This window comes from Microlunatus flavus (assembly GCF_900110855.1).
Taxonomy (GTDB): domain Bacteria; phylum Actinomycetota; class Actinomycetes; order Propionibacteriales; family Propionibacteriaceae; genus Microlunatus; species Microlunatus flavus.
Genome location: NZ_FOFA01000004.1, coordinates 1 through 56435 on the forward strand (window position 1 = coordinate 1; position 56435 = coordinate 56435).

General features: G+C 73.9%; 57 protein-coding genes (1 of these 57 running past the window's edge). 27 read left to right on the forward strand and 30 right to left on the reverse strand.

Annotated elements, in window-relative coordinates; translation table 11 throughout:
- Positions 1-489 precede the first annotated feature (489 nt).
- The 3 genes from BMY04_RS10770 (at position 490) to BMY04_RS10780 (ending at position 2966) form a co-directional block, all read left to right on the forward strand.
- Positions 490-993, forward strand: a complete 504-nt coding sequence (locus BMY04_RS10770; RefSeq protein WP_091179763.1) for a metallophosphoesterase family protein — start codon at positions 490-492, stop codon at positions 991-993.
- Between the two features lie 84 nt (positions 994-1077).
- Entirely contained in the window at positions 1078-1716 is a 639-nt protein-coding gene (locus BMY04_RS10775) for a TetR/AcrR family transcriptional regulator (protein ID WP_091179765.1), read from the forward strand.
- An 80-nt stretch (positions 1717-1796) separates the two neighbouring features.
- Positions 1797-2966, forward strand: a complete 1170-nt coding sequence (locus BMY04_RS10780) for an FAD-dependent monooxygenase (RefSeq protein WP_091179766.1) — start codon at positions 1797-1799, stop codon at positions 2964-2966.
- On the opposite strand, the gene rlmN is transcribed toward BMY04_RS10780, so the two are convergent.
- The 6 genes from rlmN to rpsB form a co-directional block, all read right to left on the reverse strand.
- Complete coding sequence (gene rlmN, locus BMY04_RS10785) at positions 2963-4156, reverse strand: dual-specificity RNA methyltransferase RlmN (protein ID WP_091180615.1); 1194 nt, start codon at positions 4154-4156, stop codon at positions 2963-2965. The genes BMY04_RS10780 and rlmN overlap by 4 nt on opposite strands.
- 52 nt (positions 4157-4208) lie before the next feature.
- Positions 4209-5099, reverse strand: a complete 891-nt coding sequence (locus tag BMY04_RS10790) for a phosphatidate cytidylyltransferase (RefSeq protein WP_091179768.1) — start codon at positions 5097-5099, stop codon at positions 4209-4211.
- Between the two features lie 23 nt (positions 5100-5122).
- Positions 5123-5644, reverse strand: a complete 522-nt coding sequence (frr, locus tag BMY04_RS10795) for a ribosome recycling factor (protein ID WP_091180620.1) — start codon at positions 5642-5644, stop codon at positions 5123-5125.
- A gap of 121 nt (positions 5645-5765) precedes the next feature.
- Positions 5766-6479 (reverse strand): UMP kinase, encoded by a 714-nt coding sequence (gene pyrH, locus BMY04_RS10800; protein ID WP_091179770.1) that lies wholly within the window; start codon positions 6477-6479, stop codon positions 5766-5768.
- A gap of 103 nt (positions 6480-6582) precedes the next feature.
- On the reverse strand, positions 6583-7404 hold the full coding sequence (gene tsf / locus BMY04_RS10805) for a translation elongation factor Ts (RefSeq protein ID WP_091179772.1): 822 nt from the start codon (positions 7402-7404) through the stop codon (positions 6583-6585).
- A gap of 87 nt (positions 7405-7491) precedes the next feature.
- Positions 7492-8436, reverse strand: a complete 945-nt coding sequence (gene rpsB, locus BMY04_RS10810) for a 30S ribosomal protein S2 (protein WP_091179774.1) — start codon at positions 8434-8436, stop codon at positions 7492-7494.
- A 401-nt stretch (positions 8437-8837) separates the two neighbouring features.
- Between rpsB and BMY04_RS22750 the strand changes: the two genes are divergently transcribed.
- On the forward strand, positions 8838-9920 hold the full coding sequence (locus BMY04_RS22750; protein ID WP_232506288.1) for a peptidoglycan DD-metalloendopeptidase family protein: 1083 nt from the start codon (positions 8838-8840) through the stop codon (positions 9918-9920).
- Between the two features lie 50 nt (positions 9921-9970).
- Here the strand turns inward: BMY04_RS22750 and BMY04_RS10820 are convergent, their stop codons facing one another.
- Positions 9971-10885, reverse strand: coding sequence for a tyrosine recombinase XerC (locus BMY04_RS10820; RefSeq protein ID WP_408630459.1), 915 nt, complete (start codon positions 10883-10885; stop codon positions 9971-9973).
- Between the two features lie 217 nt (positions 10886-11102).
- Between BMY04_RS10820 and BMY04_RS10825 the strand changes: the two genes are divergently transcribed.
- Together BMY04_RS10825 and def are read left to right on the forward strand one after the other, a co-directional pair.
- Positions 11103-12296, forward strand: a complete 1194-nt coding sequence (locus BMY04_RS10825) for a lactonase family protein (RefSeq protein ID WP_091179780.1) — start codon at positions 11103-11105, stop codon at positions 12294-12296.
- The gene (gene def / locus BMY04_RS10830) at positions 12271-12921 is read left to right on the forward strand and encodes a peptide deformylase (RefSeq protein ID WP_091179782.1); all 651 of its coding nucleotides are present in this window, start codon (positions 12271-12273) and stop codon (positions 12919-12921) included. Before BMY04_RS10825 ends, def begins: the two co-directional genes overlap by 26 nt.
- Before the next feature lie 84 nt (positions 12922-13005).
- Here the strand turns inward: def and BMY04_RS10835 are convergent, their stop codons facing one another.
- Positions 13006-13815 (reverse strand): TrmH family RNA methyltransferase, encoded by an 810-nt coding sequence (locus tag BMY04_RS10835; RefSeq protein ID WP_091179784.1) that lies wholly within the window; start codon positions 13813-13815, stop codon positions 13006-13008.
- A 64-nt stretch (positions 13816-13879) separates the two neighbouring features.
- Here BMY04_RS10835 and BMY04_RS10840 point away from each other — a divergent pair, with 64 nt between their 5' ends.
- Positions 13880-14431: a YbaK/EbsC family protein gene (locus BMY04_RS10840; protein WP_091179787.1), complete on the forward strand. Its 552-nt coding sequence runs from the start codon at positions 13880-13882 to the stop codon at positions 14429-14431.
- A gap of 6 nt (positions 14432-14437) precedes the next feature.
- Here BMY04_RS10840 and BMY04_RS10845 read toward each other — a convergent pair whose 3' ends face one another.
- From BMY04_RS10845 to BMY04_RS10860, 4 genes are all read right to left on the reverse strand, one after another.
- Positions 14438-15211, reverse strand: coding sequence for a sulfite exporter TauE/SafE family protein (locus BMY04_RS10845; protein ID WP_091179788.1), 774 nt, complete (start codon positions 15209-15211; stop codon positions 14438-14440).
- Between the two features lie 9 nt (positions 15212-15220).
- Positions 15221-16450 carry an SPFH domain-containing protein gene (locus BMY04_RS10850; RefSeq protein WP_091179791.1) on the reverse strand — a complete coding sequence of 410 codons (1230 nt, stop codon included), beginning with the start codon at positions 16448-16450 and terminating at the stop codon, positions 15221-15223.
- Between the two features lie 93 nt (positions 16451-16543).
- Positions 16544-17008, reverse strand: coding sequence for an NfeD family protein (locus BMY04_RS10855; RefSeq protein WP_091180622.1), 465 nt, complete (start codon positions 17006-17008; stop codon positions 16544-16546).
- 208 nt (positions 17009-17216) lie between these two features.
- Positions 17217-17999, reverse strand: coding sequence for an ABC transporter ATP-binding protein (locus tag BMY04_RS10860; protein WP_091179792.1), 783 nt, complete (start codon positions 17997-17999; stop codon positions 17217-17219).
- A gap of 131 nt (positions 18000-18130) precedes the next feature.
- Between BMY04_RS10860 and BMY04_RS10865 the strand changes: the two genes are divergently transcribed.
- On the forward strand, positions 18131-18862 hold the full coding sequence (locus BMY04_RS10865) for a hypothetical protein (RefSeq protein ID WP_091179794.1): 732 nt from the start codon (positions 18131-18133) through the stop codon (positions 18860-18862).
- Between the two features lie 30 nt (positions 18863-18892).
- Here BMY04_RS10865 and BMY04_RS10870 read toward each other — a convergent pair whose 3' ends face one another.
- Positions 18893-19729, reverse strand: a complete 837-nt coding sequence (locus BMY04_RS10870) for a class I SAM-dependent methyltransferase (protein ID WP_232506290.1) — start codon at positions 19727-19729, stop codon at positions 18893-18895.
- An 84-nt stretch (positions 19730-19813) separates the two neighbouring features.
- Between BMY04_RS10870 and BMY04_RS10875 the strand changes: the two genes are divergently transcribed.
- Positions 19814-20428, forward strand: a complete 615-nt coding sequence (locus BMY04_RS10875; protein ID WP_232506295.1) for a GyrI-like domain-containing protein — start codon at positions 19814-19816, stop codon at positions 20426-20428.
- A 12-nt stretch (positions 20429-20440) separates the two neighbouring features.
- Here BMY04_RS10875 and fabI read toward each other — a convergent pair whose 3' ends face one another.
- The 3 genes from fabI to BMY04_RS10890 all read right to left on the reverse strand — a co-directional run bounded on the left by fabI (position 20441) and on the right by BMY04_RS10890 (position 23415).
- On the reverse strand, positions 20441-21211 hold the full coding sequence (fabI, locus tag BMY04_RS10880; protein WP_091179796.1) for an enoyl-ACP reductase FabI: 771 nt from the start codon (positions 21209-21211) through the stop codon (positions 20441-20443).
- Positions 21212-21298: 87 nt separating this feature from the next.
- Positions 21299-22723, reverse strand: coding sequence for a PKD domain-containing protein (locus BMY04_RS10885; protein ID WP_091179798.1), 1425 nt, complete (start codon positions 22721-22723; stop codon positions 21299-21301).
- Positions 22724-22725: 2 nt separating this feature from the next.
- Positions 22726-23415: a beta-ketoacyl-ACP reductase gene (locus BMY04_RS10890; protein ID WP_170854106.1), complete on the reverse strand. Its 690-nt coding sequence runs from the start codon at positions 23413-23415 to the stop codon at positions 22726-22728.
- A gap of 185 nt (positions 23416-23600) precedes the next feature.
- Between BMY04_RS10890 and BMY04_RS10895 the strand changes: the two genes are divergently transcribed.
- Together BMY04_RS10895 and BMY04_RS10900 are read left to right on the forward strand one after the other, a co-directional pair.
- Positions 23601-23981 (forward strand): DUF3099 domain-containing protein, encoded by a 381-nt coding sequence (locus BMY04_RS10895; RefSeq protein WP_091179801.1) that lies wholly within the window; start codon positions 23601-23603, stop codon positions 23979-23981.
- 3 nt (positions 23982-23984) lie between these two features.
- The gene (locus tag BMY04_RS10900; RefSeq protein ID WP_091179803.1) at positions 23985-24221 is read left to right on the forward strand and encodes an acetone carboxylase; all 237 of its coding nucleotides are present in this window, start codon (positions 23985-23987) and stop codon (positions 24219-24221) included.
- A gap of 10 nt (positions 24222-24231) precedes the next feature.
- Here BMY04_RS10900 and moaA read toward each other — a convergent pair whose 3' ends face one another.
- The 4 genes from moaA to fdhD all read right to left on the reverse strand — a co-directional run bounded on the left by moaA (position 24232) and on the right by fdhD (position 27515).
- On the reverse strand, positions 24232-25290 hold the full coding sequence (gene moaA, locus BMY04_RS10905; protein ID WP_091179805.1) for a GTP 3',8-cyclase MoaA: 1059 nt from the start codon (positions 25288-25290) through the stop codon (positions 24232-24234).
- 53 nt (positions 25291-25343) lie between these two features.
- Positions 25344-25892: a DoxX family protein gene (locus tag BMY04_RS10910; RefSeq protein WP_091179808.1), complete on the reverse strand. Its 549-nt coding sequence runs from the start codon at positions 25890-25892 to the stop codon at positions 25344-25346.
- Positions 25893-26041: 149 nt separating this feature from the next.
- Complete coding sequence (locus tag BMY04_RS10915) at positions 26042-26569, reverse strand: hypothetical protein (protein ID WP_091179810.1); 528 nt, start codon at positions 26567-26569, stop codon at positions 26042-26044.
- A 94-nt stretch (positions 26570-26663) separates the two neighbouring features.
- Entirely contained in the window at positions 26664-27515 is an 852-nt protein-coding gene (gene fdhD / locus BMY04_RS10920) for a formate dehydrogenase accessory sulfurtransferase FdhD (RefSeq protein WP_091179812.1), read from the reverse strand.
- Between the two features lie 82 nt (positions 27516-27597).
- Here fdhD and BMY04_RS10925 point away from each other — a divergent pair, with 82 nt between their 5' ends.
- From BMY04_RS10925 to BMY04_RS10935, 3 genes are all read left to right on the forward strand, one after another.
- Positions 27598-27843, forward strand: a complete 246-nt coding sequence (locus BMY04_RS10925) for a DUF6457 domain-containing protein (RefSeq protein WP_091179815.1) — start codon at positions 27598-27600, stop codon at positions 27841-27843.
- A 10-nt stretch (positions 27844-27853) separates the two neighbouring features.
- Positions 27854-28633 carry an SURF1 family cytochrome oxidase biogenesis protein gene (locus BMY04_RS10930; RefSeq protein WP_170854085.1) on the forward strand — a complete coding sequence of 260 codons (780 nt, stop codon included), beginning with the start codon at positions 27854-27856 and terminating at the stop codon, positions 28631-28633.
- A gap of 76 nt (positions 28634-28709) precedes the next feature.
- Positions 28710-29561, forward strand: coding sequence for a putative RNA methyltransferase (locus BMY04_RS10935; RefSeq protein ID WP_091179820.1), 852 nt, complete (start codon positions 28710-28712; stop codon positions 29559-29561).
- Between the two features lie 28 nt (positions 29562-29589).
- Here the strand turns inward: BMY04_RS10935 and BMY04_RS23320 are convergent, their stop codons facing one another.
- Together BMY04_RS23320 and BMY04_RS10945 are read right to left on the reverse strand one after the other, a co-directional pair.
- Entirely contained in the window at positions 29590-30042 is a 453-nt protein-coding gene (locus BMY04_RS23320; RefSeq protein WP_232506296.1) for a helix-turn-helix domain-containing protein, read from the reverse strand.
- Positions 30043-30198: 156 nt separating this feature from the next.
- A complete protein-coding gene (locus BMY04_RS10945) occupies positions 30199-31797 on the reverse strand; it encodes an ABC-F family ATP-binding cassette domain-containing protein (protein WP_091179822.1) in 1599 nt (532 codons plus the stop codon).
- A gap of 307 nt (positions 31798-32104) precedes the next feature.
- Here BMY04_RS10945 and BMY04_RS10950 point away from each other — a divergent pair, with 307 nt between their 5' ends.
- Positions 32105-33412, forward strand: a complete 1308-nt coding sequence (locus tag BMY04_RS10950; protein WP_198410085.1) for a low temperature requirement protein A — start codon at positions 32105-32107, stop codon at positions 33410-33412.
- 40 nt (positions 33413-33452) lie between these two features.
- On the opposite strand, the gene BMY04_RS10955 is transcribed toward BMY04_RS10950, so the two are convergent.
- The gene (locus tag BMY04_RS10955) at positions 33453-34496 is read right to left on the reverse strand and encodes a LacI family DNA-binding transcriptional regulator (RefSeq protein ID WP_091179824.1); all 1044 of its coding nucleotides are present in this window, start codon (positions 34494-34496) and stop codon (positions 33453-33455) included.
- Between the two features lie 25 nt (positions 34497-34521).
- Complete coding sequence (locus tag BMY04_RS10960; protein ID WP_091179826.1) at positions 34522-36978, reverse strand: glycoside hydrolase family 3 N-terminal domain-containing protein; 2457 nt, start codon at positions 36976-36978, stop codon at positions 34522-34524.
- Between the two features lie 290 nt (positions 36979-37268).
- On the opposite strand from BMY04_RS10960, the gene BMY04_RS10965 reads away from it, so the two are divergent.
- The 7 genes from BMY04_RS10965 (at position 37269) to pdxT (ending at position 45915) form a co-directional block, all read left to right on the forward strand.
- Positions 37269-38630, forward strand: a complete 1362-nt coding sequence (locus tag BMY04_RS10965) for an extracellular solute-binding protein (protein ID WP_091179828.1) — start codon at positions 37269-37271, stop codon at positions 38628-38630.
- Positions 38627-39562, forward strand: coding sequence for a carbohydrate ABC transporter permease (locus tag BMY04_RS10970; RefSeq protein WP_198410086.1), 936 nt, complete (start codon positions 38627-38629; stop codon positions 39560-39562). The genes BMY04_RS10965 and BMY04_RS10970 overlap by 4 nt, the downstream gene beginning before the upstream one ends.
- Before the next feature lies 1 nt (position 39563).
- Positions 39564-40472, forward strand: coding sequence for a carbohydrate ABC transporter permease (locus tag BMY04_RS10975; protein WP_091179830.1), 909 nt, complete (start codon positions 39564-39566; stop codon positions 40470-40472).
- 234 nt (positions 40473-40706) lie between these two features.
- Positions 40707-41924, forward strand: a complete 1218-nt coding sequence (gene xylA, locus BMY04_RS10980; RefSeq protein WP_091179832.1) for a xylose isomerase — start codon at positions 40707-40709, stop codon at positions 41922-41924.
- Positions 41925-42312: 388 nt separating this feature from the next.
- Entirely contained in the window at positions 42313-44295 is a 1983-nt protein-coding gene (locus BMY04_RS10985; protein WP_091179834.1) for a right-handed parallel beta-helix repeat-containing protein, read from the forward strand.
- Between the two features lie 97 nt (positions 44296-44392).
- Positions 44393-45298, forward strand: a complete 906-nt coding sequence (gene pdxS, locus BMY04_RS10990; protein WP_091179835.1) for a pyridoxal 5'-phosphate synthase lyase subunit PdxS — start codon at positions 44393-44395, stop codon at positions 45296-45298.
- Positions 45295-45915 (forward strand): pyridoxal 5'-phosphate synthase glutaminase subunit PdxT, encoded by a 621-nt coding sequence (pdxT, locus tag BMY04_RS10995; RefSeq protein ID WP_408630456.1) that lies wholly within the window; start codon positions 45295-45297, stop codon positions 45913-45915. The genes pdxS and pdxT overlap by 4 nt, the downstream gene beginning before the upstream one ends.
- Positions 45916-46101: 186 nt before the next feature.
- On the opposite strand, the gene BMY04_RS11000 is transcribed toward pdxT, so the two are convergent.
- A complete protein-coding gene (locus BMY04_RS11000) occupies positions 46102-46731 on the reverse strand; it encodes a TetR/AcrR family transcriptional regulator (protein WP_091179837.1) in 630 nt (209 codons plus the stop codon).
- 83 nt (positions 46732-46814) lie between these two features.
- On the opposite strand from BMY04_RS11000, the gene BMY04_RS11005 reads away from it, so the two are divergent.
- Positions 46815-47564 carry an SDR family NAD(P)-dependent oxidoreductase gene (locus BMY04_RS11005; protein WP_091179838.1) on the forward strand — a complete coding sequence of 250 codons (750 nt, stop codon included), beginning with the start codon at positions 46815-46817 and terminating at the stop codon, positions 47562-47564.
- A 48-nt stretch (positions 47565-47612) separates the two neighbouring features.
- Here the strand turns inward: BMY04_RS11005 and BMY04_RS11010 are convergent, their stop codons facing one another.
- Entirely contained in the window at positions 47613-48356 is a 744-nt protein-coding gene (locus BMY04_RS11010; RefSeq protein WP_091179841.1) for an SDR family oxidoreductase, read from the reverse strand.
- Positions 48357-48437: 81 nt separating this feature from the next.
- Here BMY04_RS11010 and BMY04_RS11015 point away from each other — a divergent pair, with 81 nt between their 5' ends.
- Together BMY04_RS11015 and BMY04_RS11020 are read left to right on the forward strand one after the other, a co-directional pair.
- On the forward strand, positions 48438-49013 hold the full coding sequence (locus tag BMY04_RS11015) for a TetR/AcrR family transcriptional regulator (RefSeq protein ID WP_091179843.1): 576 nt from the start codon (positions 48438-48440) through the stop codon (positions 49011-49013).
- A gap of 218 nt (positions 49014-49231) precedes the next feature.
- Entirely contained in the window at positions 49232-50449 is a 1218-nt protein-coding gene (locus BMY04_RS11020; protein WP_091179845.1) for an MFS transporter, read from the forward strand.
- Positions 50450-50470: 21 nt separating this feature from the next.
- Here BMY04_RS11020 and BMY04_RS11025 read toward each other — a convergent pair whose 3' ends face one another.
- Both BMY04_RS11025 and BMY04_RS11030 read right to left on the reverse strand, forming a co-directional pair.
- Positions 50471-52246, reverse strand: a complete 1776-nt coding sequence (locus tag BMY04_RS11025) for a chorismate-binding protein (protein WP_091179847.1) — start codon at positions 52244-52246, stop codon at positions 50471-50473.
- A 56-nt stretch (positions 52247-52302) separates the two neighbouring features.
- A complete protein-coding gene (locus tag BMY04_RS11030) occupies positions 52303-53580 on the reverse strand; it encodes an FAD-dependent oxidoreductase (RefSeq protein ID WP_091179849.1) in 1278 nt (425 codons plus the stop codon).
- 69 nt (positions 53581-53649) lie between these two features.
- Between BMY04_RS11030 and BMY04_RS11035 the strand changes: the two genes are divergently transcribed.
- Positions 53650-54252: a TetR family transcriptional regulator gene (locus BMY04_RS11035; RefSeq protein WP_091179850.1), complete on the forward strand. Its 603-nt coding sequence runs from the start codon at positions 53650-53652 to the stop codon at positions 54250-54252.
- Positions 54253-54268: 16 nt separating this feature from the next.
- Here BMY04_RS11035 and BMY04_RS11040 read toward each other — a convergent pair whose 3' ends face one another.
- Positions 54269-55174, reverse strand: coding sequence for a LysR family transcriptional regulator (locus BMY04_RS11040; RefSeq protein ID WP_091179852.1), 906 nt, complete (start codon positions 55172-55174; stop codon positions 54269-54271).
- A 71-nt stretch (positions 55175-55245) separates the two neighbouring features.
- Between BMY04_RS11040 and BMY04_RS11045 the strand changes: the two genes are divergently transcribed.
- Positions 55246-56193 carry a DMT family transporter gene (locus BMY04_RS11045; RefSeq protein ID WP_198410087.1) on the forward strand — a complete coding sequence of 316 codons (948 nt, stop codon included), beginning with the start codon at positions 55246-55248 and terminating at the stop codon, positions 56191-56193.
- Positions 56194-56216: 23 nt separating this feature from the next.
- Here BMY04_RS11045 and BMY04_RS11050 read toward each other — a convergent pair whose 3' ends face one another.
- A protein-coding gene (locus tag BMY04_RS11050) for a Fic family protein (protein ID WP_091179855.1) crosses the window boundary here: on the reverse strand, positions 56217-56435 show its end. Its footprint extends 981 nt past the window's final position; the window shows 219 of its 1200 coding nt (coding positions 982-1200); the start codon falls outside the window, past its right edge; it ends in the stop codon at positions 56217-56219.

Below are 56435 nucleotides of genomic sequence, written 5' to 3' on the forward strand. Positions count from 1 at the left end.
GAGCACGGGTTCGATAGTGCTATTTGGCATTGACTTTTAAGCACGCTGTTGAGTTCTCAAACTTCGCTCGCACACCGCACACGGGACTCACATCCCGGCTTGGGGCAACTCGTAAAACATTACCCGGTCATCCCCGACGAAGCAAATCCGCCAGACCCGACCCCCACCAGACGTCCGCCAGCACCGGCATCGATGGGCTCGACAAGAGCGCACACCTATCCGGACAACCTTGGCCCAGTGGATCCCACCCGGTTCCGGCCGAGTCCACCAGCAGACCCGAAGGCCACTGTCTTGCTCGTCCGCTGCCCCGGGGGGCGAGAAAGAACATTACGCCCAGATGACGGCCAGCACAACTCCACAGCGGTGGGCGTTCTCACAGGACCCGATCTCGTCCCGACCCTTCGGATCCGAAGTGCCGCCTGGTAGAAGGCGACGCTCCCAACTCCGCGGCGGTTGCCGACCCCGAGATCCTCCCCCGAGGATGCTCGGGTGCACGTGGTCCTGCTCTCCGACACCCACGCCCCGCGCTTCTGGAAGGGGCTCCCGCCGGCGGTCGCCGAGCACCTCACCGCCGCGGACCTCATCCTCCACGCCGGTGACGTCTGCACCCCGGGGGTCCTGGACGAGCTGGCGGCCTTCGCCCCCGTACGGGTCGTGCGCGGCAACAACGACGGGGCGGACGTGGCCGCCTGGGGAGCGCCGGACACCCTCGAGCTCGACCTGGCCGGGCTGCGGGTGGCGATGGTCCACGACGCCGGGGCCAAGCAGGGCCGCCTCGCACGCATGCACCGACGCTTCCCGGACGCGGACCTCGTCGTGTTCGGCCACTCCCACATCCCCCTCGACGAGTCGAGCACCTTCGCCGACGGCCGGAGCCTCCGCATCGTCAACCCGGGCTCGCCCACGGACAAGCGACGACAGCCGTACCGCACCCTCGCGCTCCTCGACGTCGACGACGGCGGGCCGCACGTCTCGTTCGTCCCGCTCCCCTGACCTCTGCCCCCGAGCGCCCGGCCCCGGCCCCCGGCCCCCGGCCGAAACCTTGGCAAGCCCAAACTTTGGGGTTACCCTTCCTTCGTGCCACGAGAGACAGGGCTGCGCAACCGCAAGAAGGCCCAGACGCGCGAACGGCTCGCCGACGTCGCGGCAGGGCTCTTCGCCGAGCGGGGCTACGACGGCGTGTCCGTCCTCGACGTCGCGCGCGCCGCCGACGTCTCGGACCAGACCGTCTACAACTACTTCCCCGCCAAGCACGACCTCGTGCTGGACCGCGCCGAGGAGATCCGCCGTCGCTACGACCGCACCGTGCGCGAACGGCCGGAGGGAACCACCCCCGCCGGAGCGATCCGTCCCCTCGTCCACGAGGACGTCGAGCGCCTGCGCACCCCGGACGGCCTCGTCCGCGGTCAGTTCGCCGTGCTGTGCCTGCGGAGCCCGGTGCTGCGCCGCTACGCGCTCGAGTTCCGGGAGCGTCAGGCCGACACGGTGGCCGAGGCAGTGCTGGCGACCACCCCTGGCCTCGAACCGCTCGTGGTCCGTGCCCACGCGGCGGCCCTGGTCGCCGTCGTGCAGTGGGTCTCCGACCAGACCGGCACCGCCGTCGTCGACGACCTGCCCGTCGCGCGCGCCGCGGATGCCCTGCGGCGGGCGGCCGACACCGCCCTCGACGACCTCGACCGTCACTTCCGTGCCCTGAGCGGCGCGAGCGCCCCCTGAACCGCCGCCCCAGCACCTCCCGACCCCGCACCGCAGCGCCGCTCACCCGGTCTGCGCCCACCTCTCCCCAGGAGCACCCCGTGCAGAACACCCGCGTCCTCGTGTCCGGCGCCAGCATCGCCGGCCCGACCCTCGCCCACTGGCTCGCCCGGTACGGCTTCGACGTCACGGTCGTCGAGAAGGCGCCGGGTGTCCGACCCGGCGGCCAGGCCGTCGACTTCAAGGGCGCGGTCCACCGGGCCGTGCTCGGGCGGACCGGCATCCTGGACGCGGTCCGTGCGGCCGCCGTCCCCAGCCCGGACGGCGTGGTCGTCGACGCGCGTGGCCGCACCGTGGCGACCGTGCCCGGCGCCTTCGGGGGCGGCGAGATCAACGTGCCCCGCGGGGAGGTCGCCCGCGTCCTCCACGAGCTCACGGCCGGTCGCTGCACGTACGTCTTCGGCGACTCCATCGCCGGCCTCGACCAGGCGACGGACGGCGTCCACGTCACGTTCGAGCACCGGGCGCCCGCGACGTACGACGTCGTCGTCGGGGCCGACGGCATCCACTCGAACGTGCGCCGGCTGGCCTTCGGCCCCGAGGAGCAGTTCGTCACCCACCTCGGCTACGCGTACGCCCTGGCCGACCTCCCGGTCGACGGCGCCGACGAGGTCGCCTACAGCGAGCCCGGCCGCACCGTGCTCCTGGGCAGCGGCAAGGCGCCCGCCTTCTTCGTCTACGCGACCGCCGACCGTCCGGCGCCGCGTGACGACGTCGACGCGCAGAAGGCGGAGCTCTCCGCCGCCTTCGCCGGAGCCGGCTGGCGGGTCCCCGAGCTGCTGGCGCAGCTCCCCGCGGCGGAGGACTTCTACCTCGACTCGATCGCCCGGGTCACCACGGACCGCTGGTCCGAGGGCCGGGTCGTCCTCCTCGGCGACGCGGCCTACGGCAACACGCTCGGTGGCTACGGCACCGGGCTCGCGCTCGTCGGGGCGTACGTGCTGGCCGGCGAGCTCGCCCTGACCGGCGGGGACCACCGGGTGGCGTTCGCCCGCTACCGTGAGCGGTTCGCGGCCTACGCGTCGGTGTCGGAGAAGGTGAACGCCGGACGCATCCTCGCTCCGCGGACGCGGCTCGGCCTCCGGGTGCGCAACCTCGGATTCTCGACGGCGGCGCTGGCCGCACCGCTGCTCGCCCTGCTCGAGCGTCCGGCCGCCAACCTCGACCTGCCGGACTACGAGGCCCTGCTCGCCACCCCGACGAGCGTCTAGACCCGCGCGCGGACCGGCGGCGCGGTGACCGAAGCGTCGACGTCCGCGCTGCCGGCGGCGAGCTGGCCGCAGGCGCCGTCGATCTCGCGGCCGCGGGTGTCGCGCACGGTCACGGGCACGCCACGCGCCTGCAGCCGGCGGACGAACTCGTCCTCGTCACGCCGGCGCGACGCGGTCCAGCGCGACCCGGGCGTCGGGTTCAGCGGGATCAGGTTGACGTGCACCCAGCCCCAGCTGCCCCGCCGCTTGAGCACCTTGGCGAGCTGCTCGGCCCGCTGCGGCTGGTCGTTCACGTCCCGGATGAGGATGTACTCGATCGAGACCCGGCGCTTGGTCGTGCGGGCGTACTCCCAGGCGGCGTCCACCACCTCGTCGACGTTCCAGCGGGTGTTGACCGGGACGAGCTCGTCGCGCAGCTCGTCGTCGGGCGCGTGCAGGGAGAGCGCCAGCGTGACCGGCAGACCCTCCTCGGCCAGCTGGTTGATGCGGGGCACGAGCCCGACGGTCGAGACGGTGATGCCGCGCGCGCTCATGCCCAGCCCGTCGGGCTTGGGCGTGGTCAGCTGGCGCAGCGCACCGACCACCGACTTGTAGTTGGCGAGCGGCTCGCCCATGCCCATGAACACGACGTTGCTGACCCGCGGCGCCTCGCCCTGCGCGTCGCCGAGCCGGCCGTGGGCGAGCTTGCGGGCGCCGTCGACCACCTGCTCGACGATCTCGGCGGTGCTCATGTTGCGCTGCAGCCCGCCCTGCCCGGTCGCGCAGAACGGGCAGGCCATGCCGCAGCCGGCCTGGCTGGACACGCACATCGTCACGCGGTCCGGGTAGCGCATCAGGACGCTCTCCACGAGCGCGCCGTCGTGCAGCCGCCACAGCGTCTTGACCGTGTCGCCGTCGTCGCAGGTCAGCTCGCGCACCGAGGTCAGCAGCGGCGGCAGGAACGCCGACGCGAGCTCGCTCCGTACCCCGGCGGGCAGGTCGGTCCACGTCTCGGGGTCGCTGCGCAGCCCCTCGAAGTAGTGGGCGGACAGCTGCCGAGCACGGTAGGCCCGGTGGCCGGCCTGCTCGACGGCCGTGCGGCGCGAGGCGGGGTCGAGGTCGGCCCAGTGCGTCGGCGGCTTGCCGCGACGCGGGGCGGTGAAGACCAGCGGCAGCGAGGAACGGTCCGGCGGCTGGACGTACTCCGGGATCTCGGTCGTCGCGGTCGCGCCGGGCAGGTCGGGGGATCCGGCGACAGTCACGTCAGCCTCCAGGGACGAGCACGTACATGATGAGCCAGGCTACCGGGGCCGCCAGGAGCAGGCTGTCGAGACGATCCATGACCCCGCCGTGCCCGGGCAGGAACGAGCTCATGTCCTTGATCCCGAGGTCGCGCTTGATCATGGACTCGACGAGGTCGCCGCACGTCCCCACCCCGACGAGCGCGACCCCGATGAGGACGCCGACCCAGACCGCGACGTGCAGCCCGAGCACGGCCATGAGGACGCCCGACACGACGCCGAAGACCATCGACCCCGCGAAGCCCTCCCAGGACTTCTTCGGGCTGATCTTCGGCGCCATCGGGTGCTTGCCCATGAGGACGCCGAAGACGTAGCCCCCGACGTCGCTCATGACGACCACGAGCAGGAACGTGAGCAGCCGCGCCGCGCCGCGCTCCCCCGCCAGCATGAGCGCCGTGAAGGACCCGAGCAGGGGGACGTAGGAGATGATGAACAGGCTCGCCGCGGCGTCCTTGACGTAGCCGTGCGCGCCTCCGGGCATGCGCCAGACGAGCGAGGCCAGCACCGTCAGCGCGAGCGCCCCCAGCAGCACGCTGGTCGTCGAGAAGACGACCGGCCGCTGGATGCCGGCGAGGTAGGAGCCGATGGCGATGCCGACCGTCCCGACCGAGATGGGGACGATCGCGGCGTCCATGCCCTGCCGCTTGAGCGCGGCGTGCAGCTCGCGGGAGCCGAGCACGAGGGCCACGGCGACGAGCAGGACGAACGCGGGCTTGAAGAAGACCAGCGACAGGACGACGTACGCCCCGAGCCCGACCCCGATGCCGATCGCCTTCGGCAGGTCGCGTCCCGCCCGCCCGGTCCGCGGCGGGGCCGGAGCGGGTTCGACGGGCGGAGCGGCGTCGGCGGTCACGGGCGTGGGGAGGTCCGGGCCGCTCAGACCTCGAGCAGCTCGGACTCCTTGTGCTTGAGGACGTCGTCGACCTGGTCGACGTACTTCTTGGTGGCGGCGTCGAGCTGCTTCTCGGCGCGGGTGACCTCGTCCTCGCCCGCCTCCTTGTCCTTCACCAGCTTGTCGAGCGCGTCCTTGGCCGTGCGCCGGGCGCCGCGGATGGAGATGCGGGCGTCCTCGGCCTTGGTCCGGGCGAGCTTTATGTACTCCTTGCGCCGCTGCTCGGTCAGCTCGGGCAGGACCAGGCGGATCGTGTTGCCGTCGTTGCTCGGGCTCACGCCGAGGTCGGAGTCGCGGATCGCCTTCTCGATCGCCGGCAGGGAGCCGCGGTCGTAGGGCGTGATGAGGACCATGCGGGCCTCGGGCACCTGGAAGCTCGCGAGCTGCTGGAGCGGCGTGTACGCGCCGTAGTACTCGGCGTTGATCTTGGCGAACATCGCCGGGTGCGCCCGCCCGGTGCGGATGGCGGCGAACTCCTCCTTGGCGTACTCCACCGCCAGGCCCATGTGGTCGTCGGCGTCGGAGAGGATGTCGGCGGCGGTCACGGAAGAGCTCCTTCGTACGGGTCGTGCGGGTGGTGCCGGTCGGCGCCGGCGCGACGGTGGTCGCGACCGGTCGGGTCAGCCCTCAGGCGTGGACCGTGGTCCCGATCTTCTCACCCGACACCACGGCGACGATGCTGCCCGGGTTGTCCAGGCCGAAGAACACCATCGGCAGCTTGTAGTCGCGGGCCATGCTGATCGCGGTGGCGTCGGCGACCTTGAGGTCCTTGGCCAGGTACTCGTCGTAGGTCAGCTCGTGGAACTTGACCGCCGACGGGTCACGGTGCGGGTCGGCGGAGTAGACGCCGTCGACGCCCTGCTTGCCCATCAGGAGCACGTCCGCCCCCACCTCGAGGGCCCGCTGCGCGGCGACGGTGTCGGTGGAGAAGTACGGCATCCCGGAGCCGGCGCCGAAGATGACGACGCGGCCCTTCTCCATGTGCCGCTCCGCACGACGCGGGATGTACGGCTCGGCGATCTGGCCCATCGTGATCGCCGTCTGCACGCGGGTGGCGACGCCCTCCTTCTCCAGGAAGTCCTGGAGCGCGAGGCAGTTCATGACCGTCCCGAGCATGCCCATGTAGTCGGCGCGGTCGCGGTCCATGCCGTGCTGCTGGAGCTCGGCCCCGCGGAAGAAGTTGCCCCCGCCGACGACGACCGCGACCTGCGTGCCCGCGCGGCACACCTCGGCGATCTGCTTCGCCAGCCCCGCGACGACGTCGGGGTCGACCCCGATGCCGCCCCCGCCGAACACCTCGCCGGAGAGCTTGAGCATCACGCGTGCGTACGGTCCGGTCATCGGGGGCCTCCTCGGGGGACGGTGCGGAACGGTTCCGGTCGTGCTGCTCCGGTCGTGCGACGTGCCCCGAGCCGGTGGCTCGGGGCACGTCCAGGTCGTGGGCTCAGGAGCCCGTGGCCTCGAAGCGGACGAACCGCTTGACGGTGACGCCGGCGGCCTCGAGCTGCTTGCCGACCGAGGTCTTGCCGTCGGTGACCGACGGCTGGTCGAGCAGCGCGACGTCCTTGAAGTAGGAGTTCACACGCCCCTCGACGATCATCGGCAGGGCACGCTCGGGCTTGCCCTCCTCCTTGGCCTGGGCCTCGGCGATGCGCCGCTCGTTCTCCACGAGGTCGGCGGGCACCTCGTCGCGGCTCAGGTAGCTCGGCCGCATGGCGGCGATCTGCATGGCCACGGCGCGGGCCGCGCTCTCGTCGGCGCCGTCGTACTCGACGAGCACGCCCACCTGGGGCGGCAGGTCGGAGGCGCGACGGTGCAGGTAGACGACGGTCTTGCCGTCGAAGTACGCCGCGTTGCTCACCTCGAGCTTCTCGCCGATCTTGACGGCGAGGGCCTCGACCGCGTCGCCGACCGTCTGGCCGGTGGGCAGCGAGGCGGCGTTCGCGGCCTCGACGGAGGTGGCGTGGCTGGCCGCGACGGCCTTGACCGCCTCGGTCGCCAGGTCCTGGAACTCCTGGTTCTTGGCGACGAAGTCGGTCTCGGCGCCGAGCTGGATCAGCGCACCGTCCTCGTAGGCCACGAGGCCGTTGTTCGCGGAACGCTCGGCGCCCCGCTTGGCGGCCTTGGCCTGGCCGTTGACCCGCAGGATCTCGACGGCGCCCTCGTAGTCGCCGTCGGCCTCGGTCAGGGCCTTCTTGCAGTCCATCATCCCGGCGCCGGTGGCGTCGCGGAGCTTCTTCACGTCAGCAGCAGAAATCGTCGCCATGCGGCGTCCGTCCTCGTCTTCCTCGATCGGGTGGTGCAGGGGTGCGGGCGCGGGGCCCGCGGGTGGCGCGGCGTCAGCCGGCCGGCGTCAGCTGTTGGCGGGCGCCGACTGGTCGGCCGCGTCGGGCTGCCACTGGCGCTCCTCGGTGACCTCGGCGTCGGCGGCCTGCTCGGCCTCGACGGTCGCGGGGCCGGGCTGCTCGTCGCCGGGCACCGGGGCGGCGTCGGCGGCGGGCTGGGCGTCAGGGGTGGCCTCGGCCGGCTCCTGCGAGGCGCCGAGGAGCTCGCGCTCCCAGTCGGGCATGGGCTCGACCTCGGCCTCCTCACCGGTGGTGGAACCGCCGGAGCGCGACACCAGGCCCTCGGCGACGGCGTCGGCGAGCACGCGGGTCAGCAGCGTGACCGAGCGGATCGCGTCGTCGTTGCCCGGGATGGCGAAGTCGACCTCGTCGGGGTCGCAGTTGGTGTCGAGGATGCCGATGACCGGGATCCGCAGCTTGCGCGCCTCGTCGACGGCGAGGTGCTCCTTCTTCGTGTCGATGATCCAGACCGCCTGCGGGGTCTTGGCCATGTCACGGATGCCGCCGAGGGTCTTCTCCAGCTTGTCCTTCTCGCGGCGCAGGCCGAGGAGCTCCTTCTTCGTCAGGCCGGAGGCCGCGACGTCGTCGAAGTCCATGACCTCGAGCTCCTTGAGGCGCTGGATGCGCTTGGCGATGGTGCCGAAGTTGGTGAGCATGCCGCCCAGCCAGCGGTGGTTCACGTAGGGCATGCCGACGCGGGTCGCCTGCTCGGCGACGGCCTCCTGGGCCTGCTTCTTGGTGCCGATGAAGAGCACCTGGCCGCCGCGGCCGACGGTGTCCTTGACGAACGCGTAGGCGCGGTCGATGTAGGTCAGCGACTGCTGGAGGTCGATGATGTAGATGCCGTTGCGCTCGGTGAAGATGAAGCGCTTCATCTTCGGGTTCCAGCGACGGGTCTGGTGCCCGAAGTGAACGCCGCTCTCGAGCAGCTGGCGGGTGGTGACGACGGCCATGGCCGTTCCTCTCTCTTGCCGGCGCGCGCGGGCGCCGACGTACGGTTCGACGAGCACCGAGCGGTTCGGTGCTCCCTGGTGCCCACGCCGGCCCCTGCCCGGACGAGGTCCGGGACCGTGGGGCCCGCCCGGTCACGAGGTGACGCGGAGAGTGGGCACGCGAAGTCAGGCCCTGGTGGACCTGCTGGTGCTCAGCGTACCCGCCCGCGCGGGTATTCCCGACCGCGCGCCGGCGCTCTGGCGGCCCGACGGGCGCCCGGCCGGGGAGGCGGCACGGCACGGGCCCGGGGAGCCGCACGGGCCGTGCCGGATGTCCACAGGAGCAGTCGGCAGACCGCTCGTCGTCCACAGGCAGCCGCGTGCGGGCGGCACGAAACCCTCGTCCGCATGATGCTCCCCGTGTGACCGACACCCGCTCCCGACGTCGCCGACGGTTCCTGGCACTGGTCGTCCCGGTGCTGCTCGCGCTGCTCCTGGTCGGGCCGGCGCGCCCGGCCGCGGCGGCCCCGGACGGCGCGGACGACCCGGGAAGCGGCGTCGACCCGACCACGGGCGGCTGGCCGCTGGACGGGACGCCGACCGTGCTGGAGGGCTTCGACCCGCCGGACGAGGCCTGGGGCCCCGGTCACCGGGGCGTCGACCTCGAGGCCCGGCCCGGCCAGCAGGTCCTGGCGCCCGCCGACGGCACGGTCGTCTTCGTGGGCCGCGTGGGCGGCAAGCCCGTCGTCGTCGTGGACCACGGTGGTGTGCGCTCCACCCTGGAGCCCGTCGGGGCGTCGGTGCGGGTGGGCCAGCGGGTCCGTCGCGGCGACGTCGTCGGCCGGGTGGGGCGTGAGGAGCACTGCGAGGACCGCTGCCTGCACTGGGGCCTCAAGCGCGGCGCGACGTACCTGGACCCGCTCCTGCCCGCGGGTCGTGACGGTTCGGCGGGGACGGCGGGGACGCTGCGGCTGGTCCCGTCGTCGCGCCGGGCCCTGGTCGTCGCCGAGGCGCTGGCCCGCGAGGCGGCGCGACGGGCGGCGGAGACCGCGGCCGTGGGCTTCGTCGGCGGCTCGCCCGCCGCGGCGAGACCGCTCGGGCCGCCGGGCAGCCACGGGTTCGTGCACCCGGTCCCTGGCGCGGTGACCTCGCCCTTCGGCCGGCGCTTCCACCCGGTGCTGCACGTGTGGAAGCTGCACGACGGGACCGACTTCGGCGCCGCCTGCGGCACCCCGATCCGGGCCGCGTACGACGGACGGGTGACCCGCCGGGTCGCGAGCACCGGCTACGGCAACCGGTTGTTCGTCGACCACGGCCGCGTCGACGGGCACGCGGTGGTCACGGCGTACAACCACGCGACCCGCTACGTCGTGTCCCCCGGCGACCGGGTCCGCCGCGGGCAGGTCGTCGGCTACGTGGGCCGGACCGGCTTCGCCACCGGATGCCACCTGCACCTCATGGTCTGGCTCGACGGCCGCATGGTCGACCCGGGGACGTGGCTGTGACCGCGCGTCGGCGACGCCTCCCGGACCCGGGGAGGGGCACGTCGGAGGGCTCAGGCCCGCGGGTGGGCCTGGAGGTAGGCGGCACGGAGCCGCTCGTCGGTGACGTGGGTGTAGATCTGCGTGGTCGCGAGCGAGGCGTGCCCGAGCATCTCCTGCACGCTGCGCAGGTCGGCGCCGCCCTCGAGCAGGTGGGTGGCCATCGCGTGGCGCAGGCCGTGCGGCCCGAGGTCGGGCGCGCCGTCGACCATGCGGAGCGCGCGGTGGACGATCCGCCGGACGACGCGCTGGTCGAGCCGGCCACCCCGCTCGCCCACGAACACCGCCTCCCCCGAGGCAGGACCGGCGAGGGCCGGGCGGCCCTGGGCCAGCCAGGTGTCGAGGGCCTCGAGGGCGGGGACCCCGAGGGGGACGGAACGTTCCTTGGCGCCCTTGCCGAAGACGCGCAGCACCCGGCGGTGCCGGTCCACGTCGCCGACGTCGAGCCCGCACAGCTCCGCGACGCGCACCCCGGTGGCGTAGAGCACCTCCAGCAGCGCCACGTCGCGCAGGCCGACCGGGCCGCCCTCCTCGCCGGCGACGGCGATCGCGTCCTCGAGCAGCTGGCGCGCCTCGCCCTGGCTGATCGTCTCGGGCAGCCGCCGGTGCGGGCGTGGCGAGCGGAGCGCGGCCGACGGGTCGGTTGGGAGCCGCTCGGTCCGTTCGGCCCAGCGGAAGAAGCCGTGCACGGCGGCGGAGCGCCGCTGCAGCGTCGTCCGCGCGCGGCCCGCGGCCTGCTCCGCGGCGAGCCAGCCGCGCAGGTCCCGCAGGTCGACGGCGGACAGGTCGTCGACGCCGTGCCCGGCGAGGTGGGCGAGCAGGCCCAGCAGGTCGGTCCGGTAGGCGCGCAGCGTGTGCTCCGAGAGCCCGCGCTGGAGCCGGAGGTCGCGCAGGTAGTCCTCCAACGGCGCGAGCAGCGCCGGGGGCAGGGAGTCCGGGACGTCCCCCTCGGCGTCGGCGACATCGGCGGTACGCGCGCCACCGTCACGGCCCGGGTCCTGCTTCCCGCGGACGCCCGCAGCCCGCCGGGGGGTTGGCAGCGCGCGGTGGTCCACGGCGCCACTCTGCGGTGCCGGGCGGGGTGGGGCAAGGCGCCACCCCGGTGCTGGCGAGCAGGTCGGGCCGGCGCGTGGTAGCCGTGGGGTCATGACCGATCGAGCCGCCTCGGCGTCCGTGCCGTCCCCGCGAGCGGCGCTGCCGGCGCGGGTGGTCGTCGGGACCTACAGCGTGGGACCGGAGGGTGACGCCGCCGACAGCGGCACCGGGCTGGTGGTGCTGGACCTCGACGCACACGCGACGGATGGTCCGGCGTACGCGCGGGCGGGCCACGAGGCGCTCGTCTCCCCCACCTGGGTCGTCCCGCACCCTCACCGGCCCTGGCTCGTCAGCGTCGGCGAGAGCGATCCGTCGGAGGTGGTCTGCTCGGGGCTGGACGAGGACGGACGGCTGACCGTGCTCGGCCGCCGCACCACCGGCGGTGACGGGGCCTGCCACCTCGCCGTCGACGACGGCGGGCGCTGGGTGGTGGTGGCGCACTACGGCAGCGGGACGGTGGAGACGTTCCGGCTCGACGAGGACGGCGGGCTGACGGGTCCGGTCGCGCGCCGGGCCCTCGACGGTCCGACGGGTCCGGACGAGGAGCGCCAGGACCGGTCGCACGCTCACCAGGTCGTGCTCGACCCGCGCCGGCTCGGCGAGGTCCTCGTGTGCGACCTGGGGACCGACCGGGTGCACCGCCTCCGGCTGGACGACGAGGGCGGGCTGAGCGAGGCCGCGGCGCCGGTCGTGCTGCCGCCCGGCTCCGGTCCCCGGCACCTGGTCGTCGACGGCGACCTCCTGGTCGTCGCGTGCGAGCTGGCGTGCGAGCTGCGGGTGCTGCGGCGTACGGAGGACGGCTGGGCGCCGAGCGCGGCGGCCCGGACGACGAGCAGCGCCGCTGCCGCCGGCGGCAGCGGCCGCGAGGGCGGCGCCGAGCGGGGAACGGCACCGTCCGGTCCGGTGCTGGTCTCGGGGCTGCAGGTGGCGGACGACCTCGTCCTCGTGGCCACGCGCGGGGCCGACGTGGTGACGGCCTTCCGGCTCGACCGGGACGCCGGCACCCTGACGCGCCTGGCCGAGGTCTCGACCCAGGGCCACCACCCGCGCGACCTCGTCCTTGCCGACGGCTTGGTCTGGGTGGCGAACCAGTGGTCCGACGAGGTCGTCGCGCTGGGTCTCGACGCCGTCCTCGAGGGACGGGAGGCGCCGAGCGCCGTACGGGTGGCGGTCCCGCGACCGGCGCGCGTCCTGCTGCTGGACGGGCGGTCGTCGCAGCATGGCGTTGCGGGCCGGGAGCGCTAATCTGCCCGCCGTGAACGACGACGACCTGACGGTCGGGGGACGCGTGCTCCCGATCACCCGCTGGGGCGACCCGGTGATGCACGCCAAGACCCGGCCGGTGGAGAGCTTCGACGACGAGCTGCGGACCCTGGTGCGCGACATGTTCGCGACCATGGAGGCCGCCTCCGGAGTCGGCCTCGCCGCGACCCAGGTGGGGCTGGACCTCGCGCTCTTCGTCTACGACTGCCCCGACGAGGCCGAGGTCCGCCACGTCGGCGTGGTCTGCAACCCGGTCGTCGAGCTGCCGGAGGGCAAGGACCGCAACCTGGACGCGATCGACGAGGGCTGCCTGTCCTACCCGGGGGCGTACCAGGAGCTCGCGCGACCCGACCACGCGGTCTGCCGCGGCCAGGACGTCGACGGCAACCCCGTCGAGGTGCGCGGCGACGGGCTGCTGGCCCGCTGCCTCCAGCACGAGACCGACCACCTCAACGGGATCGTCTTCGGCGACCGGCTCTCGGGTCGTGCTCGCAAGAAGCTGCGCCAGCAGCACGAGGACCTCTCCGGCCGCTACCCCGACGACTGGCCCGTCTCCCCGCGCCGCGGTCCGGCCCCCGAGGCCGAGGAGGACGACCCCGAGCTCTGACGCCTCGGCACGAGGTGGATGCTGCGCGCGGCTCGGCACCGCCCCGCCCGAGCGGCACCGGGCGGGTCAGGGCCGCGACCCTCGTCAGGGGCGCGGCGCGAGGGCGTAGCAGGCGATGGCCGCGGCGGCGGCGACGTTGAGCGAGTCGACGCCGGCGCGCATCGGGATGCGGGCGCGCACGGTGGCGCCCGACGACCAGCGTTCCGAGAGGCCGGCGCCCTCGGTGCCGAGGAGGACGGCCAGCCGCTCCGACCCGTCGAGCTCCGCGGCGAGGTCGGCGAGGTCGACGGCGTCGTCCGCGAGCGTGAGGGCCACCGTGGTCAGACCGGAGTCGGCGAGCAGGCCGGGCGCCTCGCGCCAGCTGGGCAGGCGGGTCCACGGCAGCGCGAACACCGCGCCCATGCTGACCTTCACCGCGCGCCGGTAGAGCGGGTCGGCGCAGCGCGGCGACAGCAGCGCGCCGTCCCAGCCCAGGCCGGCGGCGCTGCGCAGGACGGCGCCGACGTTGGCGTGGTCGACGACGTCCTCGAGCACGACGAGGCGTGACGCGCCCAGCAGGTCACCGACCGGCGGCAGGTCGGCGCGGTGGAACGACGCCAGGGCGCCACGGTGCACGTGGAACCCGGTGACCTGCTCGGCGACCGCCTCGTCGACCACGTAGACGGGCACGTCGGGCCAGCGGCGCAGCACGTCGTCGAGGCCCGCGAGCCAGCGGGGCGCCAGCAGGAACGACCGCGGCGCGTGACCGGCCTCCGCGGCGCGCCGGATGACCTTCTCGCCCTCGGCGATGAAGAGCCCGCGCTCGGACTCCAGGCTCTTGCGCAGCGACGACTCCCGCAGCCGGACGTAGTCACCCAGGCGCGGGTCGTCCGCGTCGTCCACCACCACCTGCACGGGTCCATCCTGCCGTGGTGGCCGGCGCTCGGGCGCCGCCGGGACGCGCCCTAGTCTGGCCGCCGTGCCCGCCCCCACCGTCGGAACCCTGCCGTGGCGACCCGCCCTCGAGCTGCTGCCGCTCCTCGCCCGACCGACCGCCGTGGCCGTCCGGCTCGGTGGCGCGGACTGGGCGGCAGACGTGTACGCGGCGCCGATCGACGACGACCTGGCCGACACGGCCGCCTTCTGCGAGGCGTACGACGTGCCGCTCGAGGCCTCCGCGAACTGCGTGGTCGTGGCCGGCCGGCGGGGCGAGACCACCACGCTCGCCGCCTGCCTGGTGCTGGCCACGGACCGGGCCGACGTCAACAAGGCGGTGCGCCACCAGCTGGGCGTCCGCAAGATCTCGTTCGCGCCGATGGACGAGGCCGTCGAACGCTCGGGCATGGCGTACGGCGGGATCACACCCGTCGGGCTGCCCGCGGAGTGGCCGGTCCTGGTCGACGACGCCGTGGTGGACCAGCCCTGGGTGGTCGTCGGCAGCGGCACCCGCGGCAGCAAGCTGCTGCTGCCCGGCGCCCGGCTCGCCGAGCTCTCCAACGCGCACGTGATGCTGCTGCGCCAGGTCGGCTGAGCGCGCCTACCGCAGCAGGTTGACGATCGCGGCGACGCCGACCGCGACGATGATGATGCGGTAGAGCGTCGGGGGCAGCCTGCGGCCGACTTTGGCGCCGAGCTGCGAGCCCAGGACCGCGCCCACCCCGATCGCGACGGCCACCGGCCAGTTCACGTCGCTGACGACGACGAAGACGATCCCGGCGACGCCGTTGACGAGCATCGCCAGCACGTTCTTGAGGGCGTTGATGCGGGGCAGCGGCTCGTCCAGGCCGATGCCGAGGATGCCGATCAGCAGCACGCCCTGGGCGGCCCCGAAGTAGCCGCCGTACACGCCGGTGCCCAGCACCCCGGCCCCGAGGGCGACGGCCCCGCCGCGGCGCGGCTCGCCGTCCGGTGCGCCGGCCCGCTCACGGCGCGCGGCCACCCGTCGGGACAGCGTGGGCTGCAGCAGCACGAGCACGCAGCCGATCGCGATGAGCACCGGGACGATCGCCGCGAACGCGGAGGCCGGCAGCAGCAGGAGCAGCACCGCCCCGACGATCCCGCCGGCGAGCGAGAGCGGACCGAGCCGGAGGATGCGGGAACGCTGGCCCCGCAGCTCCGGCCGCATCGCCCACGCCCCGGCGAACGAGCCCGGTGCGAGACCGATCGTGTTCGACACGTTGGCCACGACCGGTGGCACCCCGAGGGCGAGCAGGACCGGGAAGGTGATCAGGGTGCCGGAGCCCACGACGGTGTTGATGAACCCCGCCCAGACCCCGGCCCCGCCGACCAGGAGGAGGTCGGCCCAGGTCACCGCTGCACGTTAGCGGGCTTCCTCCACCGGCTGCGGCTCCGTGGATCCCGCGGACGACCCGTCGGAGCCGGTCGCGCCGGCGCGCTGGTCGCTGCCGTCCGTGACGGCCTGCATGCGCTCGCCGGCCGAGACCGGCTGCGACAGCCGGACGTTGGGCCGCTCGAGCTGCTGGGCCGCCGCGATGGCCTCCTCGACGGTGCGTCGCGAGGCCTCCTCGTCGTCGCGCGACTGCTGGTCGATCTCGGCCTGGACGTCGATCTTCGGCGGTGCGGTGAACGACCCGTTCACGGCCGCCGGGATGCCGTTGGTCGCCGGCGCGGCGGACTGGCCGCCGACGGCCTGGCCGACGATGCCGCCGAGGCCCTTGAGGGCGTCGTTGAGCTCGCTCGGGACGATCCACATCTTGTTCGCGTCGCCCTTGGCCAGCGCCGGCAGCATCTGCAGGTACTGGTACGCGAGCAGCGCCTGGTCCGGCTGGCCCGCGTGGATGGCGTTGAACACCGTCCCGATGGCCTGCGCCTCACCCTCGGCGCGCAGCATCTGCGCCTGCCGGTCGGCCTGGGCGCGGAGCACGGCGGCCTCGCGGTCACCCTGCGCCCGCAGGATCGCCGACTCCTTCTCACCACCGGCGGAGAGGATGCTCGACTGGCGCTGGCCCTCGGCGATGAGGATCGCGGCGCGCTTGTCACGCTCGGCGCGGGCGCCCTTCTCCATCGCGTCGCGGATCGTGGGCGGCGGGTCGATGGCGCGCAGCTCGACGCGGTTGACCTTGATCCCCCACTTGCCGGTCGCCTCGTCGAGGACGACGCGCAGCTTCTGGTTGATCTCCTCGCGGCTGGTGAGGGTCTGCTCCAGGTCGAGCCCGCCGATGATGTTGCGCAGCGTGGTCTGGGTGAGCTGCTCGATCGCCTTCACGTAGTCCTGCGCCTCGTACGCGGCGCGGACCGGGTCGATGATCTGGAAGTAGATGACCGAGTCGATCCCGACCATCAGGTTGTCCTCGGTGATCACGCCCTGCGGCGGGAACGGGACGACCTGCTCGCGCATGTCCAGGTTGAGCCGGACCTTGTCGAGCACCGGGATCAGCAGGTGCGGGCCGGGCTCGAGCGTGCGGTTGAAGCGTCCGAGACGCTCGACCATGCCGACCCGCTGCTGGCGGATCACGCGCACGGAGCTGGCGAGGATGAAGATCACGGCGGCGGCGATGACGATCGCGATGATCAGTGAGGCGGGGTCCATCTGTCCCTCCAAGGGGATCGGTCCGGCACTCCCAGTGTGCCTCGCCGCGAGGCCGCCACGGCTGACGGGCCGGTCACAGGAGTCCCAGCAGCCTCAGGGCAGCTCGCCGTACTTGGGGTAGACGACCGCGATGGCGCCGTCGATCTCGTAGACCTCGATCTCGGTGCCCTGCTCGATGACGACGTCGGAGGCGTACGTCCGCGCCGACCACGTCTGGCCGTCGACCTTGATCTCGCCGCTGCCGCGGTCGATCTGCGACGTCGCCAGCCCGCTGCTGCCGACCATCTTGTCGGTCGAGGAGCGGTAGCCGGGCATGGCGCGGACCTTGGCGAGCACGCTGGGGCGCAGGAAGATCAGCATGCCGGCGCTGACGCCTGCCCCGACGAGGACCTGGAGCCACCACAGGTCGGGAGCGGCGGCCGCCGTCCCGGCCGCGGCCAGGGCGCCGACGGCGAGCATGATCAGCACGAGGTCGAGCGAGACGACCTCCGCCACGGCGAGGATCAGCGCGAGGCTCAGCCACAGCGCCCAGGCGTGGTCACCGAGCCAGTCGGTCAGGTTCACCGTGCTTTCCTCCTCGCGCTCGGTCGTCCGCCATCGCCGGGGTCTTCCGGCCTCTCTCGCAGCGGTGACCTCGTCTCCGCTGCCGCCATCTGCGCGACGCCGCTCGCTCGGTCGTCCAGACTCCGGCGGGCTCCCTCCCTTGCCGACGCTCGGAGGACACCCTGCACCCCATGGTGCCAGGCACCTGGCCGCGGTGGGGCGCTCAGCGCGCCTGCGCCGACCAGCGGCCGGCCCGCGAGGTCAGCTCGACCTCGAGGTCGAAGGTCTCGCCCAGCCGGGCGGCGGTGAGGGTCTCCGCGATGGGCCCGGCGGCGACGACGCGCCCGTGCTTGAGCAGCAGCACGTGGGTCACGCCCACCGGGATCTCCTCGACGTGGTGCGTCACCAGGACCGAGGCGGGCGCGTACGGGTCGGTGGCCAGCGCGGACAGCGTGCGCAGCAGCGTCTCCCGGCCGGTCAGGTCGAGCCCGGCGGACGGCTCGTCCAGCAGCAGCAGCTCGGGGTCGGTCATCAGCGCACGGGCGATCTGGACGCGCTTGCGCTCGCCCTCGCTGAGCGTGCCGAAGGTGCGGTCGGCGAGGCCGGCGATGCCGAGCGAGGAGAGCAGCTCGTCGGCCCGCTCGTGGTCGAGGTCGTCGTAGGACTCCCGCCAGCGCCCGACCACCGCGTACGAGGCGGAGACGACGACGTCGTGGACCCGCTCCGAGCGCGGGATGCGCTCGGCGAGGGCGGCGGACGTCAGCCCGATCCGGGGCCGCAGCTCGAAGACGTCGACGGTGCCCAGCACCTCGTCGAGCAGCCCGACGACGCCCGTCGACGGGTGGATCTGCGCCGCCAGCAGCTGCAGCAGGGTGGTCTTGCCCGCGCCGTTCGGGCCGAGGACGACCCACCGGTCGCTCTCGTCGACGGTCCACGTCACGTCGTCGAGCAGGGTCGCGGTCCCCCGGACGACGCCCACCCCGGCGAGATCGACGACTGCAGCCACGCGCCGACCCTACCGGTCCGTCCCGGGCCGCCGGGGAGCCGCGCGCCGGGTGGGCGCGGCTGCGTCGGGCCCGCTCCGGGAACGTTCCGGAACGGGCTCCGGCGCCGCACGCCGCGCGTACGGTGGCTGCCGTGGAAGCCCCCCTGCCGTCGCGCTCGCGGCTCTCGCTGCGGCTCGTGGTGAACCTCAACGCCGCCCTCCACGGCCAGCTCGCGGCCGAGCGCGCGTCCGCCGAGGTGGTCGGCGACGACGTCGCGCACCACCTGGTCGACCCCGAGGGCCTGCTCGGGCTGGACCCGCTCCGGGCGACCGACCTCGACGACGGCTTCGGGCGGCTGCTGGCCGCCGAGCCCGACCGCTGGCTGCTCGCCCTGCCGGTGCCCGGCGCGCTGGCCCCGCTGCGCGGGCCGGTCGAGCTGAACGGCGCCGCCCTGGCCGCCGGGGAGGCCGCGGTCGCCGCGGGCGGAACCGTCGCCCTGGTGCCGCAGCGCGTCGGCCAGGCGGTGCAGTGGCGGGTGCACGCGGCCGCCCGGCCCTTCGCGCCGCCCACGCTCTACGAGGCCGAGCGCGAGCTGAGCGAGGCGGTGCTGCGCGCCGCGACGACGCTGACCCACCTCGACGTCGCCGCCGGCGCCCGGCCGCGCGTCGACCACGGACCCGTCCTGGCCCCCGGCTACCCGCCGCGCGCCCGCCTGGCCGCCGACCGGGCGGCGCGCCTGCTCGCCGCCTGCGACGAGGCCCTCTCGAGCGACGGCGCCGCGATCACGCTCCACGAGGCCGAGGTCCGCTCCCGCGAGCTGCGCGTCGTCCGGACCGCCGCGGGCCAGGCGCTGTGCGCCGCCGCCGGCTGGCCCGAGGTCTGACCTGGCCCGCGCTGACCTTCGCGGAAGCGGTCAGCCCGGCTTGACCGCCTGCAGCGTGTAGGTCAGCGCCAGCCGCTCGGGGTGCTCGCGCAGACGGTGCTCACCGTCCCCGTCGGGGACGGGCTCCATCAGCCCCGGCAGGGCCAGCCAGGGCACGCTGCGGTGCTCCTCGAGCCCGGTCAGCACCAGCCCCTGCGCCAGCAGCGCGCCGACCACCTCGCCGAGGCCGTGGTTCCACTCCTGCGTCCGCGTCGCGGTGAGCGTCGCCGTCGAGTCGACGTAGCTCGTGTCCTCGTCGAACTCCATCGGCTCGACCGTCTCGAAGTACGGGTGGCCGATCACCAGCGCGTCGTCACGGGTGTCGTCGACGCTCCACAGCACCGGGTGGCCCTCGCGCAGGAACAGCCGCCCGCCGGGGGCCAGCAGCCCGGCCACGACGCCGGCCCAGCGGTGGATGTCGGGCAGCCAGCACAGCGCGCCGATGCCGGTGTAGACGAGGTCGTACGCACCCGCGCCCGCCGCCTCGACCGCGTGGTCGACGTCGGACTCGACGAACGTCGCCTCCACGCCCGCGCGGCCGGCGAGGGACCGCGCCGCCTCGATCGCCGGCGCCGAGAAGTCGACCCCGGTCATCCGCGCTCCCAGCCGGGCGAGCGAGACGGTGTCCGCGCCCACGTGGCACTGCAGGTGCAGCCCGCGCAGCCTTGCGACGTCACCGAGCCGCGGCCGGTCGAAGCGGACCACGCCGGTGAGGAACGCCGGGTCGTCGAACCGGGCCGGGTCGTAGTCGGGCGAGGCGAGGTGGATCGGGACGCGGTCGTCCCAGTTGGCGCGGTTCAGGCTCAGGTCGGCGCGGATTCCGTCCACGCCCGCATCTTCTCGTGGAGCGCTCGCCGGGCCATGATGCAGGGGGCAGGAGTGGGGCCTGCCCGGTCCGTGGAGGAGACGGCGGTGGGAAAGAGCGACCTCCGGCGCGAGATCACCACCTACACGGCCCCGCGCGGCCGTTTCCAGCTCGTGGTCGTGAGCCCGGCCCGCTACCTCGCCCTCGACGGCCGGGGCGACCCGAACTCGGCGCCGGCCTACCGCGACGCGCTGGCCACGCTCTACCCCGTCGCCTACCGGCTCAAGTTCACGAGCAAGACCGTCCTCGACCGGGACTACACGGTGATGCCGCTGGAGGCGCTGTGGTGGTCCGACGACATGGACACCTTCACCACCGCCCGGGACAAGTCGCGCTGGCACTGGCGCCTGCTCAACCTGGTGCCGTCCTGGCTCGGCGCCGAGGACGTGGCCGCGGCGCGCCGGACGGTCGCGAGGAGCGGGCACGCCCCGCTGGTCGACGCGCTGCGCTACGAGCCGCTCGACGAGGGCCTGGTCGTGCAGACGCTGCACGTCGGGCCGTACGACGACGAGGGCCCGGTCCTCGCCGCCATGCACGAGCACGTGGCCGCCGAGGGCTACGCGCTGTCGGGGCGGCACCACGAGGTCTACCTCAGCGACCCGCGCCGGACGGCGCCCGCGCGGCTGCGGACGATCCTGCGGCAGCCCGTCGCCCGGGACTGACCGGCCGGCCGGCTACGAGCCGGTCGAGTGCAGCCCGCCGTCGACGTGGACCATCTCGCCGGTCGTCGCCGGGAAGAAGTCGCTGAGCAGGGCGACCACGGCCTTGGCGGTCGGCTCGGGGTCGCGCGGGTCCCAGCCGAGCGGCGCCCGGCTGCCCCAGACCGTGTTGAACTCGTCGGCCCCGCCGATCGCCTTCTTCGCCAGCGTCTCCAGCGGTCCGGCGGCGACGAGGTTCACCCGGACGCCCTCCGGCCCCAGGTAGCGGGCGAGGTAGCGGCTGGTGCTCTCCAGCGCGGACTTCGAGACGCCCATCCAGTCGTAGACCGGCCACGACACGGTCGCGTCGAAGGTCAGGCCGACGACGGAGGCCGGGTTGGCGAGGACCGGCTTGCAGGCCATGGTCAGCGAGGTCAGCGAGTAGGCCGACACCTGGAGCGCCCTGGACACGTCGTCCCAGGGCGTGGTGAGGAACTTGCCGCCGAGCGCCGTCTCCGGGTTGGCGTACGCGAGGGAGTGCACGAGCCCGTCGAGGGAGTCGGTGTGCTCCCGCAGGCTGTCGGCCAGGCCGGCCAGGTGCTCCTCGTCCGTCACGTCGACCTCGAGCAGCACCGGCTCGGTGGGGAGCTTCTTGATCACGCGCCGCGTCAGGCTCATCGCGCGCCCGAAGTTGGACACGACCACCGTCGCGCCCTGCTCCTGGGCGATCTTGGCCACCGAGAACGCGATGGAGGTGTCGAGGGTGACCCCAGCCACCAGGACCGTCTTGCCGTCGAGGATGCCCATGGGGGTCGATCCTGCCCTACCGGCGTGCGCCGTGGCCGGACCGTCCGGACCGGTGGTCCCTGCCGCCCGCGCCGCGCCGCGGTCTCCTCAGTCGAGGAAGCCGTAGCTCGGCAGCAGGTAGGTCCTCCCGGAGGAGGCCCCGTTGAGGTCGGTCGCGTGGTTGCCGACGTTCGCGACGACCGTGAAGCCCTGCGCGGTCCAGGCCGCCCGGCAGGCGATCTTCGACGCCTCGATCGACGCGGCGGCGGGGTCGCGGAAGCACAGGCCGTCGACCCGGTAGCCCGCCCGGGTCAGCTGGCTCAGCGTCCCGCCCGTGTCGGCCGAGCGCCCGGTCGCGAAGAGCACGGCGTAGCCGTCCTGCTCGGCCCGCTTCGCGACGTCGAACGTCGCCGGGGTGGCCGCGAACGGCTGGTAGTAGCTCTGCAGCGCCGTGTTGTCGATGTCGAGCACGAGCGCCGGGCGCGAGACCCCCTGCTGGCTGTCCACGTACGCGGTCGCGCCGTCGAGGGCCGCGCTCACGTCGGCCAGCCACTGCGCCTGGGTGGGCCGCGTGCCGGCGCTGACGGCGAGCGAGGTCGTCGTCGCCGCGCTCAGCCCCGCCTGGTCGCGGACCGTGAGCGTGACCGGGTACGTGCCGGGGGTCGCGTACGAGTGCGACGTCCGCGAGCCCGTGCCGGTCGTGCCGTCGCCGAAGGACCAGGCCCAGGACGCGACCGGGCCCTCGGGGTCGGCGGACGACGAGCCGTCGAAGGCGACCGTCTGGCCGTTCGCGCTGGTGGTGAACGCGGCGACCGGCGGACGGTTCGCCGAGGCGGCGAGGTCGGTGACGACCAGGTCGTCGGCGGTGCTGGTCAGGGGCGCGGCCGTGGCCGTTGCGCTGAGGTGGCTCCGCAGCCCGACCGCGCCCGGGCCCTGCAGGGCGGCGGTGGTGTCGCTCGTGGTCACGGCCCAGGTGGTCGGCTCGGTGGCGTCGGCGCGCCAGGCACGGGCCCGCAGCACGGTCGGGTTCGTGCCCGTGGCCTGCACGCGGACGCGGACGGCCGTCCCGGGCGAGGCGGTCCACGCGGGCGTGGCGCTGCGCAGGTGCGTCCCGTCGCGGAACACCCCGATGCTGACCGCGCCGGACGCGTTCAGCACCAGCCGCGCGCCGTAGTCGGCGCCGGAGCGCCGCCGCACCACGACCGTCTCGTAGACCCCGCCGCCGCTCGGCGCAGCCGTGGTGGCGAACGTGGCGGCGGCGTCGACGTCGGTGAGCGCGAGCGAGCCCAGGTACGCGGAGCGCGTGACGCCGGCACCGGCGCTCAGCCGGGCCGCCCCGCCCGCGACCGCGAAGTCCGACGCGGTGCCCGACAGCGTCCACGCGCCGCCCGCGTCCGCGGCGCCCAGGCCCCCGGTGACGCTGCGGGTGAAGCCGTCGCGCGCGACCGTCGTCGCCGCCTGGGCCGGAGCCGCCGCGACGAGCAGGCCGGCGCCGCCGAGCAGCGCGGCGACCAGGGCGGGCAGCGCGCGCACCGCTAGTGCCCCATGCCCAGGCCGCCGTCGACCGGGATCAGCGCCCCGGTGACGTACGCCCCGCCGGGCCCGGCCAGGAAGGCGACGGCCGCCGCGACGTCCTCGCTCGAGCCCATCCGGCCGAGCGGGATCTGCGCCTGGTAGCCGGCGACGGTCTTCTCGTCGAGGTCGGCGGTCATGTCGGTCTCGATGAAGCCGGGGGCGACGACGTTGGCGGTGATGCCGCGGCCGCCGAGCTCACGGGCCAGGGAGCGTGCCATGCCGACCAGCCCGGCCTTGGAGGTGGCGTAGTTGACCTGGCCCGCGCTGCCCAGCTGGCCGACGACCGAGCTGATCAGCACGATGCGCCCCGACCGGGCCCGGACCATGCCCCGGGCCGCGCGCTTGACGACGTGGAAGGTGCCGGTGAGGTTCGTCTCGAGGACGGTGTCCCAGTCCTCCTCGCTCATCCGCATGATCAGCGTGTCGCGGGTGACGCCGGCGTTGGCGACGAGCACCTCGACCGGTCCCAGCTCGGCCTCCACGGCCTTGTACGCGGCGTCCACCTGCTCGACGTCGGTGACGTCGGCCCGGACCCCGAGCACGCCGGGCGGCACGTCGCCGCTGCGGTGCGTGCCCGCGACCCGGAACCCGTCCGCTGCGAGCCGCTGCGCGATCACCCGGCCGATCCCCCGGTTGGCGCCGGTCACCAGGGCGACGGGCCCCTGACCGGGACCCGCCGGCGTCGCGGCGGCGGCGTCCGGGCTCGTCGGGGCGTCGGAGAGGTCGGGCGTGGTGTCAGCGCTGTCGGTCACGGCTGAACGTTAGCGAGGCATGCTCACGAACCTCTCAACCCCGGGGCGAAACCACGGGGGCCGCTCGGACGTAATGTCTGGGCATGGCGATCCCCTCGGGCGCGACGAACATCACCGACGCACGCGCCGGGACCAGCGTCGACATGTCGCAGCGGATCCGCCGCTACACGATCACGATGGCGTTCCGCACGGTCTGCTTCCTCGTGGCGGTGATCTTCGCCCACGGCTGGCTGCAGTGGACGCTGTTCGCCGGTGCCGTGTTCCTGCCCTACATGGCGGTGCTGCTGGCCAACCAGAGCAACACCAAGGGCCTCAAGCGCGAGGTGCGCCGCGGCGCGCCGGGCGACGCGAAGCAGCTGACGGCGATGCCCTCGGGGGAGTACGTCGAGGGCGAGGTCGTCGTCGACGACGAGGGCGGCGTCCACGAGCCGTCCGAGGAGCGCCGCCGCTACTGGGCGGCCTGAACCGTGACCCTGCTCCCCCAGGACTCCGAGCTCGGCGAGCTCGTCTGCTCCGCCCGCGGCTGCACCGCGGCGGCGACGACCGACCTGCGCTGGAACAACGTCAAGATCCACACGCCCGAGCGGCGCAAGCACTGGCTCGCCTGCGACGCGCACGCGAGCTCGCTGAGCGCGTACCTCTCCGCCCGCGGCCTGCTCCGCGAGGTCGTCCCGCTGGCCGACGAGGCGACCACCACCGCCTGACGCGCCCTCCTCAGCCGCCGATCGCCGACATCGGCCGGTCGGGCTGCAGGAACGACGGGTCGTCGATGCCGTGACCGGGCTGCTTGCCCGCCATGGCGACGACCCAGGCGTCCGCGATCGTCGCGTCGTCGGCCCCGCCGCGCAGCAGGGCGCGGAGGTCGGACTCCTCGCGGGCGAAGAGGCAGGTCCGCACCTGGCCGTCGGCGGTGAGCCGGACGCGGTCGCACGCGCCGCAGAAGGGCTGCGTCACCGAGGCGATGACCCCCACGGTCTGGTCGGTGCCGACCACCCGGAAGAGCTCCGCCGGGGCGCTCCCCCGGGCCGCCGCGTGGGCGGGGTCGACGACCAGCGCGAACTCGGCCCGCAGCCGCTCGAGGATCTCCGCCGCGGTGACCATCGCGGTCCGGCTCCAGCCGTGCTGGGCGTCGAGCGGCATCTGCTCGATGAAGCGCAGCTGCACGCCGTGCTCGAGCGCCCAGCGCAGCAGCGCGGGCGCCTCGTGGTCGTTGATCCCCCGCATCAGGACGGCGTTCATCTTGACGGGGGCCAGGCCGGCGGCGTGCGCGGCGCGGATGCCCGCCAGCACGTCGGCGTGGCGGCGCCGGCGGGTCATCCGGGCGAAGGTCGCGGCGTCCATGGTGTCGAGCGAGACGTTGACGCGGTCGAGGCCGGCGTCGGCGAGGCCCTGCGCCCGGGACGCGAGCCCGATGCCGTTGGTGGTCAGCGCGAGCGACGGGCGGGGCTCGAGCGCGGCGAGCCGGCTGACGAGGCCCTCGAGGCCGCGCCTCAGCAGCGGCTCGCCCCCGGTCAGCCGGACCGTGGTGATGCCGAGCCGCTCGACGCCGATCCGCACCAGGCGGACGATCTCGTCGTCGTCGAGCAGCTCGTCGTGGCCGAGCCAGTCCAGGCCCTCGGCCGGCATGCAGTAGGTGCAGCGCAGGTTGCAGCGGTCGGTCAGGGACAGCCGCAGGTCGCTCGCCACCCGCCCGTACGCGTCCGCCAGCGGCCGCTGCGCGTCGGCGCCCGGCCGGCGGGTGCGGAGGCCGGGCAGGCCGAGGAGGACGGTCACGGGCGTGAGTCTAGGTCCGGTGCCCGGGGGTGTCCCGGGCCCGGACCACCGGCTCAGGCCTCCGGGTCCTCGTCGACCGTCACCGGCTGCGGCTCGGGCCGGTTCGCCAGCTCCTGGCGCCGCGCGACGATGATCGCCGTGGCCGCGCTCGCGGCGCCCGCGTACGCGACGAGCCGCATCCACGGCTTGTCGAGGACATGGGCCGTGACGTGGTCGAGGGAGTAGCGACCGCCGCCGGCGAGCGTCAGCGCCGAGCCGACCACGGCGTACATGAGGGGCACCTCGGGCCCGCCGTCGCTGGCGAAGAACTTCTCGAAGCCGTGCAGCGACGACGCGACGACCATGTTGCCGGTCAGCGCAGCGCCGGCCGGGCCGGTCGCGAGGCCGAGCGCGACGGCCGCACCGCCCGCACCCTCGGCGAGCCCGGCGAGGGTCGCGTTGCGCTTGCCCGGGGTGAAGCCGACGGACTCGAAGAAGCCGCCGGTGCCCTCGAGGCCGTGGCCTCCGAACCAGCCGAACAGCTTCTGCGCGCCGTGCGCCGCCGCAGCGGCGCCGAAGCCCAGCCGCAGGGCCAGCAGGCCCAGGTCGGTGCCCTTGCTCATGGTGTGCTCCAAATCTCGCGCCGGGGCGCGACGGTCGGGGTGGCTCGACCCGCACGCCGGTGGGCGGGTGGTTGAGCGTTCCACCGAACGCTACGAGTGCCGTGCGGCGTCCGTCACCGGGGACCGTCAGGCGAGCGGGACGCCGGGCCTCATGCTGGCCCGAGCGCGAGGTCGGGCACGGGGAGCACCGGGTGGGCGCTGCGGGTCTCGTGGCACCTCTCGCCCTCCGGGCTGCGCCACAGGATCGAGTACGTGAGCGTGGAGGACAGCCGGTCGCGCACCGCGGCGCTCTCCCGGCCCGCGTCTACCCAGGCGTGCGCCGCGACGTCGGCCAGCCACCGCTCCAGCTCCGCGAACCGCGCCTGGAAGCTGGCGCCCGTCCCGACGAACTTCTCGGCGTGCTCCACCGACGCGCTCTCCCCCGAGCTGGCCGTGAGGGTCGCGGTGAGCTCGACCTCGCGGGCCGCGGACCCGCGGCTGGCGTTGGAGACGAGCAGCACGCCCGGCTCGGCCCACTGCAGCGCCCAGCCGGACGCCTCGACGCGACGGGCGGCGGTCACCGCGGAGTCGACCCGGCGGCGCTGACGGCGGTCGCGGCGCGCGACGAGGCCGAGGATCACGGTGGTCTTGACCGCCACGACGCCGCCCACGACCACCAGCAGCGTGGTGGCGTCCATGCCCGGGATGCTAGGTCGGATCCTGACGAGCGGGGAGGAATTCGCTGAAAGACGCTCGGACGCCCCTGCGCCGAGACGCTCCGGGCGAGCGCCCTCAGCCGACCGGGACGGCTCCCACGGCGGCGAGGTCGAGGCGCTCGGGGTGCGTGTAGACGTTCATCGAGTCGCCGCGCACGAAGGCCACGAGCGTGAGCCCGGCCTCGTCCGCGAGCTCGACGGCGAGCGAGCTGGGCGCGGAGACCGCGATCAACAGCTCGGCCCCGGCGAGCACCGCCTTCTGGGTCAGCTCGTACGACGCCCGGCTCGAGACGACCAGCGCGCAGCCGGTCAACGGCAGCCGGCCCTCGCGCATCGCCCAGCCCACGACCTTGTCGAGGGCGTTGTGGCGCCCGACGTCCTCCCGGACGCAGACGAGCGCTCCGTCGGCGTCGAGGAGCCCGGCCGCGTGCAGCCCACCGGTCTTGTCGAAGGCCCGCTGCTGCTCGCGCAGCAGGTCCGGTGCGCGCAGCACCCGCTCGACGGGGAGCGGCTCGCGCCAGGTCGTCGGGTGCCGTCGCGCGGTGACCACCTGGTCGATGGACGTGGTCCCGCACAGCCCGCAGGCGCTGTTCACCACGACCTGGCGCAGCGGCCCCTCGGCCGCGACGCCGGGCGCGAGGCTCACGTCGAGGACGTTGTAGGTGTTGTGGCCCTCGGCGTCGGTCCCGGCGCAGTAGCGGGCCAGCAGCACGTCGGAGGCGTCGCGCACGATGCCCTCGGAGTGCAGCAGCCCGTGCACCAGGTCGATGTCGTCACCCGGCGTGCGCATCGTCACCAGGTACGCCTCGCCCCCGAGGCGCACCTCGAGCGGCTCCTCCACGGCGAGCGTGTCGCTGCGGCGCGAGACCCGCCCGTCGGGCCCGGTGCGGACCTTGACGACCGGCCGCGTGCGCGTGAGGCGTCCCATGGCGTCATCCTGGCACCGGGCGCCAACGCCCGCCTGCGGACGAGGTCGGTCCGCGGGCGAACGACGAGAGACGGGACCCCCGATGGACCTCACCCAGTGGCTGACGCGCCTCGCCGAGGAGCTCGGTGTCGCCGACGCCGTCCCCGACGAGGGCTCGACCCGCGACCTCCTCGACCTCACCCGCGAGGCGGCGCACGGCGTCGAACGCGTCGCCGGCCCGCTGACGACCTTCCTCGTCGGCGTCGCGGTGGGCCGCGGGGCCGACCCGACGGCCGCGACCCAGGCCGCCGCCGCGCTCCTCGACGAGCCCGCGCCCAGCGACAACTAACCTGGACGACGTGCGCCGCCTGTGGGTCCGATGGGCCCTGCTCATCGCCTTCGTCGCGGCGCTGGGCACCGCCTTCGTCAACCTCGGCGAGTGGCAGCTCGACCGCCTGCACCAGCGCCGGGAGCGCAACACCTCCACGGTCAGCAACGAGGAGCGCCCCGTCCGTCCGTGGGACGAGGTGTTCACCCGCCAGATCACCGACGCCGACCAGTGGCAGCGGGTGAGCGCGACCGGAACCTTCGACGCCGCGCACCAGTTCGTGGTGCGCTACCGCAGCAGCGGCGACACCGACGGCTACGAGGTGGTCACGCCGCTGCGCACCTCGGCCGGCACCGTCCTGGTCGACCGCGGCATCGTCTCCGTCAGCACCGGCTCCCAGATCCCCTCCACCGCGCCCGCGCCGCCGGCGGGCCAGGTCACGGTGGTCGGCCACGTCCGTCGCGACGAGGAGGGCAAGGCCTCGGCCCGCACCCCGGTGAACGGCTCGATGCGGCTCATCGACTCCTCCACCCTGGCGGCGTCGCTGCCCTACCCCGTCGCCGACGGCTACATCGGCCTGCTCACCGTCGACCCGCCGCAGACCGGCGGCTTCCAGCCCGTGGCGCTGCCCGAGATCTCCGACGGACCGCACTTCTGGTACGCCGTGCAGTGGTTCATGTTCACCGGCATCGGCCTGCTGGGCGTGTTCGTGTTCATCCGCGGCGACCTGCGCGAGCGGCGCACGGGCAGCCGCAAGTCCACGCCGGAAGGCGGGCCCAAGCGCCCCGAGCTCACCTCGAGCGGGGTCTGAGGCGTGGACCTCGGGCTCGGCGGCCGGGCGAGCGCCTACCGCACCCGGTGACCCGGTGCGCCTGGGCGTTCGGCCGGTGAGCCTCGCCGACGTCGTCGACCTGCTCGCCTGCCCGGCCTGCGCGGCGCAGGACCTACCCGACTCGGGCCTGACGCTGGACGACCGCACGCTGCGCTGCGACCGGGGCCACGCGTACGACGTCGCCCGCCAGGGCCACGTGAACCTCCTCGGCCGCGCCGCGCCCCGCAACGCCGACACCGCGGAGATGGTCGCCGCGCGCGAGCGGTTCCTCGGCGGGGGCGCGTACGACGTCGTGGCCGACGCGCTGGCCGACGCCGTGCTGCGGAACGGTCCACCCGCGCCCGCCGTGCTCGACGTGGGCGCCGGTCCGGGCTTCTACCTGGGGCGCGTCCTGGAGGCGCTCGCGGCGACGGGCCGCACGGGACGGGGCCTGGCCGTCGACGTGTCGGCCTTCGCCGCGCGACGTGCGGCCAAGGTACCCGGGGTGGGTGCGGTCGTCGCCGACGCGTGGGCCCGCTGGCCGCTGCGCACGGCCTCGGTGGACGTCGGGCTGAGCGTCTTCGCGCCCCGCCGGCCCGACGAGCTGGCGCGGGTGCTCACGCCGGGCGGGACCGCCGTGGTGGTGAGCCCGCTGCCCGATCACCTGGCCGGCCTGCGGGCCGCGCGTGACCTGCTGGACGTGGAGCCCGGCAAGCAGGAGCGGCTGGCGGCGACGTTCGGCGAGCACCTCGAGCCCGTCGCGGAGACCGACGTCCGTCACACCGTCCTCGTCGACCCCGCGTCCGCGGACGACCTGGTGGCCATGGGTCCGAACGCGTTCCACAGCGGGGTGACGCAGGACGGGTCCGCGCGTCGGGCGACAACGGTGGACGTCGCGGTGCGCGTCGGCGTCTGGCGTCACCCCTGAGGGACCGTCCGGGCACGCCGCGCGGGCGTCAGCCCTTCTTGCCCTTCTTGGCGGTCTTCTTCGCGTCCGCCTTCTTCTTGGGCTTGTCGTCCTTGGCGGCCTTGGCCTTCACGCCCTTGTCGCCGTTCTTGTCGGCGGCCTTCTCGGTGGCCTTCTCGGCGGCCTTCTTGGTGGCCTTCGCCTTGGTCCGCTCGGGCGACGCGCCCTCGGTCACCGCGCCCAAGGCCGGCCCCGGCTGCTCGACGACGTCGCGCCGCGGCCCGCGGGTCGCGCCCCCGCGACCGCGGAGGCTGGCCCCGGACTCCTTGAGCACGCCGTGCACGAAGCCGTACGACCGGCCCGTGTCCTGGGCGATCGAGCGGATGCTCTCGCCCCCGGCGTACCGCTCCCCGAACGACGCGGCCAACGACGAACGTTGGTCGCCGGTGATCCGGGCCCCCTTCGTCAGGGCTCCCGCAGTCCCGTCCGACGCCTCGGCCATGAGCACCCCCCTGCTCCGGGACGCCCGGAAGCGCCTGCCGGCCGGCAGGGCCCCGACGTCACGCTCGTGATCGTTGTCGATCAAGCATCATCCAAGCACCCGGGCGTGACGCAGCGCACGCGGGGCCACCCCGCGCGGGCTCGGCGGCGGGCGCGCTCAGGCCAGCGAGACCAGCTCGGCGTACTCCGGGCTCCAGAGGTCCTCCGTGCCGTCGGGCAGCAGCAGGACGCGGTCGGGGTCGAGCGCGTGCACCGCGCCCTCGTCGTGGGTGACGAGCACGACGGCACCGGCGTAGGTCTTGATCGCGTTGAGGACCTCTTCGCGGGAGGCCGGGTCCAGGTTGTTCGTCGGCTCGTCGAGGAGCAGCACGTTGGCGCTGGAGACGACGAGCGAGGCCAGGGCCAGCCGCGTCTTCTCCCCGCCGGACAGCACCCGCACCGGCTTGTCGACGTCGTCGCCGCTGAAGAGGAACGACCCGAGGACCTTGCGGACATCGGTCTCACCCAGCTGCGGAGCCGCGGTCTTCATGTTCTCGAGCACGGTGCGCGCGGTGTCGAGCGTCTCGTGCTCCTGCGCGTAGTAGCCGAGCCGCAGGCCGTGGCCGGGCTTCACGCCGCCGGTGTCGGACTCCTCGAGCCCGGCGAGGATGCGCAGCAGCGTGGTCTTGCCGGCACCGTTCAGGCCGAGGATGACGACCTGCGAGCCCTTGTCGATCGCCAGGTCGACGCCGGTGAAGATCTCGAGCGACCCGTACGTCTTGGACAGGCCCTCCGCCGTGAGCGGCGTCTTGCCGCACGCCGCGGGCTCGGGGAACCTGATCCGCGCGACCTTGTCCTGGACGCGCTCGCCCTCGATCCCGGCGCGGAGCTTGTCGGCCCGCTTGGCCATGTTCTGCGCCGCCGTCGCCTTCGTCGCCTTGGCCCGCATCTTGTCGGCCTGCGCCATCAGGGTGTCGGCCTTGCGCTCGGCGTTCTGCCGCTCGCGGCGCCGGCGCTTCTCGTCGGTCTCGCGCTGCTGGAGGTAGCGCTTCCAGCCCATCGCGTACACGTCGAGCTCGGCGCGGTTGGCGTCGAGGTGGAAGACCTTGTTGACGGTGGCGTCGAGCAGGCCGACGTCGTGGCTGATGACGAGCAGGCCGCCGGAGTGACCGGCCAGGAACGTCCGCAGCCAGGAGATCGAGTCCGCGTCGAGGTGGTTCGTCGGCTCGTCGAGCAGCATCGTCGACGCCCCGGAGAAGAGGATGCGGGCCAGCTCGACACGGCGGCGCTGACCGCCGGAGAGCGTGCGCAGCGGCTGGTCGAGGACGCGCTGCGGGAGCCCGAGGTTCGCCGCGATCCGGGCGGCCTCGGCCTCGGCGGCGTAGCCACCGCCGGCGGCCAGCTCGGCCTCGGCGCGGGCGTACGTGGCCATGGCGCGCTCGGCCTCGGCCGGGTCGTCGCTCGCCATCGCGACGCCGGCCTTCTCGAGGCGCGCGATGGCCACGTCCAGGCCGCGGGCGGAGAGGATCCGGTTGCGGGCGAGGACCTCGGGGTCGCCGGTGCGCGGGTCCTGCGCGAGGTAGCCGACGTCCCCGGTCCGGGTGACCGAACCGGCCGCCGGTGCCGTCTCGCCGGACAGGATCCGGGTCAGCGTGGTCTTGCCGGCGCCGTTGCGCCCGACGAGACCGACCTTGTCGCCGTCGGCGATCTGGAAGGACGCGCCACCGACCAGCAGGCGCGCACCCGCACGCACCTCGAGGTCCTTCGCGACCAGCATCTTCGTTCCTCAGTCCTTGTCGGGGCGTGCCTCACCCGCGCGAGGTGCGCGGGGGCCAGGAGCGTGCAGCGCCGACGGCGCTCCCGTTGTTCCCGGCCTCGGGGGGACGCACCCGGGGGCGCAGGTCCTCCGGTCGACGCCCGGGGCTCCCCCGCCTGGGCGGCGCGGGAGCACGACCACCTAGGCTACCGGGCCCGGGCGGGGTGCGGCACCGCTCGCAGCACGTCCCCGGACCCTCGCGAGCGCGCGGACGTTCCGTCAGGATGTGTCCGCCGACGGCTCACCGCGCCGCGGCGGAGGAGGCGACGTGACCGAGGTGACCGTCGACCTGCGGCGTCAGCTGCGCCAGGAGCTGCGCCACCGGATCCGCCCCATGACGGGGCGCGACCCCGACCAGCGCGACCGCCGGACGACGCCGCTCGAGCTGCTCTACGACCTCGTCTACGTGATCGCCTTCGGGGCCGCCGCCGAGCAGCTGGCCGAGCAGCTCGGCGAGGGGCACGTGGCCGGGGGGGTGGGGGCGTACGTCTTCGCCGTCTTCTCGATCACCTGGGCCTGGACGAGCTTCACCTGGTTCTCCTCGGCGTACGGCAACGACGACGCGCTGTTCCGGGTGGCCACCCTCGTGCAGATGGCCGGGGTCGTGGTGCTGACCTTCGGGCTGCCGGCCAGCTTCGAGGCCGCGGCCGAGGGCGAGAACCCCAACGCGCTGCTGATGGTGATCGGCTACGTCGTCATGCGCGTCCCCCAGCTCGCGCTGTGGCTCAGGGCGGCTGCCCAGGACCCGCGCCACCGCCGCACCGCCCGCTGCTACGCCCTCGTCGTCGGCGTCGTCCAGGTCTGCTGGGTGCTGACCGCGGTCGTGCACGCCCCGCTCGCGGTGACCGTGGCCGCGCTGGTGGTGCTGGCGCTGGCCGAGATCCTGGCCCCGGTGCTGATCGAGCGCCGCCTCGGCCGGCTGCCCTGGAACGCCGGGCACGTCGCCGAGCGGTTCAGCCTGCTCACGCTGATCACCCTCGGCGAGGTCGTCGCGGCGACCACCAGCGCGGTGGGTGCGCTCGTCGGCGAGCGCGGCTGGTCCGTCCCGGCGGTGGTCATCGTGTCGTCCGGGCTGCTGCTGACGGGCGCCCTGTGGTGGGCCTACTTCCTCGTGCCCTCGCAGCTGGTGCTGCAGCGCTGGCCGAGGCGCACGTTCGCCTGGCGCACCGTGCACCTGCCGCTGTTCGGGGCGCTCGCCGCCGTCGGCGCGGGCCTGCGGGTCGCGACGGTGGCGGTGGAGCGCGGCGAGCTGTCGCTGCTCGACGTCGCCCTGGCCCTCGCGGTGCCGGTCGCGGCGGTGGTGGTCGTGGTCTACCTGCTCTGGAGCGTGCTCACGCACACGTGGGACGCGAGCCACGTCCCGCTGTTCGTCCTCTGCCTGCTGCCGCTGGCGGCGGCCGTGGTCGTCGGGGTGACCGCGGACGGCGACGCACGCTTCGACCTCGAGCAGCCCGGCGACCTCACGGCCCTGGTGGCCGTGACGGCGCTGGTCGCCCTGTCCGGGGTCGTCGAGGTCGTCGGGCACGAGCGGGTCGGCTACCGCCACACGCTGCAGGCCGTCGACCGCAGCAGCTGAGCCGCACCAGCCGGCTCGCTGCCGCGGGGGCCGCTCGCCCTCAGGCCGTCGTGCGGGGCGGTGCGGTGGAGGCCCGGACCACGAGCTCGGTGGCGAGCTCGACGTGGTGGGACTCGAGCTGCTCGCGCGCGGCGAGCCGCATCGCGGTCACGAGCGCCATGCGCCCCATCTCGCGCAGCGGCTGGCGGACCGTGGTCAGCGGCGGGGACAGCACGCCCGCGACCGCGGTGTCGTCGAAGCCGACGACGCTGAGGTCCTCGGGCACGCGGATGCCGCGGCGCCGCGCGGCCTCGAGCACACCCGCGGCGATCTCGTCGGTCGCGGCGAAGACGCCGGTCGGCGGGACCTCGAGGTCGAGCAGCACGCCGCCCGCCGCGACGCCGGCGGCGTACTCGTACGTGCCGAGCCGCACGTACGCCTCGGGCACCTCGATCCCGGCGGCCTCGCACGCCGCCCGGAACCCGTGGGTGCGGGCCTGGCTGAAGGCCGCGCTCGGGTCGCAGCCGATGTAGCCGACGCGGCGGTGGCCGAGCTCGATCAGGTGCTGGGTGGCGGCGAGCCCGCCGGAGAAGTTCGTGGTGCCGACGCTCGCCACCTCCTTGCGGGGCGGGCTGAGCGGGTCGATGACGACGAGCGGCACGCCGGCGCGGACCAGCGCGCCGAGGTCGCCGTGCTGGCCGTCGTCGACCACGTCGATCACGGCGCGGCGGCCGCGGTCGGCCAGCTCGCGGGCCCAGGCGGCCGGTCGCAGCGCGCCGGGGCTCGGCTGGCGCCGGGGCCGCACGCTGACGCTCACGGCGATGCCGCGCTCGCCGCCGGACTCGACGACGCCCTCGAGGATCGCCGTCGTGTACGCGGTCAGCGGGCCGTGGAAGACGAGCTCGACGGTGTGCTGGGTGGTCTCGGCCTCGGGGCTCTCGGCGCGGCGCGCGACGTAGTCGTGCGCGGCCAGCAGGCTCTCGACCCGGGCGCGGGTCTCGGGTCCGACGTCGGAGCGCCCGTTGAGCACCTTGGACACCGTCGCGACCGAGACGCCGGCGGAGGCCGCGACCCGGGCCAGGGTCGTCGTCCGGCCTTCCTGCACGACGCCACCCTCCCGGAGTCCGGCGTCAGCCCTGGCGATGGCCGTCCCCCTCCGTGCGGTGCTGCTCGACGGTGCTGGCCAGCTGCCGGTCGTGCCCCACGAGGCGAACCGACCCGGTCAACCGTACCGGCAGGCGGTGCGGCAGATCTCCTGCTGACGTGCCGATCTGGACCTCCACGTCGCCCGGCTCGACCCGTCGGCGCAGGTCGACGCCGGTGAAGGAGGTGAGGTCGGCGTGCAGGCCGAAGACGACCTCGGCCGACTCCCCCGGCTCCAGGTCGACGCGGGCGAAGCCGGCCAGCTGGCGCACCGGGCGGGTCACGCTGCCGACCCGGTCGTGAAGGTAGAGCTGGACGACCTCGGTGCCGCGGCGCGCGCCGGTGTTGCGCACCCGCACCGACGCGCTGAACGCGCCGTCGGTCGGCACCTCGGCGCTGCTGAGGCGGGCGTCCTCGAGCGCGAACGTGGTGTACGACCGCCCGTGGCCGAAGGGGAAGAGCGGGGTCGGGTCGAGGTTGCTGGCCCCGACGTCCGCGACCCCCAGCACGGGCTGCAGGTAGGTGCCCGGCTGGCCGCCGGGGTCGCGCGGGACCTGGACCGGCAGCCGCCCGCTCGGGACGACCCGGCCGGACAGGACGCCCGCGACGGCGGCCCCGCCCTCCTCGCCGGGCATGAACGCCTGGACCAGCGCGGCGGCCCGGTCCGCGTACGCGCCGAGCGCGTACGGCCGGCCCGAGACGACGACGACCACGACGGGCGTGCCGGTCGCCAGCAGGGCCTCGAGCAGCTCGCCCTGCAGACCGGGCAGCCGCAGGTCCGGGGCGTCGCAGCCCTCGCCGGAGGTCCCGCGCCCGAAGAGCCCGGCGAGGTCGCCGACGAGGGCGACGCAGACGTCGGCCTCCCGGGCCGCCGCCACGGCCGCCTCGAAGCCGGAGCGGTCGTCGCCCAGCACCTCGCAACCGAGGGCGTGGGTGACCTCGACGTCGCCCAGCTCCGCGCGCAGCGCCTCGAGGGCGGTGGGGACGGCGACGCCGGTGCCCAGGTCGAGCCCGGGGTACTGCGGCAGGACGTGGTTGGGGAAGGAGTAGCAGCCCATCAGGGTCCGGGCGTCGTCGGCGCAGGGACCCACCACGGCCAGCCGCCGCAGGGCGGGGCGCCCGTCGCCGAGCAGCGGCAGGGCCGTCCCGGCGTCGAGCAGCACGACCGACTCCTCGGCCAGCCGGCGGGCGATGGCGCGGTTCGCCGCGCTGTCGAGGTCGTAGCCGGCCGCCCGCTCCACCGCACCCTCCGGCGTCCAGCCCTCGTCGAGCAGGCCCATCGCGACCTTCTGCGCCAGCACGCGGCGCACCGCGGTGTCCACGAGGGCCTCGTCGAGCTCGCCGCGCCGGACACGGTCGACGAGGTGCTGACCGAAGCCGGCGGTGTCGGGCAGCTCGACGTCGATGCCGGCCTCGAGCGCGAGCACGCCGGCCTCCTCGGCGTCGACCGCCACCCGGTGGGCGGTGGCGAGGAAGGGGACGGCCCAGTAGTCGGAGACGACCGTGCCGTCGAAGCCCCACTCGCCCCGCAGCAGGTCGGTGAGCAGCCAGCGGTCCATCGCGGCCGGGACGCCGTCGACGTCGCTGTAGGAGTTCATGACCGACGCGGCCCCCGCGCGCAGGGCCGCCTCGAAGGGCGGCAGCACGACGTCGGCCAGCTCGCGGCGCCCCATCGGCACCGGCCCGTGGTTGCGGGCGCCCCGCGAGGCGGAGTAGCCCGCGAAGTGCTTCAGCGTGGCGACCACCCCCGCGCCCTGCAGACCCCGCACGTACGCGCTGCCGAGGAGGGCGACCAGGTACGGGTCCTCCCCCAGCGTCTCCTCGACCCGGCCCCACCGGTAGTCGCGCACGACGTCGAGCACCGGCGACAGCCCGTGGTGCACGCCGAGCGCCGCCATGTCGGTGCCGATGGCGTCGGCCATCTCCTGCACCAGGTCGGGGTCGAAGGTGGCGCCCCAGGCGAGCGCCGAGGGGTAGACGGTGGCCCCGAGGGCGGTGAAGCCGGTCAGGCACTCCTCGTGCACCACCGCGGGGATGCCGAGGCGGGACCGCTCCAGGACGACGCGCTGCTGCTGCACGAGGTCGCGGGCGCCCTCCTCCGGCGTGACCGGTGCGCTGCCGTAGATCCGGGTGAGGTGCCCCAGTCCGTGCCGCGCGGCGTCGGCGAGCGAGGGACCCGTGGAGAAGGTGTCCTGCATCGGCGCGACGTTCTGCGAGGGGTCGCCCGGGGACGCGTCGCCGACGGCCTCGGGCTCGAGGCCGAGCTCGCCGTCCGGCTCCTCCTGCGCCTCGCGGCCGAGCCAGCGGCTGCCCAGCTGGCCGACCTTCTCCTCCAGCGTGAGGGCCGCGAGCAGCGCCTCGACCCGCTCCGCCGCGGCGAGGCCCGGGTCGCGCCAGCGCGCGCCCTCCGCCAGCGGGGCCGTGATCGTGCTGGACTGCGTCATCGCTTCTCCTCGGGTCACGGTCAGGTCCTCGAAACTTTCGGACCTTTGCGCGGGTTCGTCCTGACAATAGCCTGAGACCCAGGACGCGGTCACGCCCTGTTCCCGGCGCGTCTTGTCGCTCCCACCAGGCAGATCGAGGCGCAACTGTGACCCGCGTCAACCTTGACAGCGCTTAGACTCCGACCTACGTTGCCTTTCGCAGGCTACGAAAAGCCTGCGAAAGAACAACGACGCCAGCAACCGACTCACGTCCACGCAGCGGCGCAGCCGCTCGTAGCAGGGAGATCAACGTGGATCCCAGAACGACTCGTCGCGGCTTTCTCGGCCTCGGCCTCAGCGCCGCGGCGGCCGGAACCCTCGCCGCCTGCGGCGGCAGCGCCCCCACCCAGACCGGCGCCGGCGGCAGCGGTGCCGGCGGCGGCACCGGTGGTGGCGGCGACGGCAAGAACGCCACCCACTGGTTCCTCACCGGCCAGCCCGGCCAGGGGATCCGTGAGAACACGGTCAAGCGCTTCAACGACGCCAACCCGAACACCAAGATCGACTACACCGAGTTCCAGAACGACGCGTACAAGACCAAGATCGCGACCGCGATCGGCGCGGGCCAGGGCCCGACGATCATCTGGGGCTGGGGCGGCGGCACGCTGCGTGGCTACGCGGAGAACAACGAGGTCGAGGACCTGACCTCGTGGTTCGGCGAGAACGCCGCGGTCAAGGACCGGCTCTTCCCGTCCGCGTTCGCCGCCGGCTCGGTCGGCGACAAGATCTACGCGATGCCGGCCGAGACCGTCGCGCCGATCGTCATGTACTACAACAAGACGCTCTTCGACAAGGTCGGGGCGCAGCCGCCGGCCACCTGGACCGACGTGATGAACCTCGTCGACAAGTTCAACGGCGCGGGCATCGCCCCGTTCTCGCTGGGCGGCCAGTCGCGCTGGACCAACATGATGTGGCTCGAGTTCCTGCTCGACCGCATCGGCGGTCCCGAGGTCTTCGAGAACGCCTTCAACGGCAAGCAGGACGCCTGGTCCGACCCGGCCGTCACCGACATGCTGACCAAGGTCCAGGACCTGGTGAAGGCGCAGGGCTTCATCAAGGGCTTCTCCTCGATCACCGCCGACTCCAACGCCGACCTCGCGCTGCTCTACACCGGCAAGACCGCGATGATGCTCCACGGCGCGTGGACCTACGGGACGATGAAGAAGGACGGCGGCGACTTCGTCTCCGGCGGCCACCTCGGCTTCATGAACTTCCCGACCGTCGAGGGCGGCAAGGGCGACCCGAGCGACACCGTCGGCAACCCGGGCCAGTACCTGTCCATCTCCTCCAAGGCCACCGACGAGCAGAAGGAGACCGCGAAGAAGTTCTTCGCGACCGCCGTCCTCGCCGACGCCGAGGTGCAGGAGTGGGTCGACAACGGCAACGTGCCGATCGTCAAGGGTGCGGACTCGAAGTTCACCGGGGGCGACTCGGAGTTCCTCAAGTTCATCTACAACACCGCGAGCAACGCCAAGGTGTTCGCCCAGTCGTGGGACCAGGCGCTGTCGCCGTCGGCCGCCGAGACCCTGCTGGACAACATCGCCAAGCTCTTCCAGCTCTCGATCACCCCTGAGCAGTGGGTGGAGAGCATGAACAAGGCAACTAACAAGTGACGGCCCTCGCCGCACCGGCCGTGACGGCAGCAGCGCCGTCACGGTCGGGCGGCGGGAGCAGCGGCATCAAGGGTGCGAACCTCACCTGGATGGCGCTGCCCGCGTTCGCGTTCTTCCTGCTCTTCGGCATCGTCCCGCTGCTGGGCGTGCTGGCGCTGTCCTTCACGACCTGGGACGGCATCGGGCCGATCACCTTCAGCGGCGCCACGAGCTGGCGGACGATCCTGACCGACCCGAACCTGCCGCACACCGTCTGGGTGACCTTCCTCGTGATGGCGCTCAGCTGGATCGTGCAGACGCCGATGAGCATCCTGCTGGGCACGTTCCTGGCGGGCTCGCAGCGCTACCGGGCCGTGCTGGCGGTGCTCTACTTCGTGCCGCTGCTGCTCAGCTCGGCCGCCATCGCCATCACCTTCAAGGCGCTCGTCGACCCGAACTTCGGGATGGGCGCCGGGCTGCACATCGACGCGCTGTCGCAGGACTGGCTCGGGCGCCCGGTGCTGGCCATGGCCACGCTGATCTTCGTCGTGTCCTGGCAGTACATCCCGTTCCACTCGCTCATCTACCAAGGCGGCGTGCGCCAGATCCCGGCGTCGCTGTACGAGGCGGCGCTGATCGACGGGGCGGGCCGGGTGAAGCAGTTCTTCAACATCACCCTGCCGCAGCTGAAGTACACGATCATCACGTCCTCGACGCTGATGGTCGTCGGGTCGCTGACCTTCTTCGACCTGATCTTCGTGCTGACCGCCGGCGGTCCCGGCGACACCACCCAGGTGCTAGCGCTGAGCATGTACAAGACCGGCTTCCAGGCCCACCTGATGGGGCCGGCCTCCGCGATCGCCGTGATCCTCGTGGTCGTCGGGCTCGTGCTCGCCCTGCTGCTGCGCCGCCTCGGCGGTCGTGGCGACGAGAGCCAGCTGGAAGGAGCCTGAGATGGCGACGATCACCTCCGACAAGGTCCAGACCCGCACGAGGAAGAGCGGCGGGCGCAGCGCGCCCGAGCGGGGCGCCACCCTGCGCGGCACGAGCCGGCCCAACTGGCTCGGCGGGCTGCTCAGCTTCGTGTGGCTCGCGATCGTGATCATCCCGATCTACTGGATCGTGGTCACGAGCTTCAAGAGCCAGAGCGTGTACTTCCTGGCCAACCCGCTCGCCCCGCCCACGGCCCCGACGCTGGAGAACTACCAGCTGGTCATCGAGAACGACTTCATCCGCTACTTCTTCAACAGCGTCATCGTCGCGGTGGGTTCGGTCGTCCCGGCGGTCCTGCTGAGCTTCCTCGCCTCGTACGCGATCATCCGCAACGCGCACCGGCGAGGGCTGCGGTTCATGAACTCGATGTTCCTGCTGGGGCTGGCGATCCCGCTGCAGGCGACGATCATCCCCGTCTACCTGCTGATCATCAAGCTCGGGCTCTACAACACGCTGGCGGCGATCATCCTGCCGTCGATCGCGTTCGCGATCCCGCTGTCGGTGCTCGTGCTGAGCAACTTCATCCGCGACGTCCCGAAGGAGCTCTTCGAGTCGATGCGGACCGACGGCGCGAGCGAGTGGGGCACGCTGTGGCACCTGGCTTTCCCGCTCACCCGGCCGGCGCTGGTCACCGTGACCATCTACAACGCGCTGGCGGTGTGGAACGGCTTCCTGCTGCCGCTGATCCTGACCCAGGACCCCGACAAGCGCCTGCTCCCGCTGGCGCTGTGGACCTTCCAGGGCCAGTACGGCGTCAACGTCCCGGCGATCCTCGCGTCGGTGATGCTGACGACCCTGCCGATCCTCGTGCTCTACGTGGTCGGCCGGCGCCAGCTCCTCAGCGGCCTCACCGCCGGGTTCAGCAAGTAGGCCCGGCCCTGAGCTGAGCCGAGCCGGACCTCCGTGCCCCTGAGCCGTCGGGGGGCACGACCACCCACCTCCCTCGGACCCACCCCACGTGTCCCGAGCCGGACGCGGCGGCGACCCCGCCCCGCGACCGGCTCGGGGCCCGTGGTGGGCTGAGGGACGAGCCGCGCCGGGACCCTGCCCGACCCGCGCGCCCCGGGGCAGCACCACCCCGGGACCACCCACAGAAGGAGAACCATGACCGCACCAGCAGCGACCGAGCTGGACCGCACCCCGAAGCCCGAGGACAAGTTCAGCTTCGGCCTGTGGACCGTGGGCTGGCAGGCCCGCGACCTCTTCGGCGAGGCGACGCGGCCGGTGCTCGCCGGTCCCGAGGCGGTCCACGAGCTGGCGAAGATCGGCGCGTACGGCATCACGTTCCACGACGACGACCTCGTCCCGCCGGGCAGCAGCGCCGCCGAGCGCGACAAGATCATCGCCGACTTCAAGCAGGCTCTGTCCGACACCGGCCTCGTCGTGCCGATGGTCACCACGAACCTCTTCAGCGACCCGGTCTTCAAGGACGGCGGCTTCACCAGCAACGACCGCTCCGTGCGCCGCTACGCGCTGCGCAAGGTCATGCGGAACATGGACCTGGCCGCCGAGCTCGGCGCCCAGACCTACGTCTTCTGGGGCGGCCGCGAGGGTTCCGAGGTCGACTTCGCCAAGGACATCCAGGCCGCCCTCGACCGCTACCGCGAGGGCATCGACATGCTCGCGCAGTACTCGATCGACAAGGGCTACGGCCTGCGCTTCGCCATCGAGCCCAAGCCGAACGAGCCCCGCGGCGACATCCTGCTCCCCTCGATCGGGCACGCGCTGGCCTTCATCAGCCAGCTCGAGCACCACGAGATGGTCGGCATCAACCCCGAGACCGGCCACGAGCAGATGGCCTCGCTCAACTACACGCACGGCATCGCGCAGGCGCTGTGGCAGGGCAAGCTCTTCCACATCGACCTCAACGGCCAGAAGGGCCCGCGCTACGACCAGGACCTGGTCTTCGGCTACGGCGACCTGCTGCAGGCCTTCTCCACCGTCGACCTGCTCGAGTGCGGCGCACCGGGCGGCGGGCCCACGTACGACGGGCCCCGTCACTTCGACTACAAGCCGCTGCGCACCGAGAGCATGGAGGGCGTCTGGGAGTCGGCGCGCGCCAACATGGAGCTCTACATCCGGCTGCGTGAGAAGGCCCGTGGCTTCCGTGCCGACCCGGAGGTCCAGGAGGCCCTCGAGGCGGCCCGTGTGGCCGAGCTCTCCCAGCCGACGCTGAACGAGGGCGAGTCCTACGACGACCTGCTCGACGACGCGTCGTCGTACGAGTCGTTCGACATCGACCGCGCGCGTGAGCAGGGCTACGGCTACGCCCGCCTGCAGCGCCTCGCGATCGAGCACCTGCTGGGCACCCGGGGCGCCTGACCGCTCCCGCACGTCCGTCGCCGCGGTCGACCCTGTCCGGAGGGTCGCCCGCGGCGACGGTCACGTCAGCCCCAGCTGCCTGAGCTGGACGAACGCTCCCCGAGAGGCGAACGCTCCCTGAGCCTGCCGAACACTCCGCTGAGCCAGGCAAACGCTCCCTGAGCCTGTCGAAGGGCCTCGAAGAGGTCGGCGTGGACCTGGGGCGAGCAGGAGCCAACCCCTCCGGGGCCCTTCGACAAGCTCAGGGGGCGTTCCCCCCTCCGGGGCCCTTCGACAAGCTCAGGGGGCGTTCCCCCCTTCCGGAGCCCTTCGACCAGCTCAGGGGGCGTTCCCCTCCCCCACCTCCACGCATCCCCCACCCGTCCCCACAGATCGAGGCACCTGAACCATGACGGTCTTCCACGTCGCCACCACCGGCACCGACGCCGCCGACGGCTCGGCGGAGCAGCCCTTCCGCACGATCAACCGCGCGGCCGCCGCGGCGCACCCCGGCGACACCGTCCGCGTGCACGCCGGCGAGTACCGCGAGTGGGTCGTCCCCCGTCGCGGCGGGCTGGGCGAGAACCGCCGCATCACCTACGAGGCCGCCGAGGGCGAGCACGTGGTGGTCAAGGGCTCGGAGCGCGTCACCGGCTGGGAGCAGGTCGGCGGTCCGGTGTGGCGGGCGCGCGTGGACAACGCGCTCTTCGGCGACTTCAACCCCTACGTCGAGGAGATCGACGGCGACTGGATCGTGCGCCCCGAGCGCGACTCGCCGCGCCAGCACCTCGGCGAGGTCTACCTCGACGGCGTCGCCTTCTCCGAGGTGGCCACCGTGGGCGAGGTCGGCCAGCCGGAGCGCCGGACCGAGGTGACGGACCACTGGACGGGCATCCCGCAGCCGGTCGCCGACCCCGACCAGACGCAGCGCGTGTGGCACGCGGCGGTCGACGACGACGTCACGACGATCACCGCCAACTTCGGCGACGCCGACCCCAACGCGCGCCTGGTCGAGATCAACGTGCGCCGCTCGGTCTTCTACCCCACCCAGCACCACCTCGACTGGATCACCGTCCGCGGCTTCGAGCTCGCGCAGGCCGCGTGCCCGTGGACGCCGCCGACGGCGGACCAGCCCGGCCTGATCGGCCCCAACTGGGCCAAGGGCTGGGTCATCGAGGACAACGACATCCACGACGCCAAGTGCTCGGCCGTCTCCCTGGGCAAGGAGGCGTCGACCGGCCACAACTTCTCGACGACGCGCCTGGACAAGCCCGGCTACCAGTACCAGCTGGAGTCGGTCTTCTCCGCCGAGCAGATCGGCTGGGACGCCGAGCACATCGGTTCGCACGTCGTGCGCCGCAACCACATCCACGACTGCGGGCAGAACGGCGTCGTCGGCCACCTGGGCTGCGTGTTCTCGACCATCGAGGACAACCACATCCACCACATCGCCACGCGCCGGCAGTACTACGGCTACGAGATCGGCGGCATCAAGCTGCACGCCGCGATCGACGTCGACATCCGGCACAACTACATCCACGACTGCTCGCTCGGCACCTGGCTGGACTGGGAGACGCAGGGCACGCGCGTCTCGCGCAACGTCTTCGCCCACAACAGCCGCGACCTCTTCGTCGAGGTGAGCCACGGCCCGTACGTCGTCGACCACAACGTCTTCGCCTCCCCCGTCTCGGTCGAGTCGTTCAGCCAGGGCGGCGCCTACGTCGGCAACGTCCTGTGCGGCTCGCTGCGCCTGGAGAAGGTCATGGACCGCGCCACGCCGTACCACCGCGCGCACAGCACGCAGGTCGCCGGCTACGCCGTCATCTACGGCGCCGACGACCGCTGGATCGGCAACCTGTTCCTCGACGGGCAGGGCGAGGAGGCGTACGGCCACGGCGCGGAGTTCAACCCGCGCTACGGCTACGGCACCGCCCTCTACGACGGCCACCCGACGAGCTTCGCCGACTACCTCGGCCTGATCGACGCGCAGCCGCCGGGCGACCACGACCGCTACCCGGGCGTCCCGCAGCCGGCCTACGTCCGCTCGAACGTCTACGCCGGGCAGGCCAAGGCCTTCGAGGGCGAGCCGGACGCGCTGGTGCTCGACGGCACGGTCTCGGTGCGCGTCGTCGTCGAGACGGGCGCCGAGGGCGACCAGGTGTTCCTCGAGACCGACCTGCCGGAGGGGTTCCTCGGCACGCAGGTCGGGGTCGTCACGGGCGCCGACCTCGAGCACGTGCGCTTCGCCGGGCTCGAGTTCGAGGAGCGCGACGGCAGCCCGGTCGTGATCGACGTCGACCTCCTCGGCGAGCGGAAGGAGCCGGGGCGGACCTACCCCGCGTTCCCGGTCTCGGGGGTCGGCACCGGCACCGCGCGCACGCGCGTCTGGTGACCCGGCCGGGGCCCCGTCCCACGCTGCTGGACGGGGCCCCGGTCGTCGGTGCCGCTCCTAGACTTGCCCGGTTGGTCGGGCGAGCAGGGAGAGACGGATGAGCGAGAGCACGAACGGCGCCGCACAGGTCGGCACGGACCGCGTCAAGCGGGGCATGGCCGACATGCTCAAGGGCGGCGTGATCATGGACGTGGTCGACGCCGAGCAGGCCAAGATCGCCGAGGACGCCGGCGCGGTCGCGGTGATGGCGCTCGAGCGGGTCCCCGCCGACATCCGCGCCCAGGGCGGCGTCGCCCGGATGAGCGACCCGGACATGATCGACGGGATCATCGACGCCGTCTCGATCCCCGTCATGGCCAAGGCGCGCATCGGCCACTTCGTCGAGGCTGCTGTCCTGCAGTCCCTCGGCGTGGACTACGTCGACGAGTCCGAGGTCCTCACCCCGGCCGACTATGCGCACCACATCGACAAGTGGGCCTTCACGGTCCCCTTCGTCTGCGGCGCGACCAACCTCGGCGAGGCCCTGCGCCGCATCTCCGAGGGCGCGGCGATGATCCGCTCCAAGGGCGAGGCCGGCACCGGCGACGTCTCCAACGCCACCACGCACATGCGCACGATCCGCGCCGAGATGCGCCGCCTGCAGAACCTGTCCAAGGACGAGCTCTACGTCGCGGCCAAGGAGCTCCAGGCCCCGTACGCGCTCGTCGCCGAGGTCGCCGAGACCGGCAAGCTGCCCGTCGTCCTCTTCACCGCGGGCGGCATCGCGACCCCGGCCGACGCGGCGATGATGATGCAGCTCGGCGCCGAGGGCGTCTTCGTCGGCTCGGGCATCTTCAAGTCCGGCAACCCCGCGCAGCGCGCCGCCGCCATCGTCGCGGCCACGACGTTCCACGACGACCCCGGGATGATCGCCAAGGTGTCGCGCGGTCTCGGCGAGGCCATGGTCGGCATCAACGTCGACGACGTCCCCGAGCCGCACCGCCTCGCCCAGCGCGGCTGGTGACGCTGCTCGAGGCCAGCCCCGGGCAGTCCCTCGTGGGACCGGCGCACGGCCCGCTCGTGGGCGTCCTCGCGCTGCAGGGCGACGTGGTCGACCACCAGCGGGTGCTCACCTCGGTCGGCGCCCGGACGCGCAGGGTCCGCCGTCCTGAGGAGCTCGTCGGCCTCGACGGCCTCGTGGTCCCCGGCGGCGAGTCCAGCGTCATCGACCGGCTCTCGCGCCGCTTCGCCCTGCGGGAACCCCTGGTCGCCGCCCTGCGCGCCGGGCTGCCCGCGTACGGCTCCTGCGCCGGGATGATCATGCTCGCCGACGCGCTCGTCGACGGCCTGCCCGACCAGCAGACCTTCGGCGGGCTGGACGTCACCGTGCGGCGCAACGCGTTCGGGCGTCAGGTCGACTCGTTCGAGACCGACATCGACCTCACCGGCGTCGACGGCCTCGTGCACGCGGTGTTCATCCGCGCGCCCTGGGTCGAGCGCACCGGCGACGGGGTCGAGGTGCTGGCGACCGCGGCCGGCCACCCGGTCGCCGTCCGCCAGGGCCCGCTGCTCGCCACGTCGTTCCACCCCGAGGCGACCGGCGACACCCGCGTGCACGGTCTCTTCGTCGCAAGCCTGTAGCGCCGCCGCACGGCCGGAGAACCTGCACCTGGTGGTCGCCGACCCGGGTCCTCGGCGGTGACCCACCGCTCTGCTCAGGATCCGTGGACCTCGAGCTGCGCGACGCGCGCCGGTTCGACCGCTGCGACCACGTCCGGCTCGTCCACGTCCCGCGTCGCCGACGCTCCCCGGTCCTCGGTCGGAGGGTCAGACCGCGTACGAGCGGATCAGCTCGATCGTCGAGTCCAGGGCGACCTCGAGCGGCACGGTGGTCCGGCGCGTCTGGGTGAGCAGCAGCCCGCCCTGGAGGGCGGCGAGCAGGGCCAGCGCGAGGCGGTCGGTGTCGGTCCCCTCCTGCAGCAGACCGCGCTCGCGCATCGTGGCCAGGCCCGAGCGGATCGGCGCCTCCCACTGCTCGAAGCCGGCGACCAGGTCCTCGCGCGCCTCGGGGTCCTCGTCGGCCAGCTCGGAGGCGATCGACCCGATCGGGCAGCCGCCGGCGCAGTGGCGCGAGCGCTGCAGCGTCACCAGCCGGTCCCGCCAGCGGCCCAGCGCCTCGAAGCTGTCGAGGGCGTCGAGCTCGGGTCGCTGAGTCGCGAGCACCGCCTCGGTCTGGTGGGCGATGACGGCCCGCATCAGCGCCTGCTTGTCGCCGAAGTAGTGGTAGAGCTGCGAGGCGCTCACCCCCGCCTCGCGCTGGATGTCCTCGACGCCGGTCCGGGTGACGCCGTGGGCGAAGACGAGCGTCGAGGCGGCCTCGACGATGCGGGCCCGCGTCGCCTCCCCCTTCGGGGTCAGCCGGTGCGAGGAGGGCCGCGGGACGGCGGACGTGCTCATGGAGCGAGGGTAGCCGACTTTGGAGTGGTGTCTCCAGAAACTTCCGACCATTCTGGAGCGATCACTCCACCGAAGGGAACCTCATGACCACCGACCTCCTCGGGCGCACCGCGCTCGTCACCGGCGCGACCAGCGGCATCGGCCGCGCGGTCGCGCTCACCCTCGCCGCCCGCGGCGCCCATGTCGTCGTCTCGGGACGGGACGCCGAGCGCGGCGACGCCACCGTGGCCGCCGTCCGCGCCGCGCGGGGCACGGCGGACTTCGTCGCCGCCGACCTCACCGACGCGGCCAGCGCTCGGGAGCTGGCCCGGCGCGCGACCGAGCTGGGCGACGGTCACGTCGACGTGCTCGTCAACAGCGCGGGGATCTTCCCCTTCGGGCCGACCGCGGAGACGACCCCGGAGGACGTCGACCGGGTGCTGGCCGTGAACGTGACCGCGCCGTACTTCCTCGTCGCCGCGCTCGCCCCCGCGATGGCCGCGCGCGGGAACGGTGCGGTCGTCAACGTGACGACGATGGTGGCGGAGTTCGGCGCCGCCGGCATGGGCCTCTACGGCGCGAGCAAGGCCGCGCTCGTCCTGCTCACCAAGTCCTGGGCCGCGGAGTTCGGCCCGTCCGGCGTACGGGTCAACGCCGTGAGCCCGGGCCCGACGCGCACCGAGGGCACCGCCGCCATGGGTGAGGCGCTCGACCAGCTGGCCGCCGCCGGGCCCGCGGGGCGGCCTGGGCAGCCGGAGGAGATCGCCGAGGCGGTCGCGTTCCTCGTCGGCGACGCGGCGAGCTTCGTCCACGGCGCCGTGCTGCCCGTCGACGGCGGGCGCACAGCGGTCTGACCGGCACCAGCCGGGCGTGCCCGCCGGACCGGCGGACACGCCTCGGGGTCAGCGGGTCGCGGCCAGGCCCGCGATCTGCTCGTGCACCCACGGGTAGAGCTCCTCCGCCGGCGTCGAGAGGCGCGTCTTGAGGTCGCGCGTGGTCCCGTCGGCCAGCACCTCCAGCGTGCCGTCGCCGACCGCGTCGTACGCCTGCGCGACGACGCTCGCGGCGGTGACCTTGGGGACGTCCCAGCCCGCCGTCATCGGGGTGTCGATCATGCCGACGAGCAGCCCGACGACCTGGGTGCCCTGGCCCTCCAGCTGCAGGCGCAACGCGTTCGTGGCCGACCACATCGCCGCCTTCGACGCGGCGTAGCCGGTGGGCATGCTGATCCAGGCAGCCGCGGACAGGATGTTCAGGAGGGTGCCGCCGCCGTTCGCCCCGAGCACCGGGGCGAAGGCGTTGCTGAGACGCAGGGTGCCGAAGAAGTTGGTCTCGAAGATGCGCCGCAGCTCCTCCTCGGGGCCGGTGATCGTGTCGTCCGACGGGGCGATCGCCGCGTTGTTGATCAGCACGTCGACGTCCGGCGCGGCGGCGACCGCGCGCGCCGGCGCCTCGGGGTCGGTGAGGTCGAGGTCGAGGGCCACGACCCGCGGGTCGTCCCAGCTCCGCGTCGAGCGGGCGGCGGCGTACACCTTGGCCGCACCGCGTTCCAGACCCTGCGCGACGAACTGCTCGCCGAGCCCTCCGTTGGCACCGGTCACCAGGACGTGACGACCGCTGAGTGATGTCGAGCGGGGTGACTGCATCTAGACTCCTTGACTAAGTGGGGAACTCCCCCAGAAGCAGTATGTGGGGACACTCCCCGTTTGTTCAAGGAGGGTGGGCCCATGGCGTCCGTCACAGGGACCGCGCGTCCGCTGCGCGCCGACGCCCGCCGCAACCGGGACGCGATCATCACGGCGGCGCGCGAGGCCTTCGAGGCGGACGGCGTGCTGACGCCGCTCGACGCCGTCGCCACCCGGGCCGGGGTCGGCAACGCCACGCTCTACCGGAACTTCCCCACCCGCGACGACCTGCTCGCCGAGGTCATGCAGGCCGAGCTGGTCGACGCGTTCGCGGAGGCGGACGAGCTGGCGCGCACGCTGCCGCCGCGCGAGGCCCTGACGCAGTGGCTCGTCCGCCTGGCCTGGCAGCTGCGGATCTGGCACGACCTGCCCTACTGCCTGGCCAACGCCCACGCCGGCGCGGACTCCCCCGTCAGCTCGACCTGCAACCCGGTCCACCTGCGCCTCGACGCGTTCCTCGACGCCGCCCGCGCCTCCGGCGACCTGCACGCCGACGTCGACGGCGCGACGCTGTACGAGCTCGTGCTCGCCGTCTCGTGGGCCACCGACCGTTTCCACGACGACCAGGACGCCGCCCGGCGCCGTGTCCTGCTCACCAGCGCCGGACTGTTCGCTTAGATAGCGCAAGAAAGTCGCCCGGAACCGGGAAGGAATCCCGGCGGCCGGAGGTTGCCCGTTGCGGCGACGCACGAAACCAGAGCACGACCACCCGCTCGTACGCCGCACCACCGCTCTCCGCACGGCCCGCCATCGTCCGCCGGGCACACGTCCCGACGTCTCGACCAGGCCTGCACGCGCCGCCCCCCGGGCGGCGCGCCCCCAAGGAGCTGAACCCCATGACGAGCACCGCACCGGTCTCCGTCGCCCCCGCACCCGCACCCGCACCGGCGAACGCCACCGGGAGGACCCGCTCGGGCTGGGCCGGCGTCATCGCGCTCATGGTCGCGGTCTTCACCCTCGTCACCAGCGAGTTCCTCCCCGCCAGCCTGCTGCCCCTGATGGCCGCCGACCTCGGCGTCTCCGAGGGCGTCGCCGGGCAGGTCGTCACCGCGACCGCGCTCGTGGGCATGGTCGCGGGCCCGTCGATGGCGCTGGTGTTCCCGCGCCTCGACCGCCGCCGCCTCATCATCGGGCTGCTGGTCCTCGCGGTGGTCTCCAACCTGCTGAGCGCGATCGCCCCGACGTACGCGGTCGTCGTCGTGTCGCGCCTGCTCCTCGGCGTCGCGCTCGCCGGCACCTGGTCGATGGCCCTCGCCGTCGCCTCCCAGCTCGTCCCGGCCGAGAAGCTCGGGCGCGCCATGTCGGTGGTCAACCTCGGCGTCTCCGCCGCCACCGTCGCCGCCGTCCCGCTCGGCGCGCTGATCAGCTCGTACTTCGGCTGGCGGGCCGTCTTCTGGGCCGTCGCGATCGCCACCGCCGCCGCCGTCGTCCTCTTCGTCGTCGCGATGCCGTCGATCCCGGCCGCGGCCAGCGACGGCATCCGCACGCTGCTGGCCGTGCTCCGGCGCCGCATCATCGTCCTGGGCCTGCTCGGCCTCGCGGTGATGATCGCCGGCCACTTCGGCAGCTACACGTTCATCCGCACCGCCGCCGAGGGCATGCCGACGCTCACCCCCGCCCTGATCGCGGTCCTCCTCGCCGTCTACGGCGTCGGCGGCCTCGTCGGCAACGTCGTGGCCGGCCTCTTCGCCGACCGGCACCTCGGTGTCGTGATGGTGACGGTCCCGCTGCTGATGGCCCTGGCGATCGTCGGCTTCTCGCTCGCCGACGGTTCCGTGGTGCTCACCTTCGCCGCCGTCGCGGTCTGGGGCCTCGGCTTCGGCGGCATCCCGACCACGTCGCAGACCTGGGCGTCCCGCGCGGAGCCGGACCGCAAGGAGGCCGCCGGCGGGCTCTTCGTGGCGAACTTCCAGCTCGCGATCGCGCTCGGCGCAGCCCTCGGCGGCGCCCTGCTCGACGGGTACGGCGTCCACACCGTCTTCGTCACCGGCGCCGTCGCCGTGGCCCTCGGCGGTGCGCTGTTCGCCTCGACACGCAGGCTCCTGCCGCACTGACCGAGGGTGCCGGGTCGTCGCTCAGTCCAGGAGCACGGCCCGGCGCCAGCCCCGCACGCTGTTGAGGAACCACAGCTCCGCGCCGGCGCCCAGCGCCGCGGTCACCTCGGCGACGGTCAGCACGCGCTCCCGGAGCCGGCCGTCGGCCAGCGCGAGGCCGCGCTCGACCCCGGGGAGCAGCCCGCACGACACCGGCGGGGTCCACCAGCCGCCGGCGTCGTGCAGGACCACGCTGCCGATCGTCGTCTCGGTGACCTGGCCGTCGCGGTTCCACAGCAGCGCGTCGTCCGCACCCCGCGCCGCGGCGTGGGCGCGGTGCGGCGCGTACGCCTCGCGCCACGTCGTCTTGTGCGCGAGGAAGACGTCCTGCGCGTCCACCGGCGCCTCCGCGAGGACGAGGCTGAGCGGGACGTCGGGGTTCGCCGGGAGGGCCACGACCGTCGTCGCCGCCCGACCCGGCTCGTCCACGGTCAGCCGGACCCGCCAGCGCCCCGTGGGGTGCGTACGCACGACCTCCGCGAGCGCCGCGCGGGCGGCCGGCGCCGGGTCGGGCCGCCCGAACCAGGCCGCCGAGGCGGCGAGCCGGTCCAGGTGCTCCTCGAGGGCCCACCAGGCGCCCTCCTCGAGCCGCAGCGTCTCGAGCAGGTCGAACGCCGGCCGCGGCGGGGCCGTCAGCACGGCCGCCTTGGCCAGCAGCTCGTCGTGCTCCCCCGCCGCCGTCGAGTCGACGGTCACGCCGCTGCCTACCCCGTAGACGGCCGTCCGGGTGAGCGTGTCGGCCACCACCGTCCGGATCCCCACGCTGAACGTCGCGTCTCCGCCGGGCGCCACCACGCCGACCGCCCCGCAGTAGAGGCCGCGCGGGTGCGGCTCGAGCCGCTCGATCAGGCGCATCGTCGAGACCTTCGGCGCCCCCGTCACGGAACCGCAGGGGAACAGCGCCGCGAAGACCTCGCCCAGCCCCGTCCGCGGCGGCACCTCGGCCGTCACGGTGGAGGTCAGCTGCCAGACCGTCGGGTAGCGCTCGGGCACGCAGAGCGCCGGCACGTCGACCGTCCCCGGGACGGCCACGCGCCCGAGGTCGTTGCGCAGCAGGTCGGTGATCATCACGTTCTCGGCGCGCTCCTTCTCGCTGCCGAGCAGAGCCGCCAGCCGTCCGGCGTCCTCCGCGCTCGAGCGCCCGCGCCGGGCGGTCCCCTTCATGGGGCGCGTCGTGACCGTGCTCCCGCGCCGGGCGAAGAACAGCTCCGGCGACACCGACAGCACGTGGTGCCGACCGAGGTCCAGGTACGCCCCGAAGCAGGGCCCCTGGGCGGTGAGCAGCTGTGCGTACCGGCCCGGGTCGGCGGCGCCGTCGTCCCACGACGCCGTCAGCGGCAGGGTGAGGTTCGTCTGGTAGGTGTCCCCGCGCCGGACGGCCGCCTGCACCTGGTCGAACGCCGCCGCGTACGCGTCGCGCTCCACCGCGGCCCGCCAGCCGCCGGGCACCGCCGACGCCGCGCCGTCCGCGGGCAGGTCGAGCGGCGCCCGGTGCAGCCCGAACCAGACCAGCGGCAGCGCGGCGGCGCCCTCCGCGCGCCGGCCCGGGACGGCGAACGCCGGGTCGAACGCCGGCGCCGCGTCGTAGGTCACGAACCCGACGGCCCACCACCCCGCCGCGCTCGCCTCGTCGACCTCCCGCAGCGCCGGCACGACCGCCTCCAGGGAGGTCGCGACGACCGTGCGCGCCGGCTCCCCGAAGCGCAGCGTCCCGGTCCCCGCCCGCGCCTCGCCCGGGAGGAAGTCGACGCGCACCACCCCGTGATGGTCTCAGGGTCCGGCCCGGAGGGACGCCGCCGCGGCCACGCGGCCGGTCAGAGCCCCGCGGGCTGCCCGAAGGTCGGACCGGCCGCGACGACCGGCGCCGGGTCGGGCGGCAGCTGCCACTCGCCGCCGCGGTCGGTGCTCGAGCGCCGAGCGACGAGGTCGGGGACGTGCAGAGCCAGCGCCGCCGCCGTGGCCGTGCGCACGGCCGCGACGCCCCACCGGCTCTGCGGCATACCCAGCGCGAGCAGCCGCGGCTTGACCGTCGCCTGCACGACGTCGACGAACGGCCGCAGCTGCGCGTCGTACGCGGCCAGGGCGGCCCCCAGGTCGCCCGGGTGCTCGTTGACCTGACCCGCCAGGACGTGAGCGCCGACCAGGCCGGCCGAGATGCCCATCCCGCTGAAGGGTGACGCGCAGTGGGCGGCGTCGCCGACCAGCACGACCCGGCCCCGCGACCAGGTCGAGGTGCGCACCTGCAGCGCCTCCTGCGAGTAGAAGCCCGGGCTCTCCCGCATGCCCGCGACGAAGCGGTCGGCCTGCCACCCGGCGTCGGCGAACCGCCCGGCCCAGAACGCCTGCTGCGCCTCCACCGGCTCGCGGTGCACGGCGCGGGCCTCCGCCGAGTCCTCGCGGAGGACGAAGTACGCCTGCGTCCAGTCCGGGTGGTGGCTCCTGCGCATGATCATCCGGCCTCCGGGAGCCACGAACGTGTCCCGGACGGCGTCGTCGGACGCGGTGCGCGGCACGAACCAGTAGGCCATGTGGATCCCGAGCCGCCGGTAGGGGTCCTCCCCCGCGGGCAGGAGGGCCTGGCGGATCCGGGAACCCTGCCCGTCCGCGGCGACCAGGAGGTCGAAGTCGTCGGTCGAGGAGTCCGCGAACCGGGCGACCACGCGGTCCCCGTCCTGCTCGAAGCCCGTCACGCTCGCGTCGAAGACGTGCTCGACGTCGTCCTTGGTCGCCTCGTGGAGGATCCTCACGAGGTCGCCGCGCATGATCTCGTACTCCGAGGTGAAGGTCTGGCGCCCCTGGCCGGACGTGTTGGCCATGACGGTGCCCAGCCGCCGGCCGCGGCCGTCGACGAAGGCGACCCCGGGCTCGTCCACCCGCGCCGCCCGCACCTGGTCGAGCAGGCCCATCCGCTCGACCGCCTCGATGCCCTGCCCCCGCAGGTCGACCTGCGCGCCGCTCGCCCGCAGCGCCGGGAACCGCTCGACCACGACCACCTCGTGCCCGCCGCGGGCGAGCCAGTACGCGGCCGCCTGCCCGGCGACGCCGCCGCCCGCCACCAGCACCCGCAGCCGTGCACCCGTCGTCCGCGCCATGTCCCGCTCCGTTCTCTATCACCGATAGGTTCGAGACCGAGCATGCTCTATCACTGATAGATTGGCAACGTGACGCGAGCGACACGACTGACGCGGGACGTGGTGACCGACGCCGCGCTCGACCTCCTCGACGAGGTCGGCCTCGACGCCGTGAGCACCCGCCGGCTCGCCCAGCGGCTCGGCGTCGAGCAGCCCTCGCTCTACTGGCACTTCCGCAACAAGGAGCAGCTCCTCGCGGCCATGGCCGAGGCGGCGATGACCCCGCACGCGCAGGCGCCGCTGCCCGCACCCGAGGACGACCCGCTCGAGTGGTTCCGGGACAACGCGCGGAGCCTGCGCCGCACGCTGCTGCAGCGGCGCGACGGTGCCCGCCTGCACGCGGGGTCACGTCCGGCGGGGGACGACCTCGGCCGCATCGAGCACAAGCTGGCGTTCCTGACCTCGAGCGGTGTTCCCGAGACCGTCGCGAGGATGGCGTTGCTGGCCGCGGGCCGCTTCACCGTCGGCAGCGTGCTGGAGGAGCAGGCCGACCTCGGCCGCGAGCGCGAGGAGGGGATCGCCCCCGCCGTCGACCACGAGGCCGCGTTCGAGGCGGGGCTCGGGCTCCTCGCCGACGGCCTCGCCCGGCACGCCAACGCGCACGCGCACGCAGGTCCTGGTCCGCGCCACTGAGGTCGGGGTCGTGCCGTCAGCGGATCGCCGGCTCCGCGAGCTCGGCGGCGGCCCGGGACAGCTCCGCGAGCACCGTGGCGACACCGCTGCGCAGGGTGCGCTCGGGTCGTACGAGCGCGTCGACCCGTCGGGCCAGGGCCAGGTCCTGCAGCGGGCGGAGCACGACCCCGGGCGGCGCCGGGGCCGTGTGCCGCGGCATCAGCGCGACCCCGGCGCCCGCCGCGACCAGGGCGGCGACGACCGAGAGCTCGTTGACCCGGTGGGCGACGGTGAGCGGCCGTCCGCCCGCGGCGCCGATCGCCCGAAGCGGGGCGAGGAGCGGGAAGCCCTCGTGGACCGCGACCCAGGGTTCCCCGGCGACCTCGGTCGCCGTGACCGCCGACCGGTCCGCCAGGCGGTGCCCGACCGGCAGGGCGACGTCGAGGGGTTCGTGGAGCAGGGGCGTCACGGTGACCGTGCGCGGCCAGGGCGGGCTGTGGTCGAGCCGGTGGGCCAGGACGACGTCGTGCTCGGCGCACAGCGCCGGGAACGCCGACTGCGCCACGTCGTGCTCGGCGCACTCCACCGGCGGGCCGCCGGCGGCCGCGGCGCGGACCAGCACCGGGAAGAAGACGGTGCCCGCGCTCGAGAACGCGGCGACCCGGACGGGCGCGCGCGGGTCGGTCAGGAAGGCGTCGACGGCGACCTCGGCACGGGCGAGCGCGGTCGCCACGTCGGTCGCCGCCGCCGCCAGCGCCTCGCCGGCGTCGGTGAGGGCGAGGACGCGCCCCCGGCGCCGGGTGAGCGGGACCGGGACGTTCCGCTGCAGCGCGGCCAGCTGCTGTGACACCGCCGAGGGCGTGATCAGCAGCGCCCCGGCCACCGCCGTGACGCTGCCGCGGTCCCCGAGCTCGCGGAGGATCGCCAGCTGCCGTACGTCCATGAAGCGACGCTACAACGTGGCTTCACCAAGTCGACCTTGTTCTTCACCGTCTGCGGCCGGACCGTGGTCACGTGCAGATCACCCGATCCCGGCCCGGCCTCGCCACCGACCTCGTGCTCATGGGCGTCGCCCTCGTCTGGGGCAGCAGCTACCTGGTGGCCAAGGACCTGACCCTCGCGGCGCCGGTCCTCGTGGTCCTCGCCCTGCGCTACGCGATCTCGGCGGTGGCGCTGGGCGTCGTCTGCCGGCGGGCGCACGTACGGGTCACCAGCGTGCGGGAGCTCGCGGTCGGGGTCCTGCTCGGGTGCACGCAGGCGGCGGTGCTGACGCTGGAGACGTTCGGGGTGTCGCGGACGACGGCGACCAACGCGGGTCTGATCATCAGCCTGACCGTGGTCCTCACGCCGCTGCTCGACGGCCTGTGGCGGCGCCGTCCGATGCCGGCGCCGTTCTTCGCCGCCACCGCCGTCGCCGTCGTCGGGGTGGCCCTACTCGTGTCGGGCGACGGGTTCCGGGCACCCGGCTGGGGCGACGGCCTGATGCTGGCCGCCGCCGCCGTCCGCGCGGTCCACGTCAGCCTCATCGGGCGGCTGACGACGGGCCGCGCGTACGGTTCCCTGACCCTCACGACGACCCAGGCCGTCGTGGGCGCCGTGCTCCTGTCCGCCGCGGCCGCGCCCGAGCTGGGCAGGACGGTGACCCACCTGCCGCCGGCCGCCTGGGCCCAGCTCGGCTACCTCGCCCTGGCCTGCACCGTCTTCGCGTTCCTGGCCCAGACCTGGGCGATCCGGCGCACCTCCCCGAGCCGCGCGAGCCTGCTGATGGGGACCGAACCCGTCTGGGCCGTCGCCGTCGGCGTCACCCTCGGCGGCGAGTCGCTGTCCGTCGTCACCGCCGGAGGGGCCGTCCTGATCGTCGCGGCGACGTACTACGGCCAGCACGTCGAGCGGAACCACCGCCTCGGAGCGCTCGCCCTCGCCCCGGCGCCCGAGCCCGCCGAGCGCCTGACGTCGGCCTGACGGTCGAGCCGGCGCCCGGCCGGTCAGCGCTCGCGGCGGCCGACCTCCGCGGCGTAGTCGTCGAGCAGGTCGAGCACCGACGGCGCCCGGTAGAGCGACTTGTGGCTCTTGAAGTGCTGGCTCGGGACGAGGATCCCGGCCTCGACGAGGGGTGCGACGGAGCGGCGCACGTTGTTCGGGTGGATACCGACCTCCCTGGCGATCGTCTCGGCGTCGACCACGGGGTGTGCCGGCAGCAGGTC

Bases quoted from the DNA above. Each gene is read 5' to 3' on its own strand.
- pyrH (WP_091179770.1), bottom strand. From the start codon at position 6,479: ATGACCGGACCGTACGCACGCGTGATGCTCAAGCTCTCCGGCGAGGTG.
- BMY04_RS10850 (WP_091179791.1), bottom strand. From the start codon at position 16,450: ATGGACCCCGCCTCACTGATCATCGCGATCGTCATCGCCGCCGCCGTG.
- BMY04_RS10915 (WP_091179810.1), bottom strand. From the start codon at position 26,569: ATGGACGCCACCACGCTGCTGGTGGTCGTGGGCGGCGTCGTGGCGGTC.
- BMY04_RS11015 (WP_091179843.1), top strand. From the start codon at position 48,438: ATGGCGTCCGTCACAGGGACCGCGCGTCCGCTGCGCGCCGACGCCCGC.
- BMY04_RS23320 (WP_232506296.1), bottom strand. From the start codon at position 30,042: ATGGCCGAGGCGTCGGACGGGACTGCGGGAGCCCTGACGAAGGGGGCC.
- BMY04_RS10945 (WP_091179822.1), bottom strand. From the start codon at position 31,797: ATGCTGGTCGCGAAGGACCTCGAGGTGCGTGCGGGTGCGCGCCTGCTG.
- BMY04_RS10910 (WP_091179808.1), bottom strand. From the start codon at position 25,892: ATGAGCAAGGGCACCGACCTGGGCCTGCTGGCCCTGCGGCTGGGCTTC.
- BMY04_RS10895 (WP_091179801.1), top strand. From the start codon at position 23,601: ATGGCGATCCCCTCGGGCGCGACGAACATCACCGACGCACGCGCCGGG.
- BMY04_RS11040 (WP_091179852.1), bottom strand. From the start codon at position 55,174: ATGGACGTACGGCAGCTGGCGATCCTCCGCGAGCTCGGGGACCGCGGC.
- BMY04_RS10960 (WP_091179826.1), bottom strand. From the start codon at position 36,978: ATGACGCAGTCCAGCACGATCACGGCCCCGCTGGCGGAGGGCGCGCGC.
- pdxS (WP_091179835.1), top strand. From the start codon at position 44,393: ATGAGCGAGAGCACGAACGGCGCCGCACAGGTCGGCACGGACCGCGTC.
- BMY04_RS11010 (WP_091179841.1), bottom strand. From the start codon at position 48,356: ATGCAGTCACCCCGCTCGACATCACTCAGCGGTCGTCACGTCCTGGTG.
- frr (WP_091180620.1), bottom strand. From the start codon at position 5,644: ATGGGCCTGGCGGTGGAGTACGCCAAGGAGGAGTTCGCCGCCATCCGC.
- BMY04_RS11005 (WP_091179838.1), top strand. From the start codon at position 46,815: ATGACCACCGACCTCCTCGGGCGCACCGCGCTCGTCACCGGCGCGACC.
- BMY04_RS10975 (WP_091179830.1), top strand. From the start codon at position 39,564: ATGGCGACGATCACCTCCGACAAGGTCCAGACCCGCACGAGGAAGAGC.
- BMY04_RS10825 (WP_091179780.1), top strand. From the start codon at position 11,103: ATGACCGATCGAGCCGCCTCGGCGTCCGTGCCGTCCCCGCGAGCGGCG.
- def (WP_091179782.1), top strand. From the start codon at position 12,271: ATGGCGTTGCGGGCCGGGAGCGCTAATCTGCCCGCCGTGAACGACGAC.
- BMY04_RS10985 (WP_091179834.1), top strand. From the start codon at position 42,313: ATGACGGTCTTCCACGTCGCCACCACCGGCACCGACGCCGCCGACGGC.
- BMY04_RS10925 (WP_091179815.1), top strand. From the start codon at position 27,598: ATGGACCTCACCCAGTGGCTGACGCGCCTCGCCGAGGAGCTCGGTGTC.
- BMY04_RS11020 (WP_091179845.1), top strand. From the start codon at position 49,232: ATGACGAGCACCGCACCGGTCTCCGTCGCCCCCGCACCCGCACCCGCA.
- tsf (WP_091179772.1), bottom strand. From the start codon at position 7,404: ATGGCGACGATTTCTGCTGCTGACGTGAAGAAGCTCCGCGACGCCACC.
- fabI (WP_091179796.1), bottom strand. From the start codon at position 21,211: ATGGGCATCCTCGACGGCAAGACGGTCCTGGTGGCTGGGGTCACCCTC.
- fdhD (WP_091179812.1), bottom strand. From the start codon at position 27,515: ATGGGACGCCTCACGCGCACGCGGCCGGTCGTCAAGGTCCGCACCGGG.
- xylA (WP_091179832.1), top strand. From the start codon at position 40,707: ATGACCGCACCAGCAGCGACCGAGCTGGACCGCACCCCGAAGCCCGAG.
- BMY04_RS11000 (WP_091179837.1), bottom strand. From the start codon at position 46,731: ATGAGCACGTCCGCCGTCCCGCGGCCCTCCTCGCACCGGCTGACCCCG.
- rpsB (WP_091179774.1), bottom strand. From the start codon at position 8,436: ATGGCCGTCGTCACCACCCGCCAGCTGCTCGAGAGCGGCGTTCACTTC.
- BMY04_RS11030 (WP_091179849.1), bottom strand. From the start codon at position 53,580: ATGGCGCGGACGACGGGTGCACGGCTGCGGGTGCTGGTGGCGGGCGGC.